59 protein-coding genes, 1 tRNA gene and 2 pseudogenes (1 of these 62 cut by a window edge) are annotated in these 56,083 nt (G+C 56.9%); 10 read left to right on the top strand and 52 right to left on the bottom strand.

Going from position 1 to position 56,083, the window contains the following annotated elements:
• Positions 1–1,287, top strand: the 3' portion of a protein-coding gene (locus ACG74X_RS18375) for an ATP-binding protein (RefSeq protein ID WP_411236657.1). Its footprint begins 1,197 nt before the window's first position; 1,287 of the gene's 2,484 nt are visible here — the last part of the coding sequence; its start codon lies off the left edge, out of view; its stop codon occupies positions 1,285–1,287.
• A 352-nt stretch (positions 1,288–1,639) separates the two neighbouring features.
• On the opposite strand, the gene ACG74X_RS18370 is transcribed toward ACG74X_RS18375, so the two are convergent.
• The 3 genes from ACG74X_RS18370 to thyX form a co-directional block, all read right to left on the bottom strand.
• Entirely contained in the window at positions 1,640–2,332 is a 693-nt protein-coding gene (locus ACG74X_RS18370; protein ID WP_411236656.1) for a protein phosphatase, read from the bottom strand.
• 485 nt (positions 2,333–2,817) lie between these two features.
• Positions 2,818–3,609, bottom strand: coding sequence for an inositol monophosphatase family protein (locus ACG74X_RS18365; RefSeq protein WP_411236745.1), 792 nt, complete (start codon positions 3,607–3,609; stop codon positions 2,818–2,820).
• A gap of 295 nt (positions 3,610–3,904) precedes the next feature.
• Entirely contained in the window at positions 3,905–4,810 is a 906-nt protein-coding gene (thyX, locus tag ACG74X_RS18360) for an FAD-dependent thymidylate synthase (protein WP_411236655.1), read from the bottom strand.
• 210 nt (positions 4,811–5,020) lie between these two features.
• Between thyX and ACG74X_RS18355 the strand changes: the two genes are divergently transcribed.
• The 3 genes from ACG74X_RS18355 (at position 5,021) to ACG74X_RS18345 (ending at position 8,044) form a co-directional block, all read left to right on the top strand.
• A complete protein-coding gene (locus ACG74X_RS18355) occupies positions 5,021–6,184 on the top strand; it encodes a hypothetical protein (protein WP_411236653.1) in 1,164 nt (387 codons plus the stop codon).
• On the top strand, positions 6,181–7,545 hold the full coding sequence (locus ACG74X_RS18350; protein WP_411236651.1) for a tetratricopeptide repeat protein: 1,365 nt from the start codon (positions 6,181–6,183) through the stop codon (positions 7,543–7,545). Before ACG74X_RS18355 ends, ACG74X_RS18350 begins: the two co-directional genes overlap by 4 nt.
• A 70-nt stretch (positions 7,546–7,615) precedes the next feature.
• On the top strand, positions 7,616–8,044 hold the full coding sequence (locus ACG74X_RS18345) for a VOC family protein (RefSeq protein WP_411236650.1): 429 nt from the start codon (positions 7,616–7,618) through the stop codon (positions 8,042–8,044).
• Between the two features lie 100 nt (positions 8,045–8,144).
• Here the strand turns inward: ACG74X_RS18345 and ACG74X_RS18340 are convergent, their stop codons facing one another.
• The 3 genes from ACG74X_RS18340 to ACG74X_RS18330 form a co-directional block, all read right to left on the bottom strand.
• Positions 8,145–8,642 (bottom strand): MarR family winged helix-turn-helix transcriptional regulator, encoded by a 498-nt coding sequence (locus ACG74X_RS18340; protein WP_411236649.1) that lies wholly within the window; start codon positions 8,640–8,642, stop codon positions 8,145–8,147.
• Positions 8,643–8,723: 81 nt separating this feature from the next.
• On the bottom strand, positions 8,724–8,984 hold the full coding sequence (locus ACG74X_RS18335) for a succinate dehydrogenase assembly factor 2 (protein WP_411236648.1): 261 nt from the start codon (positions 8,982–8,984) through the stop codon (positions 8,724–8,726).
• The gene (locus tag ACG74X_RS18330; protein ID WP_411236647.1) at positions 8,981–9,373 is read right to left on the bottom strand and encodes a helix-turn-helix domain-containing protein; all 393 of its coding nucleotides are present in this window, start codon (positions 9,371–9,373) and stop codon (positions 8,981–8,983) included. The genes ACG74X_RS18335 and ACG74X_RS18330 overlap by 4 nt, the downstream gene beginning before the upstream one ends.
• An 84-nt stretch (positions 9,374–9,457) precedes the next feature.
• Between ACG74X_RS18330 and ACG74X_RS18325 the strand changes: the two genes are divergently transcribed.
• From ACG74X_RS18325 to parE, 3 genes are all read left to right on the top strand, one after another.
• Positions 9,458–10,660: a pyridoxal phosphate-dependent aminotransferase gene (locus tag ACG74X_RS18325; RefSeq protein WP_411236646.1), complete on the top strand. Its 1,203-nt coding sequence runs from the start codon at positions 9,458–9,460 to the stop codon at positions 10,658–10,660.
• A gap of 3 nt (positions 10,661–10,663) precedes the next feature.
• Positions 10,664–11,077 carry a hypothetical protein gene (locus ACG74X_RS18320; protein WP_411236645.1) on the top strand — a complete coding sequence of 138 codons (414 nt, stop codon included), beginning with the start codon at positions 10,664–10,666 and terminating at the stop codon, positions 11,075–11,077.
• 63 nt (positions 11,078–11,140) lie between these two features.
• Positions 11,141–13,102, top strand: coding sequence for a DNA topoisomerase IV subunit B (gene parE, locus ACG74X_RS18315; RefSeq protein WP_411236643.1), 1,962 nt, complete (start codon positions 11,141–11,143; stop codon positions 13,100–13,102).
• A 652-nt stretch (positions 13,103–13,754) separates the two neighbouring features.
• Here parE and ACG74X_RS18310 read toward each other — a convergent pair.
• The 19 genes and pseudogenes from ACG74X_RS18310 to rpmC all read right to left on the bottom strand — a co-directional run.
• A pseudogene (locus ACG74X_RS18310) lies at positions 13,755–14,015 on the bottom strand (helix-turn-helix domain-containing protein); the annotation flags it as partial.
• Positions 14,016–14,884: 869 nt separating this feature from the next.
• Positions 14,885–15,307 (bottom strand): 50S ribosomal protein L17, encoded by a 423-nt coding sequence (rplQ, locus tag ACG74X_RS18305; protein ID WP_411236642.1) that lies wholly within the window; start codon positions 15,305–15,307, stop codon positions 14,885–14,887.
• A gap of 129 nt (positions 15,308–15,436) precedes the next feature.
• On the bottom strand, positions 15,437–16,453 hold the full coding sequence (locus tag ACG74X_RS18300) for a DNA-directed RNA polymerase subunit alpha (RefSeq protein WP_411236641.1): 1,017 nt from the start codon (positions 16,451–16,453) through the stop codon (positions 15,437–15,439).
• Between the two features lie 115 nt (positions 16,454–16,568).
• Positions 16,569–16,961, bottom strand: coding sequence for a 30S ribosomal protein S11 (gene rpsK / locus ACG74X_RS18295; protein WP_076696689.1), 393 nt, complete (start codon positions 16,959–16,961; stop codon positions 16,569–16,571).
• A 15-nt stretch (positions 16,962–16,976) separates the two neighbouring features.
• Positions 16,977–17,345 (bottom strand): 30S ribosomal protein S13, encoded by a 369-nt coding sequence (gene rpsM, locus ACG74X_RS18290; protein ID WP_411236640.1) that lies wholly within the window; start codon positions 17,343–17,345, stop codon positions 16,977–16,979.
• A 290-nt stretch (positions 17,346–17,635) separates the two neighbouring features.
• The gene (locus tag ACG74X_RS18285; protein ID WP_411236639.1) at positions 17,636–18,277 is read right to left on the bottom strand and encodes an adenylate kinase; all 642 of its coding nucleotides are present in this window, start codon (positions 18,275–18,277) and stop codon (positions 17,636–17,638) included.
• Positions 18,274–19,638, bottom strand: a complete 1,365-nt coding sequence (gene secY, locus ACG74X_RS18280) for a preprotein translocase subunit SecY (protein ID WP_411236638.1) — start codon at positions 19,636–19,638, stop codon at positions 18,274–18,276. The genes ACG74X_RS18285 and secY overlap by 4 nt, the downstream gene beginning before the upstream one ends.
• 103 nt (positions 19,639–19,741) lie before the next feature.
• Complete coding sequence (gene rplO, locus ACG74X_RS18275; RefSeq protein WP_411236637.1) at positions 19,742–20,215, bottom strand: 50S ribosomal protein L15; 474 nt, start codon at positions 20,213–20,215, stop codon at positions 19,742–19,744.
• Positions 20,216–20,330: 115 nt separating this feature from the next.
• The gene (rpmD, locus tag ACG74X_RS18270) at positions 20,331–20,519 is read right to left on the bottom strand and encodes a 50S ribosomal protein L30 (RefSeq protein ID WP_247086376.1); all 189 of its coding nucleotides are present in this window, start codon (positions 20,517–20,519) and stop codon (positions 20,331–20,333) included.
• 5 nt (positions 20,520–20,524) lie between these two features.
• Positions 20,525–21,106 (bottom strand): 30S ribosomal protein S5, encoded by a 582-nt coding sequence (rpsE, locus tag ACG74X_RS18265; protein WP_411236636.1) that lies wholly within the window; start codon positions 21,104–21,106, stop codon positions 20,525–20,527.
• Positions 21,107–21,281: 175 nt separating this feature from the next.
• On the bottom strand, positions 21,282–21,635 hold the full coding sequence (rplR, locus tag ACG74X_RS18260) for a 50S ribosomal protein L18 (protein ID WP_411236635.1): 354 nt from the start codon (positions 21,633–21,635) through the stop codon (positions 21,282–21,284).
• 12 nt (positions 21,636–21,647) lie between these two features.
• Entirely contained in the window at positions 21,648–22,181 is a 534-nt protein-coding gene (gene rplF / locus ACG74X_RS18255) for a 50S ribosomal protein L6 (RefSeq protein WP_411236634.1), read from the bottom strand.
• A 10-nt stretch (positions 22,182–22,191) separates the two neighbouring features.
• A complete protein-coding gene (gene rpsH / locus ACG74X_RS18250; RefSeq protein WP_411236632.1) occupies positions 22,192–22,584 on the bottom strand; it encodes a 30S ribosomal protein S8 in 393 nt (130 codons plus the stop codon).
• Positions 22,585–22,596: 12 nt separating this feature from the next.
• Positions 22,597–22,902, bottom strand: a complete 306-nt coding sequence (rpsN, locus tag ACG74X_RS18245) for a 30S ribosomal protein S14 (RefSeq protein ID WP_411236631.1) — start codon at positions 22,900–22,902, stop codon at positions 22,597–22,599.
• Between the two features lie 12 nt (positions 22,903–22,914).
• Positions 22,915–23,475 carry a 50S ribosomal protein L5 gene (rplE, locus tag ACG74X_RS18240; RefSeq protein WP_411236630.1) on the bottom strand — a complete coding sequence of 187 codons (561 nt, stop codon included), beginning with the start codon at positions 23,473–23,475 and terminating at the stop codon, positions 22,915–22,917.
• Positions 23,468–23,779 (bottom strand): 50S ribosomal protein L24, encoded by a 312-nt coding sequence (gene rplX / locus ACG74X_RS18235; RefSeq protein ID WP_411236628.1) that lies wholly within the window; start codon positions 23,777–23,779, stop codon positions 23,468–23,470. The genes rplE and rplX overlap by 8 nt, the downstream gene beginning before the upstream one ends.
• Complete coding sequence (gene rplN, locus ACG74X_RS18230) at positions 23,779–24,147, bottom strand: 50S ribosomal protein L14 (RefSeq protein ID WP_138845646.1); 369 nt, start codon at positions 24,145–24,147, stop codon at positions 23,779–23,781. Before rplN ends, rplX begins: the two co-directional genes overlap by 1 nt.
• 77 nt (positions 24,148–24,224) lie before the next feature.
• Positions 24,225–24,455, bottom strand: coding sequence for a 30S ribosomal protein S17 (rpsQ, locus tag ACG74X_RS18225; RefSeq protein WP_411236626.1), 231 nt, complete (start codon positions 24,453–24,455; stop codon positions 24,225–24,227).
• Positions 24,456–24,470: 15 nt separating this feature from the next.
• Positions 24,471–24,677 (bottom strand): 50S ribosomal protein L29, encoded by a 207-nt coding sequence (gene rpmC / locus ACG74X_RS18220; protein ID WP_411236625.1) that lies wholly within the window; start codon positions 24,675–24,677, stop codon positions 24,471–24,473.
• A 172-nt stretch (positions 24,678–24,849) separates the two neighbouring features.
• Here rpmC and ACG74X_RS18215 point away from each other — a divergent pair, with 172 nt between their 5' ends.
• Complete coding sequence (locus tag ACG74X_RS18215; RefSeq protein ID WP_411236623.1) at positions 24,850–25,470, top strand: TIGR02466 family protein; 621 nt, start codon at positions 24,850–24,852, stop codon at positions 25,468–25,470.
• 255 nt (positions 25,471–25,725) lie between these two features.
• On the opposite strand, the gene rplP is transcribed toward ACG74X_RS18215, so the two are convergent.
• The 14 genes from rplP to rpsL all read right to left on the bottom strand — a co-directional run bounded on the left by rplP (position 25,726) and on the right by rpsL (position 36,549).
• On the bottom strand, positions 25,726–26,139 hold the full coding sequence (rplP, locus tag ACG74X_RS18210; RefSeq protein ID WP_411236622.1) for a 50S ribosomal protein L16: 414 nt from the start codon (positions 26,137–26,139) through the stop codon (positions 25,726–25,728).
• Positions 26,140–26,141: 2 nt separating this feature from the next.
• A complete protein-coding gene (gene rpsC / locus ACG74X_RS18205) occupies positions 26,142–26,855 on the bottom strand; it encodes a 30S ribosomal protein S3 (protein WP_411236621.1) in 714 nt (237 codons plus the stop codon).
• Positions 26,855–27,235, bottom strand: a complete 381-nt coding sequence (rplV, locus tag ACG74X_RS18200; protein ID WP_411236619.1) for a 50S ribosomal protein L22 — start codon at positions 27,233–27,235, stop codon at positions 26,855–26,857. Before rplV ends, rpsC begins: the two co-directional genes overlap by 1 nt.
• 3 nt (positions 27,236–27,238) lie before the next feature.
• A complete protein-coding gene (gene rpsS, locus ACG74X_RS18195) occupies positions 27,239–27,517 on the bottom strand; it encodes a 30S ribosomal protein S19 (RefSeq protein WP_085628850.1) in 279 nt (92 codons plus the stop codon).
• 3 nt (positions 27,518–27,520) lie between these two features.
• A complete protein-coding gene (rplB, locus tag ACG74X_RS18190; RefSeq protein WP_411236618.1) occupies positions 27,521–28,363 on the bottom strand; it encodes a 50S ribosomal protein L2 in 843 nt (280 codons plus the stop codon).
• A gap of 417 nt (positions 28,364–28,780) precedes the next feature.
• Entirely contained in the window at positions 28,781–29,920 is a 1,140-nt protein-coding gene (locus ACG74X_RS18185; protein WP_411236617.1) for a protein kinase domain-containing protein, read from the bottom strand.
• Positions 29,921–30,066: 146 nt separating this feature from the next.
• Positions 30,067–30,363 (bottom strand): 50S ribosomal protein L23, encoded by a 297-nt coding sequence (locus ACG74X_RS18180; RefSeq protein ID WP_411236615.1) that lies wholly within the window; start codon positions 30,361–30,363, stop codon positions 30,067–30,069.
• A complete protein-coding gene (gene rplD, locus ACG74X_RS18175) occupies positions 30,360–30,977 on the bottom strand; it encodes a 50S ribosomal protein L4 (protein WP_411236614.1) in 618 nt (205 codons plus the stop codon). Before rplD ends, ACG74X_RS18180 begins: the two co-directional genes overlap by 4 nt.
• Entirely contained in the window at positions 30,974–31,828 is an 855-nt protein-coding gene (gene rplC, locus ACG74X_RS18170; RefSeq protein ID WP_411236613.1) for a 50S ribosomal protein L3, read from the bottom strand. Before rplC ends, rplD begins: the two co-directional genes overlap by 4 nt.
• Before the next feature lie 12 nt (positions 31,829–31,840).
• Entirely contained in the window at positions 31,841–32,149 is a 309-nt protein-coding gene (gene rpsJ, locus ACG74X_RS18165; RefSeq protein ID WP_411236612.1) for a 30S ribosomal protein S10, read from the bottom strand.
• A 140-nt stretch (positions 32,150–32,289) separates the two neighbouring features.
• Complete coding sequence (gene tuf, locus ACG74X_RS18160; protein ID WP_411236611.1) at positions 32,290–33,465, bottom strand: elongation factor Tu; 1,176 nt, start codon at positions 33,463–33,465, stop codon at positions 32,290–32,292.
• A gap of 90 nt (positions 33,466–33,555) precedes the next feature.
• Entirely contained in the window at positions 33,556–35,679 is a 2,124-nt protein-coding gene (fusA, locus tag ACG74X_RS18155) for an elongation factor G (protein WP_411236610.1), read from the bottom strand.
• A 15-nt stretch (positions 35,680–35,694) separates the two neighbouring features.
• The gene (gene rpsG / locus ACG74X_RS18150) at positions 35,695–36,165 is read right to left on the bottom strand and encodes a 30S ribosomal protein S7 (RefSeq protein WP_247086647.1); all 471 of its coding nucleotides are present in this window, start codon (positions 36,163–36,165) and stop codon (positions 35,695–35,697) included.
• Positions 36,166–36,177: 12 nt separating this feature from the next.
• Complete coding sequence (gene rpsL, locus ACG74X_RS18145) at positions 36,178–36,549, bottom strand: 30S ribosomal protein S12 (protein ID WP_054000841.1); 372 nt, start codon at positions 36,547–36,549, stop codon at positions 36,178–36,180.
• Between the two features lie 372 nt (positions 36,550–36,921).
• Between rpsL and ACG74X_RS18140 the strand changes: the two genes are divergently transcribed.
• Positions 36,922–37,761, top strand: coding sequence for a glycosyltransferase (locus ACG74X_RS18140; protein WP_411236608.1), 840 nt, complete (start codon positions 36,922–36,924; stop codon positions 37,759–37,761).
• On the opposite strand, the gene ACG74X_RS18135 is transcribed toward ACG74X_RS18140, so the two are convergent.
• A complete protein-coding gene (locus ACG74X_RS18135; protein ID WP_411236606.1) occupies positions 37,694–38,599 on the bottom strand; it encodes a DMT family transporter in 906 nt (301 codons plus the stop codon). The two genes, ACG74X_RS18140 and ACG74X_RS18135, sit on opposite strands and share 68 nt — an antisense overlap.
• Before the next feature lie 149 nt (positions 38,600–38,748).
• Here ACG74X_RS18135 and ACG74X_RS18130 point away from each other — a divergent pair, with 149 nt between their 5' ends.
• Positions 38,749–40,125 carry an MATE family efflux transporter gene (locus ACG74X_RS18130; RefSeq protein ID WP_411236604.1) on the top strand — a complete coding sequence of 459 codons (1,377 nt, stop codon included), beginning with the start codon at positions 38,749–38,751 and terminating at the stop codon, positions 40,123–40,125.
• A gap of 69 nt (positions 40,126–40,194) precedes the next feature.
• Here the strand turns inward: ACG74X_RS18130 and ACG74X_RS18125 are convergent, their stop codons facing one another.
• From ACG74X_RS18125 to tuf (ACG74X_RS18070), 12 genes and pseudogenes are all read right to left on the bottom strand, one after another.
• The gene (locus ACG74X_RS18125) at positions 40,195–41,217 is read right to left on the bottom strand and encodes a hypothetical protein (protein WP_411236603.1); all 1,023 of its coding nucleotides are present in this window, start codon (positions 41,215–41,217) and stop codon (positions 40,195–40,197) included.
• A gap of 407 nt (positions 41,218–41,624) precedes the next feature.
• A complete protein-coding gene (gene rpoC / locus ACG74X_RS18120; protein WP_411236602.1) occupies positions 41,625–45,872 on the bottom strand; it encodes a DNA-directed RNA polymerase subunit beta' in 4,248 nt (1,415 codons plus the stop codon).
• 91 nt (positions 45,873–45,963) lie between these two features.
• Positions 45,964–50,100, bottom strand: a complete 4,137-nt coding sequence (rpoB, locus tag ACG74X_RS18115; RefSeq protein WP_411236601.1) for a DNA-directed RNA polymerase subunit beta — start codon at positions 50,098–50,100, stop codon at positions 45,964–45,966.
• Between the two features lie 249 nt (positions 50,101–50,349).
• Positions 50,350–50,730 (bottom strand): 50S ribosomal protein L7/L12, encoded by a 381-nt coding sequence (gene rplL / locus ACG74X_RS18110; protein WP_411236600.1) that lies wholly within the window; start codon positions 50,728–50,730, stop codon positions 50,350–50,352.
• 68 nt (positions 50,731–50,798) lie between these two features.
• Complete coding sequence (gene rplJ, locus ACG74X_RS18105; RefSeq protein WP_411236598.1) at positions 50,799–51,311, bottom strand: 50S ribosomal protein L10; 513 nt, start codon at positions 51,309–51,311, stop codon at positions 50,799–50,801.
• A gap of 342 nt (positions 51,312–51,653) precedes the next feature.
• The gene (rplA, locus tag ACG74X_RS18100; protein WP_411236596.1) at positions 51,654–52,352 is read right to left on the bottom strand and encodes a 50S ribosomal protein L1; all 699 of its coding nucleotides are present in this window, start codon (positions 52,350–52,352) and stop codon (positions 51,654–51,656) included.
• A 1-nt stretch (position 52,353) separates the two neighbouring features.
• Positions 52,354–52,803: a 50S ribosomal protein L11 gene (rplK, locus tag ACG74X_RS18095; protein ID WP_411236595.1), complete on the bottom strand. Its 450-nt coding sequence runs from the start codon at positions 52,801–52,803 to the stop codon at positions 52,354–52,356.
• A gap of 208 nt (positions 52,804–53,011) precedes the next feature.
• On the bottom strand, positions 53,012–54,130 hold the full coding sequence (locus ACG74X_RS18090; protein WP_411236593.1) for a DUF4274 domain-containing protein: 1,119 nt from the start codon (positions 54,128–54,130) through the stop codon (positions 53,012–53,014).
• Between the two features lie 476 nt (positions 54,131–54,606).
• Positions 54,607–55,137 (bottom strand): transcription termination/antitermination protein NusG, encoded by a 531-nt coding sequence (gene nusG, locus ACG74X_RS18085; RefSeq protein WP_411236591.1) that lies wholly within the window; start codon positions 55,135–55,137, stop codon positions 54,607–54,609.
• Between the two features lie 179 nt (positions 55,138–55,316).
• Positions 55,317–55,514: a preprotein translocase subunit SecE gene (gene secE, locus ACG74X_RS18080; RefSeq protein ID WP_411236589.1), complete on the bottom strand. Its 198-nt coding sequence runs from the start codon at positions 55,512–55,514 to the stop codon at positions 55,317–55,319.
• 136 nt (positions 55,515–55,650) lie between these two features.
• Positions 55,651–55,726 (bottom strand) — tRNA-Trp (locus ACG74X_RS18075).
• 217 nt (positions 55,727–55,943) lie between these two features.
• A pseudogene (gene tuf / locus ACG74X_RS18070) lies at positions 55,944–56,083 on the bottom strand (elongation factor Tu); the annotation flags it as partial.

Below are 56,083 nucleotides of genomic sequence, written 5' to 3'. Positions count from 1 at the left end.
TTGACCGCAGCAAATCCTGCCATTGCGGATATGCTTGATATCAATGTCGATACGCTGAATTCCACGCGACTGATTGATTGCTTTCGTTCAGGCTCGTTTGGTGCATCAACACGCGATGCCAGGCTGGACAGCACACATCGCGGCCTGAAGGAGCTTGTGTCAGAAGACGGTCAGATACTGGAAGTGCGCGCCAGCACTTTGCCGGATGACGGACGTGTCTGGCTTGTCGCCGATGTCACGGAACGGCGCAATATCGCCGCCCGTCTGGAACAAATTGACAAGATCGAAACATTGGGAAAATTGGCCGGGGATACCGCCCACGATTTCGGAAACATCCTTTCCACGATCCGAACCCATGCGTACCTGCTCAAAGACACCTCTCCCGCCTCTGACCATATCAACGCGATTGAGAACGCGGTTGAATATGGCAGCTCCCTGACAGAACGGCTGCTGGCATTCGCACGCAAGCAACCGCTTCTGCCCGAAGTGCTTGACGTGAATGCGCTTGTTGCAGGCATGATTGAATTGCTTGAGATCGGGTTGAAGGACAATGTGGCGCTTCGCGTGTTCTATCACGATGCTCCGCTCAAAGTGCTGGCCGATCCCGGCCAACTTGAATCCGCCATTCTCAATCTTGTTCTGAATGCGAACAATGCGATTGACGATCAAGGCACCATTGAAATCAGACTGTCCTGTGTCGATGGCGTTCACGCCGAAATCGCGATCATCGACGATGGTGCGGGCATGCCTGCACAGATCCGGCAAAAGGCCATCGAGCCGTTCTTCACCACACGCTTGGCGCAGGGCGGAACGGGTCTTGGCTTGTCGATCGTTTATGGTTTTTTCACGCAGACAGGCGGCAGCCTGCATATCGAAAGCAGCCGCGGTCACGGAACCACGGTCCGGGGTATTCTGCCGGTGCACAGCTCACAGGTGACTGTCCTTTCAAGCCAAGATCGACGCGCGCTTGTGGTGGACGACAATCCTGCCGACCGATTGGCAACCCAGTCTGTCCTAGGCGCGCTTGGGTATGACACCACGTGCTGCGCGTCTTTTGAGGCCGGTATGTCAGCCTATGACGCAGACACGTTCAAGCTTGTCGTCAGCGATTTCGATCTGGGTACAGGGCCAACAGGCATTGATCTTTTGAACATCGTCACAACCAAAGAACCGGGCACCCGATGTTTTCTTGTCAGTGGCAAAGCACTGGCTAACGCCCAATTGCCGCCGGGTGTGACTTTTCTGGAAAAGCCCCTGTCGCAGAACACGCTTGCCTCATTTCTTTAGGAAATTTCGGGCGTGTGAGGCCCTATGAGTGATTGTTCCCTTTCTGGAAACAATTCTTCATCATGGCAGATCAATCCGTGCCTCTTGGGCGGCAGAACACCATGACGCAAGATGAAACTTATTCCCCACGCGCGTCTTGTTTAACGTCAAACTGCCTGGATACTTGGATGAAACACAACGTCAGCCCTGCATGTCATTCGACTGTTACAGCAGCAGTCCAAAGTCAGAACGGCGCTCAACAGTCGGTGATGTCACCAAAAGTCTCACGTCTCCATCCGCTCGTTTGCTGTTCCTGTCGATTGCTGAGTTGGGCTTTTGACACCGACTGGGTCATCAGCAGCCCAGCGCAAAATTACTTTGCGGCATTATCTTCATGCCGCACAAAAACCGCAGGCGCGCGCCGTGCGTTCCGCGCCCACGCCATCTGTGCCGGCGTCTCAACCGCACATGGCCGCACCGCCCGCAATCTCTCCAATGCCTCGTCCGCGGCTTCACCCACCTCGATCATCAGCCGCAGCGCAACCATCCCAGACCGGCCACAGCCGCCACGACAATGAAGCAAAACGCGCCCACCGCCCAACAACGCCCGGCGTGCAGTATTGCTGACAGCAGGCCAATTTTCCATGAAGTCGTCATCCGGCACATCGAAATCCGCGATTGGTAAATGCTCCCATCGGGTGCCGGCATCGCCCAGATCACGCCACAACCCCGCAGCACCAGCAGCCACCAATTCGACCTCGGTCACCAGCGACACCACAATCGCAGGTTTCCACTCCGCCAGATGCCGCACATCGCCCGCATAATCGCCATTTACACCGGGAAGTGACGAAATCCCAAGAATCCCCTGATCCACTGACAGCGCATAGACGATCATGTCAGAACCTTTGCGCCGCAAATCTATCGAGGCGGCTCCGATCTCTGGACTGATCCCCCGTCGCACATCGGCGTGAGTGGTGGTCTGATAGCCCATGTCCAAAGCTCCGCATTTGCGGCCAGTGACCGGCCCATTTTCGCGGATGATCATCGTCACGTCTGCACACGACATTCAGTGCCGTAAAGAATTCTTGAGCAAGAGAACTCGCCCGATCCGCCTCGCTGTAAACAGCACCCGTCGCACCTTTGGGATTTGCATAAGGCACCGCCGCTTCATCGTTTGACCGCCATAAGATCAGCGGAGTATAGGATGATTCCGGTTGATTTTGGATGACCGCGCTCCGAACCATTTCGGGGCTCTCAAAGGCCCACGATATAAGCGCAGCCGAACGCGCCTTTTCACCGCTCGCATGTCGTAACCCGCCTGTGGTTCTGCGCTTTCTTTGCCAATGCGGCATGACACAGTCACCGACAGAATACGCCATCGAAAAGCCGATTATTCGCCCGAACCCACCACTCTCGACCTTGCGGTCGAAGGCGTGACGCCGTCTGTGGTTTATGATGCGACTGCCACGAACATCTTTGAAATGCATGCCCATCCCCTCACCGCAAAGTCAGGGTATGATACACATCACACCTACCGGAAACAGCCCCGGGTTAATCAGTGGTGCGGATCACTTTGGCAAGCGCAGAGAACAGCTGGTTATTGGCGCACAATATCGTACCGTCTTCCAACGGTTTCTGGCCGTCGCGCACGCCTTCTGCCAAAGCACCTGCCTCAGACGCAATCAGCGTTCCCGCCGCCAATTCCAAAAGGCTTGCTTCGCGCCGCCAAAATCCGTCCAGACGACCGGCCGCGACATAGGCAAGATCCAGCGAAGTTGCCCCTGATGCCCGCAGCCCCGCACATTCCGGCAGTACGCGCGCCATGTCTTTCAAACTGGCAGGCAATGTGCGTTTCACACCATGGGGTACCGCATGGCCCAGGATCGCATTAACCAACCGATCCCGGCTAGAGACACGAACACGTTTGTTATCGTTCAACCAGGCACCCTGACCTTTCTCGGCATAGAACATTTCGTCTTTGGCCGTATCAAACACAACCGCAGACACGATCTGCCCCTTATGTTCCAATGCGATGGTCACCGCAAAGTGAGGTTGGCCATGCAAATAGTTTTCCGCGCCGTCCATTGGATTGACGATCCACCTGCGCGTGGGATCTTCACCGTCGGTTTCCCCATTCGTTTCCAGATAGCCATATGTCCCACGCGCTGATGCGAGGTCTTCGCGCAAAATCTCGGCTGCAGCACTCTGCGCGCGTGCGACAAACTTTTCGGCATTCGCCGCCGACGTCTGCAGATTCTCGACCTCGCGAAAGTCCTTGTTCAACGACCGTCCCGCCTTTCGAGCGGCTTTGATCATGATATTAAGATTGGCGCTGCCCTGCATCATGGGCCTCCGGCTGTTCGGGGATAGACCGGGCGTATAAGCGGGACATGCACCAATGCCAAGGGGCGCTTTGGATCACGTTGTTTCACTGCCTCGGGATGTTTGCATCAGCCTCCTTCTTTGTCTTGCGTCACTGGCCCTTTGTGCCACGCATTTATGAAAAAAGGATTAGTGGCTGCCGAGCATCGACACTTTCCGGTGCGTGGACACCCTTCAAGGCCAAGCTCTGCTTGAATGCCAATTGGCCAGGCATTTTGGGATCACACTTGCATGCAGGTCGCAAAACCTGCGCCCACTATTTTATCACCTCTTCAAATTCCCGCCATTCCCCTTTGGACATGCCTGACGTCTCTTGTGTGACCTCTTCGCCTTTTAGCATCCTGCGCACACACTCCAACGCAGTGCCAGACAGAGTGGCACCTCCCATCCGGTAATCCTCAAACGCGCGATAGGCGAACGGAACCCAATCGGCGACAACTTTGCAAATCTCTTCGGCGTAAACCCTTATTTCATACTGCGCGTGCGAATCTGCCCTGAGTCGAAGAAAACGGAGCAGGTTGTGCAGATCGACCTTCCAGTACCATTGCGTGTAGATATTCGCGGGCAGGTTCATACGCGCCAGTTCGCGAGCCAGCCCTTGTTGGCCATCCTGGCCAATCATTTCTTCGTAATGATCATAGCAACGCATCGAATCCTCGCGCAAAAGGCGCAGAACGCGTTCCGCCTCCTCACCTTCCAGGGCGGCCCCCCGACCCTGATTATTGACCACGGATTGCGCATTAAGATGTTCTGGTGCCGGAATATAGAATTCGCGATCAAGGATCGAATACCTGGCGGAATATTCATTGACGTTTGCCGTCCGGTGCCGAATCCACTGCCGTGCCACAAACACCGGCAATTTGACGTGCAGCTTGATTTCACACATTTCGAATGGTGTCGAATGCCAGTGGCGCATCAAATACCGGATCAGCCCTTCATCATTCTGCACCGATTTCGTGCCCTTGCCATACGACACACGGGCCGCCTGACAAATCGCCGAATCGTCACCCATATAATCGACGACGCGGATAAACCCGTGGTCCAGAACCGGATAGGCCGTGTAAAGATGGCTCTCCATGCCATCGCTGACTGCACGCAGCGTCTGCTGAGGTGTCGCGCGCTGCGCTTCGATTTCGGCCTGTTGTTCCGGCGACAGAGGCATCGCAGATCCTTTCCACTACACTGAGTCGGTTTCGACAACATCTCGTAGCATATCATCTAGGAACCACTAAGGCGGCATAATGTATCTGCGCCGCACTGATCCGATTTTTCGACTCTGCCCGGTCAGTTGGCGTTGACTTTCACGTGGGCCTGCCAGATTTTCGAAGCGAGGTCGCGAAAAAGACCATTTTAGCTTGAGGCAGTACCTTCAATGATGCGCATTTTTTTCATAATCCTGTGTCTGGGTTTTGTCGCGGCCTGCGAAAGCGGCGGCGGGGACGTTCTGGTTACGCCTGAAGAAACCGAACCCGACACCGGCGGTGGTGGCGACGATGAAACACCGATCGACAGTGATGGCCGGACCCCTGAATTGCCGCCGGGGACAACGAACCCAACGCCCGACACAAGCATCGTGCGACGTGAACCTCTTGATGATGAAACCGGCGGTGGGTTTGCTCGCAATATCGAATACCGGAATGACCAGGGTCAGGACGAATTCGTCGTCGACAACATCGCCTTTGATGGTGACAACGTGTATACTCGCGGTGATCCGGTCACCGGTATTGCTCAGCTGGGCTCATTTGCCGTTTATGAGGGCAAAGAGGAAACAAGCGATCCCGTAACTGGTGCGTCCCTCAACACCTTTACCTATCGCGCTGTTTATGGGCGCAGTGTTACCGGGCAAACCGAGTTCGCTATCGTTCGCTCTGGATCTTACATCGACTACGGCTTCGGTGGATTCGTGTACCAGCGCAATGGTTTTGACAATGACGGCAACGTCGTGCAGCTCGTTCTTCCGAATGAAGGCGACGCGAGCTATCGCGGCGATTATGCCGGCATTCGCGTCTTCAGCGGCCGTGGTGGGCTTGAGTTTGTGCAAGGCGACGCCGAACTCCGGATCGACTTCAAAGATTTCAACAACGGCCAACGCGGTGTTGCGTTGTTTGTCGACAATCGCCGTCTGTTCGACAGCCAAGGCAACGACATCACACAAGAATATCTGACCGCGCTGAGCACTGCAGGTGCTGAGGGCGGTGGGTTGTTTGGCGACCTGAACATTGACGAAGAAGGCGGATCAGGCGCGTCAGTCATCGTGGAAACCGACGAGGACGGAAACCCTGTTTTGCCCCGCATCCGCCCGGTTATTTCTCCTGATGACGCAGACGCTAATGGTGAAATAACAGGTGAGCTTCGCGAGCTTGCGGATTTTGACAATGGCAGCACACAAGCAACTGGTGAAGGTACGTACTACGCCATTATATCCGGCGAAGATGCGGGTGAAGTGGTTGGCGTGCTCGTTTTGGAAGGTAGCGATCCGCGGGTGAGCGGCACCAACTTCCAGGAAACAGGTGGCTTTGTCGTCTATCGTCAATGATCAGACTGCGACGCATAATCGCGGCGTCGGTTGTTGCGGCCATTGGGGCCGCGACGGCTGTAGCTGCACAGGTCACATTGACGCCAGCCCAGATGCGAGAGCTTGCTGGACAGGCCGTTTCGCAAGGACAGGCCAGTCTGGCGTATGATTTGTCGACAGCCTTGATCGGTCGGAATAATGAGGACCTTAATGCGCATCTGATCAAATCTCGCGCAGCCCGGGATCTGGGCCGTAATGCAGAGGCGCTGCATCACGCGCGCAAGGCTTGGGCGCTGGCACAGGAAACAGAGGCAAAATACGCGGCCGCAATGGCAAATGCGCAGGCCCTATCGTCATCTGGCCGCAGAACCGCAGCACAGCTTTGGCTGCGCCGTGCTGTCCAACTGGCTCCCAATGATCAGCTCAAGCTGCGGGCAACAGAAGATTACCGATATGTGCGTCGCCAAAACCCATGGTCGACCGCTTTGCGTTTCTCTGTTTCGCCCAACTCCAACATCAATAACGGAAGCCGGAACGAAACCTCTGAACTGTTCGATTTGCCGTTCGAGTTTGAGCTTGAAGGACAAGCCCGCGCATTATCCGGGGTGGAAGTGTCTGCTGGTGCAAATATCCGGTATCGTCTTGTCGATACGGATCGCAAGCGCACCGATTTGCAGTTTGGCCTGAACCATCGCACATATGTGCTATCCAGCGAAGCGAAAGACATCGCACCTGATGCGGAAGGTTCCGATTTTGCGATTACATCGACATTTATTGGGCTTCGTGAAACATACCGACTGCCTGCTCCGAATGCCCAGCTTGGTTGGAACATGCGTCTTGGTGCCAGTTGGTACGGTGGCGAAGAATTGTTGCGATATGCGCGGCTTGGGACGAATTACAACCAGATTATAGGCGATCGTGGATTGGCCTCTGTGTCACTCACGCGCGAGATTCAAGTCGGGCAAAACGGGCGTGATGATGCCGCGATCTGGACCGGCCGCCTGGGCTATGGGTTTTCACTGGACAGCGGCAATCGGATTGGCCTGTCCGCGACGTTCGGCAAAGCAACCAGCGACACTGATTACCTTGATTACACGCAGCGCGAAATTGCGGTCCAATACAGCTTGGCCAAACCAGTCGGTTCAATGCTGATGCAGTTCGGTCTGGCGCTGGGCGAAAAGACCCATGACAGATCTTCGCTGTCCTCCGACGGACGCGAAGAAACCACGGTCAAAGCGACCATCACCGCAGCCTTGCCCGATCTGGATTTTTACGGTTTCATGCCAACGATTACGTTTCGTGCAGAACGTACCGACGCAAATATCGACATTTACGAGACCGAAAATTACGGTGTGCAACTGGGCATCCGATCTGCCTTTTAAGGGTCCGATTCACACTCGACATCGCGGCGAATTCCCCTAGCCTCTTGCGCATCCAAACCAAGAGGACACTATGCCCCTTCGCTATCTACACACGATGGTGCGCGTCAAAGATCTGGACGCGTCGATGGAATTTTACAAGCTGCTGGGCCTGAAAGAGACCCGGCGAACCGACAATGAAAAGGGTCGGTTCACTTTGATTTTTATGGCTCCTGAGGGCCAAGAAGAATACCCCGTCGAACTGACCTATAACTGGGATGGGGATGAGGGATTGCCATCAGATAGCCGTCATTTTGGGCATCTCGCCTATCGCGTCGACAATATTTACGAGACCTGTCAGCACCTGATGGACAATGACGTCACGATCAATCGCCCGCCTCGGGATGGGTACATGGCCTTTATCAGATCTCCTGACAATATCTCGATTGAACTGCTGCAGGCCGGTGATCCCCTACCCCCGCAAGAGCCTTGGGCAAGTATGGAAAACACGGGCCACTGGTAACCTGACGCGGGCTGGCTGTGATAGCCAGATCACAGTGTTTTGGGCGCGTTCAACATCCGTTGCACTTGCCCAAAACACACAAGGACGGCCCAAGATAATCCTAGTAAATATACCGGATCTGATCGGTCCAATACCGCTCCATTCGACGCAAAGTATCGCTCATCTCGCCCAGAGTATCGTGGTCAATCACTTTTTTATCCAATAGCCCATCAGCGTGACGCCCGAACAAAGCCGAGATCAAATCCCGGATCTCGCGTCCACGCACCGTTAGCTTAACCCGAACGGAGCGACGATCAATTTCGCAGCGTTGATGGTGCATATAGCCCATTTCAACAAGTTTCTTTAGATTATAACTGACATTGCTGCCCTGGTAATAACCACGCGTTTTCAATTCACCCGCGGTCACTTCGTTATCGCCGATATTGAACAGCAACAGCGCCTGAACGGCGTTGATTTCAATCACCCCAACGCGTTCAAATTCATCTTTGATAACATCAAGAAGCAGCCGGTGAAGCCGTTCCACCAGCGCAAGTGCTTCAAGATAGCCATCCAAAACGCCACTGGACCGGTTCTGCTCAACAGATGTGTGTATGCTCATTATTGTCTCCGCCTTATCTGTTGCGACGGAGCATTCAGCAAAATCCCGAATAATCGGTTAAGTCGTCAAAACTCTTTTATATCAGCCCCGAAACGCAACATCCGAGATATCTGCAATCATGTCGCGCAGCGCATCGGGGGGCGGTTTCTGGCCGCTGACCCACTGGTACAAATCCTGGTCATTTTCGGACAAAAGCGCATCGTAGCGATCAAGTTGCTGATCTTCAAACGTGCCCAGCCGCAGCGCAGCATAGCGGGACAGAATGATATCCATTTCCTTGATGCCCCGGCGCATCGACCGCATGGTCAACCGCTTGAGCCGGTGTTCGCGCGGCTCGCTCATGTCTGGGTGCCCAGAATCCGGCGCAGGCGTTTTTCCAGCCGCGCCAGTTGTTCCGCTTTGGAATGAAGCTCTGCTTTCATCTCGCGCACCTCAAGGATGATGTCACTGATATCGCTGGGCAAAGTGTCGTTATCCGGCGTCTCTACGCCTTCGCCTTCACCATTGATCAACCACATTATCGAGACGTTCAAAAGCCCCGCCAGAATGGCAAGCCGGTTCGCACGCGGTTCGGACAGGTCGTCTTCCCAGTTGCGCATGGTCGATTTCTTGACACCCAGACGTTTGGCAAGCGCTTCCTGGCTCATGCCTGTCGCCTCGCGGGCAGCGGTCAGACGGTCCCCGAAGGTGGCAATCTCGGGGGCGTACCAGTCGTGGTCGCTCTCGGTCATCAGTTCTCCTTTCACGATCGTTGCTTGATCGTTTTTCAGGCGCACCCTAAGACAGTCTGGATACAATCACAAACAGAGGCCCTCATGCCCTTTCTGTCGGACGCCCTTGCCCGTGTCAGCCCCTCTCCCACCATCGCCGTGACCCAAAAAGCCACCGAGCTTAAGGCCGCAGGCAAAGATGTGATCGGTCTTGGCGCGGGGGAGCCGGATTTTGATACGCCCGACAATATCAAGGCCGCCGCGATTGCCGCGATCAACGCGGGAAAAACGAAATATACACCTGTTGATGGTATCCCCGAGGTCAAGCTGGCGATTTGCGACAAGTTCAAGCGCGAAAACGGGCTGGAGTATGAACCCTCGCATGTCACTGTTTCCACGGGTGGCAAGCAGGTCTTGTTCAACGCGCTGATGGCCACGTTAAACCCGCAGGATGAGGTGATCATCCCGGCCCCCTATTGGGTCAGTTATCCGGACATGGTTAAACTTGCCGGCGGCACACCAGCCGTGGTCAAAACGACATTTGAAAACGGGTTTCGCCTGACACCCGACGCGCTGGAGGCGGCCATCACCCCCAGAACCAAGTGGTTCATCTTTAATTCGCCGTCCAACCCGACGGGCGCGGGATACAGCCATGACCAATTGAAAGCGTTGACAGACGTGCTGCTGCGTCATCCGCATGTATGGGTCATGACCGACGACATGTACGAACATCTTGCCTTTGACGGGTTCGAATTCTGCACACCCGCACAGGTCGAACCAGAATTGTATGACCGAACCCTGACTGTGAACGGCGTGTCCAAAGCCTTTGCCATGACCGGTTGGCGGATCGGTTACGCGGCGGGTCCGGAAATGCTGATCAACGCCATGCGCAAGGTTCAGTCGCAATCTACCTCGAACCCCTGTTCGATCAGTCAATGGGCCACGGTCGAGGCCTTGAACGGCCCGCAGGATTATCTGGCGAAGCGCTGCGAGGCCTTTCGCACACGGCGCGATCTTGTGGTCACGGGCCTGAATGCGGCAGAGGGCATCACCTGTGCCGTGCCGGACGGCGCGTTTTACGTCTATCCCTCGATCAAAGGCTGCATTGGCAAAACAAGCGCGGGCGGAGCATTGATCGACACCGACGAAGCCTTTGCCACAGCGCTTTTGGACGAGCATGGCGTTGCCGTGGTGTTTGGGGCCGCTTTCGGGCTAAGCCCCTATTTCCGGGTCAGCTATGCAACATCGGACGCGGTGCTGGAAGACGCCTGTACCCGCATCCAGACCTTCTGTGCGGGGCTGACCTGACGCATGGGAACGGAACTGCCAGACTATTACTTCCGGGTGCGGGAAAACGGCGCGGTGGTGTTTCGCGTCGATACCGAAAACCGCCAGCGGCGAATCGAAATGGACCAGATCGCTGTGGTGAACATCCGCAATGGCGAGATCAAACCACACGGGGATCGCACACTCAGCGACGAAGACGTGGCGGTGATCCGCGATTGGATGGTCGACCGCCAGGAGGTGCTCGCAGAGCGGGACATCGACGATATCCTGCGCAGCGTGGATCATCTGAACCTGACCACGCAATGGGCGCAATCGCGCGCCACCGACGACCAGCTGGAATCCGTCACCGACGCGTTGTTGCTTGCCATGCACGATCTGCGCAGCGTGCTGGTGCGACGCAAAGCCGACCGGCTGTTGAAAGACACCAAAAGCGGCTAGTGCTTCCCCCGCAACGCGCCCTCTGTCATACTGTCGAAAACCAACAAAGACAGAGCAGCTGCCATGGCCGAAGACCTTCTTGCAGGGACCCAGACATCATCGAAAGACTACGATGCCGCCTCTATTGAGGTGTTGGAGGACATGGAACATGTCCGCCTGCGTCCCGGCATGTATATCGGCGGCAAGGACGACCGCGCCTTGCACCATATGGTGGCCGAGATCGTCGACAACTCGATGGACGAGGCGGTTGCTGGACATGCCACATGGATCGAAATCGAACTGCATGACGGGGGCCATGTTTCGGTACGGGATAACGGGCGCGGCATCCCCACCGATCCACATCCGAAAGACCCGTCAAAATCCGCTCTTGAGATCATTTTCTGCACTCTGAATGCCGGCGGTAAATTCTCCGGCGACAGTTACGAAACCTCCGGCGGTCTGCATGGTGTCGGCTCTTCGGTGGTGAATGCCTTGTCCGATCACCTGCGGGTCGAGGTCGCCCGTAACAAGGAACTATTCGCGATGGAATTCGCGCGCGGCGTTCCGCAGGGCAAGCTGGAAAAGATCGGCAGCGCACCGAATCGGCGTGGCACCTCTGTGACCTTTCATCCCGACCCCGAGATTTTTGGCGCGCTGCAGCTGAAACCAGCACGCTTGTTCAAGATGGCGCGCTCCAAAGCCTATTTGTTTTCAGGCGTCGAAATTCGCTGGAAATGCGGCATTGACGATGGCGAAACTCCGGCAGAGGCCAAGTTCCACTTTCCCGGCGGGCTTGCCGATTACCTCAGCGAAACACTGTCAGGTGCCACCACCTATGCCGACCAGCCGTTCACCGGTTCGGTCCGGTTTGAAAAGTTCAACGCACCGGGCAAGGTTGAATGGGCGATCAACTGGACCCCGTCGCGTGATGGCTTCATCCAGTCCTATTGCAATACGGTCCCCACACCCGAAGGCGGCACCCACGAAGCCGGCTTTTGGGCCGCGATCCTGAAGGGAATCAAGGCCTATGGTGAATTGGTGAACAACAAGAAAGCCACCACCATCACGCGCGAGGATTTGACCACAGGCGCAGGCGCATTGGTCAGCTGTTTCATCCGGGAACCAGAATTCGTGGGCCAGACCAAGGATCGCCTTGCCACCGTGGAGGCGCAGCGCATGGTCGAAAACTCTGTCCGGGACCATTTTGACAACTGGTTGGCGGCGGATACCAAATCGGCGGGTGCGATCCTCGACTTTCTGGTTTTGCGCGCCGAGGAACGGTTGCGCCGTCGGCAAGAGAAAGAGACCGCGCGCAAGACCGCGACGAAAAAGCTGCGCCTGCCGGGCAAGCTTGTCGATTGTTCCGCCACCGCGCGGGACGGGACAGAGCTTTTCATCGTCGAGGGCGATAGCGCTGGTGGGTCTGCCAAAATGGCGCGGAACCGCAAGACACAGGCGCTGCTGCCGCTGCGAGGCAAGATTTTGAACGTGCTTGGTGCGGCCTCCTCTAAACTTGGGTCGAACAATGAGATCAATGACCTCACTCAGGCGCTGGGTGTCGGGCTGGGCACAAAGTTCAATGTGGACGATCTTCGTTACGATAAGATTATCATCATGACGGATGCCGACGTGGACGGCGCACATATTGCGGCGCTTTTGATGACATTTTTCTTTACTCAAATGCGCCCGATGATCGACGCAGGGCATTTGTATCTGGCCTGCCCGCCGCTGTACCGGCTCACGCAGGGGGCCAAGCGGCTTTATGTGGCGGACGATGTTGAGAAAGACGAGATGATGGAAAAGGGCCTTGGCGGCAAAGGCAAGATCGACGTCCAGCGCTTTAAGGGTCTGGGCGAGATGGACGCGAAGGACCTGAAAGAAACCACGATGGACCCGGCGTCCCGCAAACTGATCCGCGTGACCATCGACGAGGACGAACCGGGCGAAACCGGAGATCTGGTGGAACGGTTGATGGGCAAGAAACCCGAGCTGCGGTTCCAGTATATTCAGGAGAACGCGCGGTTTGTTGAGGAGTTGGATGTTTGATGTTATCGACGTGTACCAATTATTTGGAACGGCTATGAAGAAACATCGCAAACCCGCATAGCAATCCCACAACAAGAATTTCAAGCGGGTCCCTATCCGAACCAATGGACATATAGCCGCCAAATAGCTCACCATCCGCATTCAGCCGGACTTCAGCGCCAAATATTGATGCAGCAAGTAATGGTGCCAGTAGAGCAAGGGTTATGCGTGCAAAGAAAAATTTAGGATTAAACCACGCCAACGCAAAGCCAATGGTCACACCGAATATCAGGGAAACCAACAGCCTTGTTGGCACGCTTTTGACTGACGACAGTAGATCTGACAAATAAAACAACGTACAACACATTAAACTAGCAGCCACAGCAAACACCGCCCACCAATCCGTTGTACTAGGAGAAACACTTTGAAACGAAAGCGAGCTACCCGGCTCCTTTCGGGTCACCTGACTAAGCAAATAGTTTAGCAAATCGAACAATGCTAAAAACGGAAACGCTAGAACGAAGAAAACACCTTTGATATGACGCGTTATTCTTGGCTTTGGAGAGGTTTGCACCTCGAATTCTACGCCTACAGGAACTTTGGCAAGCAATTGATCTCTGGTGAGCCTCTTTATACTCAAGCTGTTTGCGGCGCTGTGTGATGCGTCAATATTTTCAAATCCGCTTTCCTCGCAAAAAACTCTATAGACCTGATCTGGGTCCATTCCAAGATAGCGAGCATAGCTCCTAACGTATCCAGCGATAAATCCTGGTGTTTCAAAAGCATTTGGATCAGCATTTTCTATTGCTGCGATGTAGCTTGCCTTGATTCTTAGCTCACGTTGAACATCTAAAAGAGATTTTCCGAGCGTTGCGCGTTCACCGCGCATTACGTCACCTAATCGAAGCTCAAATCCATCAAACTCGCTGACCATCTATCAACTCACGACCTCAAATCAAACAACTATAGACGAGCATTATGAATTCAATGGGGAACGACCCATCATAAGTATCGAGGAAACTGTTCAATTCATGCCTCGTGCAACACTTTATGTAAAGTGCACGTGAACACACGCACTACAAAAGCACCATCGCCAGAGCGCGGGGCGGCGTCCTCGGATTGTACAGTGCGCTTTATGGTGGCCAAGTCCATACGAAATATGAGCATTGCGCATACGCCAACCAATCGCCAGCCCGGGGGGCGGTCTGGCGATGGTGCGGCGGCTTCGCCTTGATTCCGCACCGGGTGCGATGATCTCGTTTGGTCTTGGAGACCCGCCGATTACGGATGTCCAAGATAGAAAAAGTGGATGGCGCCATCCCAGTTGGGTGGACGTCCTCTCCCCCGTGCAGAGCCCCGAAGGGCTCCGAACCTGTGCCCCGGAGGGCCTTGTGAGACGCGTCTCTCATGGTCTGAACGCTATGCGTCCGTAGAGAGAGGGTGGTCGCTTTGGGTGCCCCGCCAAAAGACAGAGCGGGTATTGGATCCAATGGCGGGGGGTATCGGGCGTTAAGGTTAATGCTGTGGAAACGAGGCGTGCGGTGAGGCGCGCGATGGCCAGACCGCGGGGTGGCGTCTGACTGTAGGGCTGTGCGGTTTATGGTGGCCAATTTCGGACGACGGTTGAACGGCGCGCTATTGGTCGCCAATCGCCAGCCCGGGGGGCGGGTCGTGCTGAAAGCACGCCTCCGGCGTGATCGATCGTGCGGGCACCTTCGGTGCTATTCCGCACGACCGTGCTGCAGAACAAAAAACCCCGCCAGAGACCTGACGGGGCTTCACCATTCCTTAACGGAACCGGTCTTATTCTTCGTCTGCTGCTTCCAGCTCTTCCAGGCGTGCTTTGTCGGCGGCACCTTTGGCATCGACATCGCGGTCGACGAATTCGATGATCGCCATCGGCGCCATGTCACCGTAGCGGAAGCCCGCCTTGAGGATGCGGATGTAGCCGCCCTGACGCTCGGCATAGCGGGGTCCGAGGACCTCGAACAGCTTGGCAACGTGCATGTCCTGCTTGAGCGATGCGCGTGCCTGACGGCGGGCGTGCAGGTCGCCGCGCTTGCCCAGCGTGATCAGTTTTTCCACGATCGGGCGCAGTTCCTTGGCCTTGGGAAGGGTTGTCTTGATTTGCTCATGTTCGATGAGCGAGCCGGCCATGTTGGCAAAGAGCGCCTTGCGGTGCTCGTGTGTGCGGTTCAGGCGGCGGTAGCCTCGTGCGTGACGCATGTGTCTTCTCCGTAAATGTGCCCTCTACGGGCGTTTTTGCTTTGTCTGGCCACCGATGCGTGTCAGCGGCTCTCCTTGGGGCGGGTGCCCGGGGTGCAAGGTGCGTGACATCACGCACCCTACGGGGTCTTAAAAGTTGTCTTCCAGCTTTTTCGCCAGGTCTTCGATGTTGTCTGGCGGCCAGTCTTCGACGTCCATGCCAAGGTGCAGGCCCATGCCGGACAGCACTTCCTTGATCTCGTTCAGCGACTTGCGACCAAAGTTCGGGGTGCGGAGCATCTCGGCTTCGGTTTTCTGGATGAGATCGCCGATATAGACGATGTTGTCGTTCTTCAGGCAGTTCGCCGAACGGACCGACAGTTCCAACTCGTCCACTTTCTTGAGAAGAAGCGGGTTGAATTCCAGACCATCATCGTCGTCCTGCGGACGCGCGCTTTCCGGCTCATCGAAGTTCACGAAGACGGACAGCTGATCCTGCAGGATACGCGCGGCAAACGCGATGGCGTCTTCTGGTGTGACAGAGCCGTCTGTTTCGACCTTCATGGTCAGCTTGTCATAGTCGAGCACCTGACCTTCGCGGGTCGGCTGCACGTCGTAGGACACTTTCTTGACCGGCGAGTAGATCGCGTCGATCGGCATCAGGCCGATGGGCGCATCTTCCGGCTTGTTCTTGTCGGCAGAGACGTAGCCTTTGCCGGTGTTGACCGTCAGTTCCATATAGAGGTCCGCACCGTCGTCAAGGTGGCAGATCACATGGTCGCGGTTCAGCACTTCGATGCCGTTGGTTTCCGAGATGTCGCCTGCCGTCACAACGCCAGGACCTTTGGCATTGATCGACACGCGCTTGGGGCCTTCGACCTCCATGCGCAGGGCGACGCCCTTGAGGTTCAGAACAATGTCGGTCACGTCTTCGCGCACGCCAGCAACGCTGGAAAATTCGTGCAGGACGTTGTCGATCTGTACGGATGTGATCGCGGCCCCTTGCAGCGACGACAGCAACACACGGCGCAGCGCGTTGCCAAGGGTCAGACCAAAGCCACGCTCAAGCGGTTCGGCCACAGCCGTGGCCACACGCGACGGATCTGCACCCGGTTTGACGTCAAGCTGTGTTGGCTTGATCAGTTCTGCCCAGTTTTTATGGATCATGCGTCCCTCCATTCCAGTCTTTGCCCCATGTCCTAAAGGCAAAGACGCCCGAGGTTAAAATGACGAAAGCATGGCCCCACCCGAGGGCGAGGCCATGCCGATAAAACAGTGTCGCTTAGACGCGGCGGCGCTTTGGTGGGCGGCAGCCGTTATGGGCGATTGGGGTCACGTCGCGGATCGACGTGATGTTGAAGCCAACAGCCGCAAGCGCGCGGAGCGCGGATTCACGACCCGAACCGGGGCCCTGCACTTCCACTTCCAGTGTCTTCACACCGTGTTCCTGCGCTTTCTTGCCCGCATCCTCTGCGGCCAACTGGGCCGCATAAGGAGTGGATTTGCGCGATCCTTTGAAGCCCATGGTGCCGGCAGACGACCACGAAATGGCGTTGCCCTGCACGTCAGAGATCAGGATCTTGGTGTTGTTGAAGCTGGAGTTCACATGTGCAACGCCAGCAGCGATGTTCTTGGAGACCTTTTTCTTGCCTCCGCGACGGGTATCACGTGCCATCTGTCAGACCCTCCCTTACTTCTTCTTACCGGCAATGGCCTTTGCGGGGCCTTTGCGGGTACGTGCGTTGGTGTGGGTGCGCTGACCGCGAACGGGCAGGTTGCGACGATGACGCAGGCCGCGGTAGCAACCAAGGTCCATCAGGCGCTTGACGTTCATCTGCACTTCGCGGCGCAGGTCGCCTTCGACAGTGTAGTTGGCGTCAATATGTTCACGCACTGCGAGCACTTCGGCGTCAGACAGTTCGTTTACACGACGGGACGGATCGATCTTGACGGCCTCGCAAATTTCCTTTGCCGAGGTATGGCCAATACCGGTGATGTAGGTGAGGGCGATTGGAACACGCTTCCCTGTGGGAATGTTCACGCCAGCAATACGTGCCACGTAGGACTTCCTTTTTCGTTGCGGGTCCGTAACGCCAGACCCTTTTTTCACAACATAAGGCCCGTCGGTTTTATCCTTGGGGCCCCCAGCTGATCAGGTGATCCGCAGGCGGGTGCGACCCGGTCTGCGACGGTGATTCTCGATAAGAGATGGCGGTGTTTAGGAGTGTTTGGCGGGGGCGTCAAGCCTTTGAGGAGCAGGCATGTCAAGACGCATCGACATTCACCTCGAAGCGCGGGGCACGCGGTTTCAAAACCGCGTGCACAAGGGCTTTGCAAAGCCCTTGGTCCCTAATCCAGAACCTTGGCAATAGACGCGCGCACGTCCGCGATCTCGCCCAGACCGTTGACAGACGAAAGCTGTCCCTTGGCATAGTAATACCCAAGCAACGGCGATGTCTTTTTGTAATACTCCATCAAACGTTGTTTCAGGCTTTCCTCGTTATCGTCTGCACGTCGCTTGAACTCGGTGCCGCCGCAGTTGGTGCATTTGCCGTCATCCGGGATCGGCTTTGTCATGTCGTTATAGACCTCACCGCAGGATGCGCAGGTGGATCGGGCCGTAATACGGGCGACCAGCGCGTCGTCATCGACTTGCATCTCGATCACATGATCCAGCGTTTCGCCCTCTTCGGCCAACAACACCGCCAGCGCATCCGCCTGATGCAGCGTCCGGGGGAAGCCGTCAAAGATGAAACCACCTTTCTTGTCACCCTGTAGTTTTTCTCGGATCAACCCGATCACGATCTCGTCGGTGACCAATTCACCACGCGCCATGACATCGGCCACAACCTGACCCATCTCTGTGCCGCTGTCCTTGGCTTCCCGCAGCATGTCACCTGTCGACAGCTGGATCATGTCACGTTCTTCGCACAGGAAACGCGCCTGCGTTCCTTTGCCCGCTCCCGGCGGGCCCAATAGTATAATGTTCATCGGCGCGCCGGTGCTCCACGTTTCTTGCGTCCCTTGCCCTTACCGCGCAGTTGCGATTTCTGGATAAGACCTTCGTACTGGTGGGCAAGCAAGTGGCTTTGAACCTGTTGGATCGTGTCCATTGTCACCGAGACCACAATCAGCACAGAGGTGCCGCCAAAGTAAAACGGGATGGCGAACTGGCCGCGCAGGATCTCGGGCAACAGACACACCGCCGTCAGGTAGGCCGATCCGAGAACAAGCACACGGTTGACCACATATTCCAGATACTCAGCCGTTTTCTTGCCCGGTCGGATGCCCGGCACAAAGCCATTCTGGTTTTTCAGGTTGTCCGCCACATCGTCCACCTTGAACGACACGTTGAAGGTGTAGAAATACGCGAAGAAGATGATCATCGCCCCGAAGAACAACAGATACAGCGGCTGGCCCGGGCCAAAATAGGCCAGGATCGTCGACATCACCGGACCCGTTTGCTGGCCACTGAACGTGCTGATTGTCGTCGGCAACAACAGCAGCGACGACGCAAAGATCGCCGGGATCACGCCCGATGGGTTGACCTTGACCGGCAGGTGACTGTTCTGCGCTTCGGCGATCTTCATGCCCATCTGGCGACGGGGATACTGGATCGTGATTTTTCGCAGAGATCGCTCCATGAAGACCACGAACATAATCACCGCAATGACCATGAGGATCACCCCCACGATCACGGCAGGGCTGATCGCGCCCGAGCGGCCAGAGGCAAAGAACTGGGCCAAGGCAGCGGGAACCTCGGCGATGATCCCAACAAAGATGATCAGCGAGATCCCGTTGCCGACACCGCGCGCGGTGATCTGTTCCCCCAACCACATCAGGAACATGGTGCCGCCCACAAGGGTGATCACGCAGGAGGCGCGGAAGAACCAGCCCGGATCGGTGACAAGGTCTCCCGCTTCAAGGCTCACGGCAAGGCCGTAGGCCTGGAAGGTGGCCAGCAAGACCGTGCCGTAGCGCGTGTATTGGCTGATTTTCTTGCGACCCGCCTCGCCTTCTTTCTTGAGCTGCTCAAGCGAGGGCACCATCGAGGTCAGAAGCTGAACGATGATCGAGGCCGAAATATAGGGCATGATCCCAAGGGCAAAGATGCCCATCCGCCCCAAAGCACCACCGGTGAACATCGTCAGGATGCCACCGATGCCTTGTTGGGCTTGCTCCATGAAGTCGCGCAGGGCAATGCCGTCGATCCCCGGAACGGGGATGAAGGTGCCGATGCGGTAAACGATCAGAAGGCCAAGCGTGAACAGAATGCGGTTGCGCAGATCGGTCGCTTTACCGAGCGCAGACCAGCTTGTGTTCGCGGCCATTTGTTCTGCTGCTGATACCATGCGGGTCTCTTTTATAATGAACGCCGCCATGAGCGGTCCGGCTCAGGCGGCGTTTGGAAAGCTCTGTGAGTATGTAAGCGGCGATGGCGCCGCTCACAACCTCTTATTCTGCGGCCTGCGCGGTTGTGACCGTCAGGGACCCGCCAGCCTTCTCTACCGCCTCGACCGCCGATTTCGACGCGCCGGTGACAGAGAGGTTCAGTTTTGCGGTTACGTCACCCTTGGCGAGCACGCGAATACCGTCCAGTTTGCGGCGCACCAGACCGGAGGCGATCAGCGCATCCTCGTCAATCGCACTGCCCGCATCCAGCTTGCCGGCGTCAACGAATTTCTGGATCAGGCCCAGGTTCACAACGGCAAATGCCTTGCGGTTCGGCTTGTTGAAGCCACGCTTTGGCAGGCGCTGATAGAGCGGCATCTGGCCGCCTTCAAAGCCCTTGATCGCCACACCTGACCGGGATTTCTGACCTTTGATACCACGGCCACCCATTTTACCCGTGCCAGAGCCAGGGCCACGGCCAACGCGCTTTTTGCGCTTGGTTGCGCCGGGATTGTCGTGCAGTTCGTGCAGTTTCATATCGCTTCTCCTTTGCCGGAAGCACCCCCGAAGCGGAAATGGGTGAACGCGGCGTTTCTTTTTTGATTGGTTGGTCACTCCCAATATGGGAGCGACGCGTTCTCTGAGACGTGGCTTAGCCGCGCTCTTCGATGATTTCGACCATGTGTGAAACCTTGGCCACCATGCCGCGCACGGCGGGGGTGTCTTCCAGTTCACGGGTCTTGTGCATCTTGTTCAGGCCCAAACCGATCAGCGTCTGACGCTGCTTGGCGGGGCGACGGATCGGGGAGCCGATCTGTTTAACAACGATTGTCTTAGCCATAATGATCAGGCCTCCTCAGCGACTTGGGCGCTTTCCTGCGGCGCGTCATCACGCTTGGGCAGGATGTCAGCCACTTTCTTACCACGACGCTGCGCAACGGAACGCGGGCTGGCTTCTTTGCCCAGACCGTCCAGCGTGGCGCGGATCATGTTGTAGGGGTTCTGCGAGCCGATCGACTTGGCGACAACGTCCTGAACGCCCAGCATTTCGAACACGGCGCGCATCGGACCACCGGCGATGATCCCAGTACCTGTCGGGGCTGTGCGCATCACAACTTTGCCCGCGCCATGACGGCCTTCGATGTCGTGGTGCAGCGTGCGGCCTTCGCGCAGCGGCACGCGGATCATCTTGCGCTTGGCTTGCTCGGTTGCCTTGCGGATGGCTTCGGGCACTTCTTTCGCTTTACCCTTACCAAAGCCAACACGGCCTTTTTGATCGCCGACAACGACGAGGGCGGCGAAGCCAAAGCGCTTACCACCTTTGACGGTCTTGGACACCCGGTTGATCGCGACCAGGCGGTCGGCGAATTCCGGGGTTTGATCTTCGCGGTCGCGGCGATTGCCCCGACGGTTTTCACGTTCTGCCATGTAGTGGCATCCTTTATCTTGGTGGGCGCTTGGCCCGTTGTCCAATCCAGGTGAGCTTTTGGCGCTCCCGGATCATCGGGAAGGACACGCCTTCCACAAATGCAAGGTGCGTGACATCACGCACCCTACGGTATTCGTTTCGATGTAGGGTGCGTGCTTGCACGCACCGTCCCCATCAAATCTTCAGACCACCTTCGCGGGCTGCGTCGGCCAGTGCCTTTACGCGGCCGTGAAAGAGGAAACCGCCACGGTCGAAATACGCCTCTTCGACGCCGGCCTTCTTGGCGCGTTCGGCGATTGCCGTACCCACCTTGGTCGCCGCTTCGACAGTGTTGTTCCCGGCCAGGTCTTTCTCCATGGTCGAGGCCGATGCAAGCGTCACGCCCTGAACATCGTCGATCAACTGAACGCTGATGTTCTTGTTGGAGCGGTGAACGCTCAGGCGCACGCGCCCTGCATTGACCTTGCGAAGTTTGTTCCGAACGCGCAGGCGGCGTTTCTGGAACAGCTGTCTTTTACTGTTTGCCATGTCCTTGCGTCCTTACTTCTTCTTGCCTTCTTTCTGGAAGATGTATTCGCCTTTGTAGCGGATGCCTTTGCCCTTGTAGGGCTCTGGCCTGCGCCACTCGCGAATGTTTGCTGCCACCTGCCCCACAAGCTGAGCGTCATGGCCTTCGACCACGATCTCTGTCTGCTTGGGCACGGTCACAGTGACACCGTCCGGAATTTGAAAATCGACGTCGTGAGACAGACCCAGGTTCAGCTTCAGAACATTCCCCTGAAGCTGCGCACGATAACCAACACCCTGAATTTCAAGCTCTTTCTTGAAGGTGTCTGTTACGCCATGCACCAGGTTTGCGACCATCGTGCGGGACATTCCCCACTGCTGACGGGCGCGCTTGGATTTGCCGCGCGGATCGACTGTGATGACATTGTCATTGACCGAAATCGTGACATCGTCGGTTGCGGTGAAGCTCTTGGTGCCTTTCGGCCCTTTCACTTCAATGGTCTGGCCGGACAAGGAAGCAGTCACTCCCGAGGGCAGCTCGACCGGTTTTTTACCAATACGAGACATTCAGACCTCCTTAGAAGACAGTGCAAAGCACTTCGCCGCCAACATTGTGGCTGCGAGCGTTTGCATCTGTCATGACGCCTTTGGATGTGGAGACGATAGACACACCCAGACCCTGACGGACCTGCGGGATATCGTTCACACCCAGATACACACGGCGGCCCGGCTTGGAGACACGCTTCAACTCGCGGATCACCGGGGTGCCATCATAGTATTTGAGGCTGATTTCAAAAGCGGGATGGCCGCGCTCATCCTTGGTTTCCTCGAAACCCCGGATATAGCCTTCGTCCGCCATCACTTCGAGAACACGCATCCGCGCTTTGGACGCAGGTGTCGAAGTGGTGGACTTACCGCGCATTTGTGCGTTGCGGATACGGGTGAGCATATCGCCGATTGGATCGTTCATACTATGCCCTCCTTACCAGCTTGACTTGACCATACCGGGGGCCTTGCCATTGCTGGCAAGTTCGCGAAGCGCGATACGGCTGACCTTGAGTTTGCGGTAATAGGCGTGCGGACGCCCGGTGATCTGGCAACGGTTGTGCAGACGCGAGGGTGCACTGTTCCGTGGCAGTTTCGCCAGCTTCAGACGCGCTTTGAAACGCTCTTCCATCGGCTTGCTTTCGTCATTCGCGATCTCTTTCAGCTCAGCACGCTTGGCGGCGTATTTTTCCACCAGCTTCTGACGCTTCTTTTCGCGTTCGATCATTGCTTTCTTCGCCATGGGTCAGTCTCCTCAGGCGTTGAAGGGCATGTTGAAATGCTTCAACAGCGCCTTGGCTTCCGCATCGGTCTGAGCGGTTGTCGTGATGATGATGTCCAGACCCCAAACTTCGTCAACTTTATCAAAGTCGATTTCAGGGAAGACGATGTGCTCTTTCATGCCCATGGCAAAGTTGCCACGACCATCAAAGGACGGCTTCACGCCGCGAAAGTCACGAATACGCGGCATCGCGATTGTGATCAAACGGTCGAGGAAGTCGTACATGCGATCGCCACGCAGGGTCACTTTCGCGCCCAGCGGCATCTCTTCACGCACACGGAAACCCGCGATGGATTTCTTTGCCTTGGTTGTCACGGCCTGCTGGCCTGCGATCTTGGTCAGATCCTCAACCGCGGCTTTGGCTTTCTTGCTGTCTTTAACGGCCTCTGCACCACAGCCGATGTTCAGAACAACCTTGTCCAGACGCGGGATCATGAGATCGTTTTTGTAGCCGAACTCTTCTTTCAAAGCAGGCTTGATCGACTCGTTGAACGCGGTCTTGAGACGCGGGGTGTAGTTTGCGGTATCAAGCATCGATCACATCCCCTGTTGTCTTGGCAAAGCGCACTTTCTTGTCGCCGTCCATCTTGAAGCCAACACGCGTCGCTTTGCCATTGGCATCGATCAGCGCGAGATTGCTCAAATCAATCGGCATCGCCTTGGGTGTGCGACCACCCTGCGTTGTTTGCGACTGTTTGACATGACGGATCGCCATGTTCACGCCATCAACCACGGCCTTGTTGGCCTTGGGGTCAACGGACGCAATGGTGCCCTGCTTGCCTTTGTCTTTGCCGGCCAGCACGATCACCTTGTCACCTTTACGGAGTTTCGCAGCCATTACAGCACCTCCGGAGCAAGCGAGATAATCTTCATGAAGTTCTTGGCACGCAATTCACGCACAACCGGTCCAAAGATACGCGTGCCGATGGGCTCACCTGCATTGTTCAGGATCACGGCGGCGTTGCGGTCAAAACGGATGGCTGTGCCGTCTTCGCGACGGACTTCTTTGGCGGTGCGTACGACAACGGCCTTGCGGACGTCCCCTTTTTTCACGCGACCGCGCGGGATGGCTTCCTTCACGGAGACTACGATGATGTCACCCACCGAAGCGTATTTCCGCTTGGACCCACCCAGAACCTTGATGCACTGAACACGGCGTGCGCCGCTGTTATCAGCAACATCCAGATTGGTCTGCATCTGGATCATAGTGTTTCTCCCGACGTCCCGGACCGCCTATTTTGGACATTGGCCCGGGGGTTTCGTAAATGCCGAAAGGCTATCGCTTACTCAGCGATAACCTCCCAACGTTTGGTCTTCGACTTTGGCGCACATTCCTGAATGCGGACTGTGTCACCAACGGCGAATTTCTCGGCCTCGTCATGGGCGCGATATTTCTTCGACTTCCGGATCGTCTTTTGCATCACCGGGTGTTTGAAGCGGCGTTCCACAGAAACAGTCACGGTCTGGGCGTTGGCTGTCGATGTGACGGTGCCGGACAGGATACGTTTGGGCATCTATCTGGCCTCCTTTTACGCGTCGCTGGCAGCAGCGGCTGCCTTTTGGTTCAGCACGGTGTTCACGCGTGCCACGTTGCGGCGCACTTCACGAATGCGCGCAGTGTTCTCAAGCTGGCTGGTGGCGGCCTGAAAGCGGAGGTTAAACGCCTCTTTCTTCAGGTTCACAAGCTCATCCCGGAGCTGATCCGGTGTCTTGTCATGCAGTTCCTTGGCGTTCATATCGCCATTCCTTTCTATCAACATCACCGGAGAGCCCTGTCATTCCTGCAGGTCACCCTGATTCCCGGTGGAGGTGGATGAAGTGGCGCGTATAGGCGGGATATCTAGGCCGCGCAACCCCTATGTTCTTTGGGCTCTCGCCTTTATCGGTTTGGCATATTATGAGACCCGCATGAGCACAATATCTTCCCTCTTCGTGACCCGCCTCTACCACGCCCCCTTGTCCGAACATGGGCCCGTCATCGACCCTGACGAGATGGAGAATTCCTGTCTTGCCATCGCCGAAGATGATGAGGCCGGGCAAAATTGGTCTTATGACAACAATTTCCCCGGCTACACGTCATACGCGTCGCTCAGCGACCTGCCCTGGCGCTTTCCGATCTTTGCCGACCTGGTGACGTCACTGGATTTGCACGTCGCGGCCTTTGCCCAGGATTTGCAGTTCGATCTGGATGGTCGCAAACTGGTTCTGGAGGATCTCTGGATCAACATCCTGCCCGAAGGCGGCTTCCATGCCGCCCACATCCATCCGCATTCCGTGATTTCGGGCACCACCTATGTGTCCATGCCCGAAGGTGCGTCGGCCCTCAAACTCGAAGACCCCCGCCACGCCATGATGATGGCCGCCCCGCCCCGTATCAAAGACGCACGCGAGGAAATGCAAAGCTTTGTCTACATCAAGCCATCTGTCGGTGACGTCCTGCTTTGGGAAAGCTGGCTGCGGCATGAGGTGGTGATGAACACAGCCCAAGATGATCGGATTTCGGTGAGTTTCAATTATAAGTGGGACTAACGATACGTCCGAGAATACATCTGCGGAAGATGACAAGATCAGGTCGCCCCCCTCTGCTGAATACCAGAAGTGGTTGGAAGAAAACGCCGCTGCATTCAAAGCACAGTCCGAATGGCACAGGACGTACGGTCATCCGTTCGTAGACATCATGGTCCGTCCAGCAGCAGAGACTTGGCGCACGTAACGAAAACCCCCGGCGCTGTCACACCGGGGGCCTCAAATCTCGTAGGGTGCGTGCTCGCACGCACAGACAGGTTACCAGTCCTCGCGGACCACGACCCGTGTCTTGACCGGAAGCTTCATCGCCGCCAGACGCAGCGCTTCGCGTGCAACGTCTTCGTTAACACCGTCGATCTCAAACATCACACGGCCCGGTTTCACCTTGGCCGCCCAATAATCAACAGAGCCTTTACCTTTACCCATCCGCACTTCGGTCGGCTTGGAGGTGACGGGCGTGTCGGGGAAAATCCGAATCCAGACCCGGCCCTGACGCTTCATATGGCGCGTCATGGCACGACGGGCCGCTTCGATCTGGCGCGCCGTGACACGCTCAGGCTCAAGCGACTTAAGGCCGAAGGTTCCAAAGTTCAGATCGGACCCGCCCTTTGCAAGGCCCTTGATCCGGCCTTTGTGCATTTTGCGGAATTTTGTACGCTTTGGTTGAAGCATGATTAGTTCCTCCGACCGCCACCGGCACCACGCGGTGCAGGGCCATCCTGAAGTTCTTGTGCCTTGCGATCCCGTGCGGCCGGATCATGTTCCATGATCTCGCCTTTGAAGATCCAGACCTTGATGCCGATGATGCCATACGCGGTTTCCGCTTCGACATTCGCATAGTCGATATCGGCACGCAGCGTGTGAAGCGGCACGCGCCCCTCACGATACCATTCGGTCCGCGCAATCTCGGCACCGCCAAGACGCCCCGCAACATTCACACGGATGCCCAGGGCCCCCATGCGCATCGCGTTTTGTACGGCACGCTTCATGGCACGACGGAAAGACACACGACGTTCCAGCTGCTGGGCGATGCTTTCGCCAACCAACTGCGCGTCCAGCTCCGGCTTGCGCACTTCAACGATGTTGAGGTGCAGCTCGGAATCGGTCATCGCGGCAAGCTTCTTGCGGAGCGTCTCGATGTCCGCGCCTTTCTTGCCGATGATGACGCCGGGGCGTGCCGTGTGAATGGTCACCCGGCACTTCTTGTGGGGGCGTTCAATGATGACGCGCGCCACACCGGCTTGCTTGCATTCTTTTTCGATGAACTCACGGATCGCGATGTCTTCGAGCAGAAGATCACCGTAATCCTTGGTGTCGGCATACCAGCGGCTGTCCCAGGTGCGGTTCACCTGCAGGCGCATACCGATCGGGTTTGTTTTGTTACCCATCAGGCTTGCTCCTCAACTTGACGCACCAGAATGGTGATTTCCGAGAACGGCTTCATGATCTTGCCGAACCGACCACGCGCCCGGGGACGCCCACGCTTCATCACAAGGTTCTTGCCAACCCAGGCTTCGGCGACGATCAACTCGTCAACGTCCAGACCGTGGTTGTTCTCGGCGTTGGCGATGGCGGACTGAAGGCATTTCTTCACGTCAACCGCGATCCGCTTCTTTGAGAAGGTCAGATCGTTCAGCGCCTTGTCCACTTTCTTGCCGCGGATCAGACCGGCAACAAGGTTCAGCTTTTGCGGGCTGGTGCGAAGCATGCGCAGTTTTGCCATTGCTTCGTTATCTGCCACGCGGCGGGGGTTTTTATCCTGGCCCATGACTTACTTCCGCTTCGCTTTTTTGTCTGCCGCGTGACCGTAATAGGTCCGAGTTGGCGAATACTCGCCGAACTTCTGACCGATCATGTCTTCGGTGACGTTAACAGGAACATGCTTCTGACCGTTATACACGCCAAACGTCAGGCCCACGAACTGGGGCAGGATCGTCGAACGGCGCGACCAGATCTTGATAACTTCGTTGCGACCACTTTCGCGGGACGCTTCGGCCTTCTTGAGGACATATGCGTCCACAAAGGGGCCTTTCCATACGGAACGAGACATTGATTAACGCCCCTTCTTCTTGGCGTGACGCGAGCGGATAATCAGCTTTTGCGACGCTTTGTTCTTGTTGCGGGTGCGCTTGCCTTTGGTCGGCTTGCCCCATGGGGTCACGGGGTGGCGACCACCCGATGTCCGGCCTTCACCACCACCGTGCGGGTGGTCGATCGGGTTCATGACAACACCACGGACCGACGGGCGCACACCTTTGTGGCGCATACGACCGGCCTTACCAAAATTCTGGTTGCTGTTGTCGGGGTTCGACACGGCACCAACGGTCGCCATGCACTCCTGACGCACCAGACGCAGTTCGCCAGACGACAAACGGATCTGCGCGTAACCCCCGTCACGGCCCACGAACTGCGCATAGGTGCCAGCGGCGCGCGCGATCTGACCGCCCTTGCCCGGCTTTAGCTCGATGTTGTGAACGATTGTTCCGATAGGCATGCCCGAGAACGGCATTGCGTTGCCCGGCTTTACGTCGGCTTTCTGCGACGCGACAATCCGGTCGCCAATAGCCAAACGCTGCGGTGCCAGGATGTAGGCCTGTTCGCCATCATCATACTGCACCAGCGCGATAAACGCGGTCCGGTTGGGGTCATATTCGATGCGCGCGACGGTTGCGCTCACATCCATTTTATTGCGTTTGAAATCTACGATCCGGTAAAGGCGTTTTGCCCCACCACCGCGACGGCGCGATGTAATACGTCCGGTGTTGTTCCGGCCACCCGATTTGGTCAAACCCTCAGTAAGGGTTTTGACCGGACGGCCTTTCCACAGCTCCGAACGGTCGATCAGCACCAGCCCGCGCTGGCCCGGCGTCGTCGGCTTATACGACTTGAGTGCCATGCTTTCTGTCTTCCGTTAGCAGTGCAGGTCTTTGACGACCCGCTATGTTTGGACGGGGCTAGGCCCGCCATTGGTATAGGCCCCCGTAGGTGCCCGATGAACGCAACAACGAAGCCCCGGACGAATCCGGGGCTGCGCGGTTGAGGGTGTCTATGAAAGGGAGCGGTGCGGGTCAACCCAAATCCACAAGCTTTTCGCCGTAGGGTGCGTGTTCACACGCACCGTTCCGTCCGAGGGCCATCGCCAGACCGCGGGATGGCGATCCAACTTGCGAACGAAGCACTTTATCGCAGCCAAATCCGCGCGCAGAAGGAACGGCGCACCCAGCCCCACCAAATCGCCAGCCCTGTGGGCGGTCTGGCGATGGCCCGGCGCCTTCGGCGCTATTCGGGCGTTGCGTCTAAAATATCGACATCTTTAAAATGGAATCTCGTCGTAGCTCGGGGGTGTGACGCGTTCACAAGCTTCTAGCCGCGACATCAAGTTTTCAACGACAATGCTCCGCTTTTCTTCAGAGAGACTTCGAAAGAAAGAGATGAAATCACCTAAGGTTTCGACTGAGACATCCGAGTTTGTCCAATATCGGAATGCTCCAACAACGAAAACCGAGACTAGGTTATTCTGCGCAGGAAGTACTTCTTCGAGCATTGTTCTGCGATGGAGCTCCTCCAATTTATTCAAGATTTTCTTAGGATCGCGCTCAAACTTTGAATCCATTTGGATTGACGAGATTACACTGCAAAGCTCTTCAGAAAAGCATCGATATATTTCAAGCTCATCTTCTGAGAATTTAAAGGTCGAAAACTTGCCTACGCTAATTTCTCTTTGCACATCTTCAAACGACTTCAAGCGTACAGCCCTCGTCGGCGCGCACATACGAGACACCATTCGCATATAAGGAAAATCCGTCAAATCAAACTCATGTATTGCGAGCTCAAAGAGCTTTCCAACGAAGTAGACTTCGGTCTGAAAATCGTAGACACCGTCGGAAAATTCTGGAGGTTTTTCACACCACCAGTTCAAAGATACACTTTTTCCATTAGAACTGTCTTTGTCAATTTGGACGGTTTTCCCGAATCCAAAGTCTATGATTTTGGGACTGCCGTCTGCCTGAACCATAAGATTGGCTGGCCGTATGTCACGATGAAGAACACCACGAGACTGCAAATGACAAAAGGCATCGATCACGCCCTCAAAAATCCGGGCAAGTTGCGATGGTTTTCTACCAACAAAGTCTAAAAAATCTTCACCGTTTACATACTCCATTAGGATATATGACGTTTTTCGGTCACGATAATCGAAGTAATTGAAAACGCGCACGATATTTGGGTGATTTAATCGAAAGAGAATCCGAGCTTCGTCCTTGAATCGATTTAAGAGCTCTTGAAATAATTTCTCATCGTCTTGCTCTGTCAGAAACGGCGAGTACTTTTTTGCGACCAGATCAACATCCATATCCTCATCACGAATATGCAACGTTTGCCCACAAGCACCCTTTCCCAAACGCTTAACACGTTTGTATTTCTTTGGCCTGTTAAATTCAATTGCGTCAGACATGAGCACACTGCATTTGGGAATACCGTTAGCACGAAAGCTATCTCATTCCCAAAAAGAAAGCTATCCTCACACCACAACAAAAGCCCCCCGCCATCACTGGCGAGGGGCTTTCTCATTCTCTTAAACCGGGTCTCAGCCCGAACCGATCAAAGACCGGTAGACACATCGATGGTGTTACCCTCAACCAACGTCACGTAGGCCTTCTTCACGTCTTTCCGGCGACCCATAGTCCCCCGAAAGCGTTTGGTCTTGCCCTTGGTGATCGTCGTGTTGACCGCTTTGACCGACACACCAAACAGCGCCTCAACAGCCGCTTTGATCTGCGGTTTGTTGGCGTCGATGGCCACTTCGAACACCACGGCACCATTCTCGGACGCCATTGTGGTCTTCTCGGTGATGATCGGCTTGCGGATCACGTCGTAATGTTCTGCTTTCGCGCTCATTTCAACCGAGCCTCCAGTGCTTCGACACCCGCCTTCGTCAACACCAGAGTGTCGCGCTTGAGGATGTCATAGACGTTTGCGCCCATCGACGGCAGAACATCGAGACCTTCGATATTCGCGGCCGCTTTGGCGAAGTTCTCGTTCACCTCTGCCCCGTCGATGATCAACGCGCGCTTCCAGCCCAGGTTTTTGACCTGCTTGGCCAGAGCCGCCGTTTTGCCGTCGGACTCGATGTTGTCGATGACGACAAGCGAGCCTTCTTTGACCTTGGCGGACAACGCGTGCATGAGACCCAGCTTGCGCACCTTCTTGGGAAGGTCATGCGCGTGGCTGCGCGGAACCGGGCCTTTGTAGATGCCACCACCGCGAAAGATCGGTGCAGAGCGCGCGCCGTGGCGTGCGCCACCGGTGCCCTTCTGGCGATAGATCTTCTTGGTCGAATAGCTGACTTCGGACCGGGTTTTCACCTTATGGGTGCCTTGCTGCGCCTTGTTGCGCTGCCAGCGGACGACACGGTGCAGGATATCGGCGCGGGGCTCAAGGCCAAAGACCTCATCACCCAGCTCGACCGACCCGGCCTTGCCGCCGTCCAGTTTGATCACGTCGAGTTTCATGCGTCACCATCCTTCTTCTCTTCGGAAGCATCCGCTGCAATGTCAGCTTCCGCCTCTTTCAAAGCGGCTTCTTCTGCGGCGGCTGCCTCGGCTGCGGCGGCCTCTGCTGCTGCGGCTTCCTCGGCGGCGGCCTGAGCTGCGGCTTCTTCGGCCAAACGCTTGGCTTCCTCACCTGCCGACCGCAACGCGGCGGGCAGAATGACATTGTCCGGCGTCGGCTTCTTCATGGCATCTTTGACCGTGACCCACCCGCCTTTAGAGCCGGGAACAGCGCCTTTGATCATGATGATACCGCGATCCGCGTCTGTCTTCACAACCTGAAGGTTCTGCGTTGTCACTTTGACAGCGCCCATGTGACCGGCCATCTTCTTGCCTTTGAAGACTTTGCCGGGGTCCTGACACTGACCGGTCGAGCCGTGCGAACGGTGCGAAATAGACACACCGTGCGACGCGCGCAACCCGCCAAAATTATGACGCTTCATCGCACCGGCAAAGCCTTTACCAATCGAGGTGCCAGAGACGTCCACGAACTGACCTTCAAAGTAATGGTCAGCGGTGATCTCTTCACCCACATTGATCAGGTTTTCCGGGGCCACGCGGAATTCCGCGACCTTCCGCTTGGGTTCTACATTCGCCGCAGCAAAGTGACCACGCATCGCCTTGGATACGCGCTTTGCCTTGATCGAACCGGTGCCCAGCTGAACAGCCGAATATCCATGTTTGTCAGGTGTGCGTTGTGCAACCACCTGAAGCTTGTCGAGTTGGAGGACGGTCACGGGAACCTGCTTTCCGTCTTCCATGAAAAGCCGGGTCATGCCGACTTTCTTAGCGATGATACCAGAGCGCATCATGTTGATACTCCCTTATACCTTGATCTCGACATCCACGCCGGCGGCGAGGTCGAGCTTCATCAACGCGTCAACGGTTTGCGGGGTCGGATCCACGATGTCGAGCATCCGCTTGTGCGTGCGGATTTCCCACTGGTCGCGGGATTTTTTGTTGACATGGGGTGACCGCAGAACGGTGAATTTCTCAATCTTGTTCGGCAGCGGGATCGGGCCGCGCACTTGCGCGCCGGTCCGCTTGGCTGTGTTGACGATTTCCTGTGTCGACGCGTCGAGCACACGATAGTCAAACGCCTTGAGCCGAATGCGAATAGTCTGGCTTTGCATTGGTCTTAGCCTTTATTGGCGTTGCGGTTGAGAGGACCACACAAGACCATCTTGTGCCTTCTTCGAACCGGAAAGGACGGCGCGGAGCCGTCCCGGAAAATCGGTAGGTCGGACAGGTCATGCCCGACCTACGAATGCCTTTACGCGACGATCTTGGAGACGACGCCCGAACCGACGGTGCGGCCGCCTTCGCGGATCGCGAAGCGCAGGCCTTCTTCCATGGCGATCGGTGCGATCAGTTCAACGTCGAACTTCAGGTTGTCGCCCGGCATCACCATCTCGGTGCCCGACGGCAGCGTCACGGTGCCGGTCACGTCTGTGGTCCGGAAGTAGAACTGCGGACGGTAGTTTGCAAAGAACGGCGTGTGACGGCCACCTTCGTCTTTGGTCAGGATGTACACCTCGGCCTCGAACTTGGTGTGCGGGTTCACAGAGCCCGGCTTACACAGAACCTGACCACGCTCAACGCCTTCACGGTCCACACCGCGCAGCAGGGCACCGATGTTGTCGCCCGCTTCGCCGCGATCCAGCAGCTTGCGGAACATTTCAACGCCTGTGCAGGTCGTCTTGGTGGTGTCGCGGATGCCGACGATTTCGATCTCGTCGCCGACATTGATCACGCCCCGCTCAACACGGCCGGTCACAACAGTCCCGCGACCCGAGATCGAGAACACGTCTTCGATCGGCATCAGGAAAGGCTGGTCAATCGCGCGCTCGGGCTGCGGGATGTATTCGTCCACGGCGGCCATCAGCTCTTTGATCTTGTTCTCACCGATCTCAGGATCACGGCCTTCCATCGCCGCCAGAGCGGAGCCTGCGATGACGGGAATGTCGTCGCCCGGGAAGTCGTACTCGGACAGCAATTCGCGGATTTCCATCTCGACAAGCTCAAGCAGCTCTTCGTCGTCGACCTGGTCAACCTTGTTCATGAACACAACCATGGCGGGGATGCCCACCTGGCGGCCCAGCAGGATGTGCTCGCGCGTCTGCGGCATCGGGCCGTCCGCGGCGTTCACCACCAGGATCGCGCCGTCCATCTGCGCCGCACCGGTGATCATGTTTTTCACATAGTCGGCGTGGCCGGGGCAGTCGACATGGGCGTAGTGACGGTTTTCCGTCTCGTATTCCACATGTGCGGTCGAAATGGTGATCCCGCGTGCCTTCTCTTCCGGCGCGCCGTCGATCTGGTCATAGGCCTGGAAATCACCGAAATACTTCGTGATCGCCGCCGTCAGCGTCGTCTTGCCGTGGTCAACGTGACCAATCGTGCCAATGTTGCAGTGCGGCTTGCCGCGCTCAAACTTTTCCTTGCCCATGGTAGGCTCCTTTTTCTTGTCTCACGGTGCGTGCCTGCGCACACATCCTACAGTGGTGGGTAGGGTGCGTGGTTTCCCACGCACCGCGGGTTATGCGTATTTCGACTGGATCTCGTCCGAGATGTTCTGCGGGACCGGGTCGTAGTGATCGAACTGCATCGTAAACTGCGCACGGCCCGAAGACATGGAGCGCAGCGTGTTGATGTAGCCAAACATATTCGCCAAAGGCACCATCGCGTTGATGGCAACCGCGTTGCCGCGAGGTTCCTGGCCGGTCACCTGACCGCGACGGGAGGTCAGGTCACCAATGATGCCGCCGGTATAGTCTTCCGGTGTGATCACTTCGACCTTCATCATCGGCTCAAGCAGTTTCGCCCCGGCTTTCTTCATGCCTTCGCGCATGCCCATCCGTGCCGCGATTTCAAACGCCAGAACCGAGGAGTCCACGTCGTGGAACTTACCGTCGATCAAGGCGACCTTGAAGTCGATCACAGGGAAGCCAGCAAGCGGACCGGAGTCCATGACGGACTTGATGCCCTTTTCAACACCTGGGATGTATTCCTTGGGCACAGACCCACCGACGATGCGGCTTTCGAAGGAATAGCCCTCGCCCGGCTCTGTCGGCGAGATGATCATCTTCACTTCGGCGAACTGACCGGACCCACCCGACTGCTTCTTGTGGGTGTACGTGTGTTCGACCTCGTGACCGATGGTCTCGCGGTATGCCACCTGCGGCGCACCGATATTGGCTTCGACCTTGAATTCGCGCTTCAGACGATCAACCAGGATATCGAGGTGCAATTCGCCCATGCCCTTCATGATGGTCTGACCGGATTCCAGATCAGTTTCCACACGGAAGGACGGATCTTCGGCCGCAAGACGCTGCAGACCCTGAGACATTTTCTCCTGGTCGGCTTTTGTCTTTGGCTCAACCGCAATCTCGATCACCGGATCGGGGAAGGTCATTGTTTCAAGAACCACCGGCTCGTTGGTGGCACACAGTGTGTCACCTGTCGTGGTGTCTTTCAGACCTGCCAGCGCGATGATGTCGCCTGCAAATGCCTCGTCGATCTCTTCACGCTCGATGGCGTGCATGATCATCATACGACCGACACGCTCTTTCTTGCCTTTGGTCGAGTTCAGAATGCCGTCGCCCTTGTTGATCTTGCCCGAGTAGATGCGGGTAAAGGTCAACGAACCGACAAACGGGTCATTCATGATCTTGAACGCCAACGCAGAGAACGGGGTGTCGTCAGACGCCTCGCGCGGGATATCGCGTGTTTCCGTTTCGTCATCGGGCGAGAAGCCCATGAGCGTCGGAACGTCGCGCGGACCCGGCAGGAAATCAACCACTGCGTTAAGAAGCGGCTGCACACCTTTGTTTTTGAAGGCAGAACCCGCCAACATCGGGAAGAACGACAAAGACAGCGTGCCCTTACGGATCAGCTTGCGCAGGGTCGCCTCGTCCGGCTCTTCGCCTTCGAGGTAGGCTTCCATTGCGTCGTCGTCCATTTCGACGGCCAGCTCGATCATATTGTCGCGCCATTTCTGGGCAAGCTCCTGAAGCTCTGCCCGGATGGGACGGCGCTCCCAGGATGCGCCAAGATCTTCGCCGATCCAGACCCATTCTTCCATCTTGATCAGGTCGATCATGCCTTCCAGCGTGTCTTCCGACCCGATCGGCAGACCGATCGGCAAGGGTGTCCCGCCGGTGCGATCCTTGACCATCTCGACACAGTTGAAGAAGTCAGCACCGATCTTGTCCATCTTGTTGACGAACACCAGACGCGGGACGCTATAGCGGTCAGCCTGACGCCAGACGGTTTCGGTCTGGGGCTCAACACCCGCGTTGCCGTCAAGCAAAGCCACCGCACCATCCAGAACCGCCAAGGACCGTTCAACTTCAATGGTGAAGTCCACGTGTCCGGGCGTGTCGATGATGTTGAAACGTGTCTTTGTTTCAGACGTGCCCTCGGGCGTCGGGTCTTCCTGACGCTGCCAGAACGTTGTTGTCGCAGCGGATGTGATGGTGATGCCGCGCTCGGCTTCCTGCTCCATCCAATCCATTGTGGACGCGCCCTCGTGGGTTTCGCCCATCTTGTGGTTCTTGCCGGTGTAATACAGGATCCGTTCGGTCATCGTTGTTTTGCCGGCGTCGATATGCGCCATGATCCCGAAATTCCGGTAGCGATCCAGAGGATATTCGCGTGCCATGTGTATTGGCTCCTATTACCAGCGGTAGTGGCTGAACGCTTTGTTCGCGTCGGCCATCTTGTGGGTGTCTTCGCGTTTCTTCACGGCAGAACCGCGCGAATTCACAGCATCCAGAAGTTCGCCAGCAAGACGCTCTTCCATTGTATTTTCGTTGCGTGACCGGCTGGCATTGATCAACCAGCGGATGGCAAGGGCTTCGCGGCGCTCCGGGCGCACTTCGACAGGCACCTGGTATGTCGCACCACCAACCCGGCGGGACCGAACCTCGACCGACGGCTTGATGTTGTCCAACGCCTCGTGGAAGATTTCCACTGGCGCGCGCTTTACCTTGTTTTCAACGCGATCCAGCGCGCTGTAGACAATGCGTTCTGCGGTCGATTTTTTACCATCGATCATCAGGTTGTTCATGAACTTGGTCAGAACCCGATCACCATATTTGGCATCGGGCAGGACTTCGCGTTTTTCTGCGGCGTGACGACGAGACATCTGGTATTCCTCTTACTTCGGACGCTTCGCGCCATATTTCGAACGGCGTTGCTTCCGGTCCTTGACGCCCTGGGTATCCAGAACACCACGCAGGATGTGATAGCGCACACCGGGAAGGTCTTTTACACGACCGCCACGGATCAGGACGACGGAGTGTTCCTGAAGGTTGTGGCTTTCGCCCGGGATATAGCTGATGACTTCATAGCCATTGGTCAAACGCACCTTGGCCACTTTCCGCATCGCCGAGTTCGGCTTTTTCGGAGTGGTTGTATAGACGCGTGTGCATACGCCCCGCTTCTGCGGGCACTGCTCAAGGTGCTGCGACTTCGAGCGTTTGATTTTCGGCTGCCGCGGCTTGCGGATCAGCTGTTGGATCGTTGGCATTCCGGTTCTTTCCCCGTGTAGCTCACATATGTGGTGCACGGGGTGACCCGTGCGGGTTTATCGAAAAACCACGCGCGTCCGCATGGCTCTGTTCACTGCGCGCCGTATCGTACAATAACGACGCAAAATACCGCATCCGCTTCCCAAAACGAAAGCGATACGGTGCATTTCCAGAGGATCGGGGCGTTTGGCCCGGATCTTGACCGCTCCAGTCATGTAAATCGACAAATGAGGGATCACCCCCGTCGAATTAAGCGGGCGTATATGGGGAGTCGCAGACCATGTCAACAGCCGCCCGGTGCTTGTATGCAAGGCGTTTGCGATGCAAGGGTGTGGTATCAGAAACAGCACATGTCCGCAGGTCAAAACGTCATGCAAGTTATCCTTTTCTGCCGGTTTTCCTATCCTGCTGAAGGCGGGTTTCAGGTGGATCACAACACGGTCGCGGACCGCCGCAACGCTTTGTACCAGCCAGAGCGCATGGAGCTGCGGCTGTCGCTGTTTGAACATTTCTGTCTGCCGGGGCTCAAAGCGCAGACCGATCCGGATTTCGATCTCGTTGTTCTTGTCGGAAGCTGCCTGCCGGACCCCTACTTCGCCAGATTGCAGAAACTGCTGCACGACATGCCGCAAGCGCGGATCGTGGCCCGTGATCCCGCACCGCACCGTCAGGTCTGCCAATCGGTGCTGAATGCCGCGCGCAAACATATTAACAAACCGTGTTTGCAGGTCCGTCATGATGACGATGATGCCCTGGCGGTGGATTTTGTGGCAAAGCTGCGCAAGGCCGCCAGTGATTGCGACGCGTTGGTTCTGGGCAATCGCCTGGTCGGCTTTGACTGGAATCGTGGTTACACGGTGCGCGCGTCGCAGATCAATCGCTTTGAACTGGTGGAAACCGTGACGCCCTATCTGGGTGTCGCACAGGCGATGGCGGTTCAGGGCGGGGTCCGGCAAAGCCAGATGAACTTTGCCCATAGCCGCATCAATCGGTTCATGCCCACGGTCACCTTTACCGATCCGCCCATGTTTCTAAGGGCGCATCACGGCTACAACGACTCGCGTCAGACGCGCAAAGCAAGCGTCGCGGATTTTCATGCTCCGACGCTGGATCACATAGACCTTCTGAACCGCCGCTTTGCGCTTACGGCTGACGCGGTGCAACAGGCGTTCGCACCTGCCGCTTCAACCGGGCCTCGCGCAGCAGGCTGAACACGCCCGTTGACACAATGATCGCCGCCCCCAGAAGCGTCAGCGGCACCGGCCATTCGCCAAAGACAACAAACCCCAGGATCAGCGCCCAAACCAAACCAGTGTAGCGGAACGGAGCCACAAAGCTGACCTCGCCAACCCGCATGACCATCACGCTGCACAGATACGCGGCGATGATAAAGCTGGTGGACAGCAAAACCAGACCGGTCAACCGGGGCGTCAGCACCACCCAATCCTGTCCCAGCGACCACCCGGCGGCGAACAGCATTACCATAACCGACGACACAAATGTCACCGTCAATGACGGGGCATCCGCCGAAATGCGCCGCGTGACCAAATCACGAACCGTCACCGCACCCACAGCGCAGAGCGCGTAAACCGACGCCCCGGTAAAGCCTTCGGTTCCGGGGCGCACAATCAGCAACATTCCACAAAAACCGATGGCAATCGCCGTCCAGCGCCGCCAGCCAACCGCTTCTCGAAAAACAAGCGCACCCCCCAATGTCACTGTCAGCGGCAACATCTGAAGAAGCGCGGTTACATTCGCCAAAGGCATTGCAAGCAGCGCCGTCAGAAAGAAAAACGCCGCCACGGATTCGGCGACCCCCCGGATGCCGATCAAAAGCCAATCGCGTTTGGGCAGGCGCAGCTGCAGACCTTTGAAATACCATGCCATGCCCAGCAATGCCGCCGATGCAAGAATGCCCCGTATCACCAAAAGCTGCGACAGCGGCATCGCGCCACCGGTTGCCTTGATCGCCGCATCCCCAAAGGTGAACGCCGCCATCGCCAGACACATCAAGATCGCACCGCGCGTGTTTTCGGAAAGCTTGGACATTCCTGTGCCTTAGCAGCGGACAGAGTGTCACGGCAATGTAAATACGCAGCCAGGCTCCTGCATCGTTAAGCGCTTTGGAACTTGTCCCATTCAGTGTATCGCACATAAAGGACGACCGTGTTCGCACGCCAGACATGTCAGGAATATCCGTGGCTCAGCCCCTAAACGACGATCTTACGACCGGGTCGATGCTCTCTCATTACAAAACACTCGCCATTCCCGCCGCGTTCGGGATGCTGTTTGCGACCCTGTATAATGTGGTGGATGTTTTCTACGCGGGCCAGTTGTCAACCGAGGCACAGGCCGGGCTGGCGATCGGATATCAGGCGTTTTTCATCATGATGTCCATCGGCTTTGGCCTTGGCTCGGGCCTCAGCGCTTTGGTCAGCAATGCCAAAGGGGAAAAGAACAACACAGCCGCACGCAACCTGGCGGCCCAAGGGCTCAGCTTTGGCACTCTGGCGACACTGAGCCTGATGGTCATCGGGTTTTTCGGCGGTCCCCATCTTATCGCGCTGGTGTCGGAACCCGGTGGCTACCGGGATGCCGCGCTGACCTATTTCAGCTTCCTAATCCTCGCCCTGCCCGGTTTTCTTCTGGCCTATGGCGGCAATGGCATCCTGCAAGCCCATGGCGACAGCCGGTCCATGCAGCGCGCGCTTATGGTTGCGTTTTTCGCCAATATCGCACTGAACCCGCTGTTCATGTTCGGCATTCCCGGTCTTTGGGGCGGATTGGGCCTTACCGGCATCGCGGTCGCCACCATCCTGAGCCAAACCGGCGTGATGATTTTCCTGATGACCCGCATCTTTGCGTTAAACACGATGGCGCGGATAACTCTGGCTGACTTTGTGCCCGACTGGCACTGTTACAAAGCCATCATAGCCCAGATGGCTCCCGCGAGCACCGCCATGCTGGTGATGTTTGTCTCTGGCTTTGTGGTGCAATTCGCCTTGAAGGAATTCGGCGAAGAGGCAATCGCCGCCTACGGCGTCGCGTTGCGTATCGAGCAGATCCTGCTTTTGCCGGTCTTGGGCATGACGGGTGCGCTGCTGCCAATTGCTGGACAAAATTTCGGGGCCAGAAACTATGACCGCGTGCGGGAAGCCGTGTTCTTTTGCTGGAAAATCGGCTTTGCCATGTCCGCTATCGCGATGCCGCTCTTGTGGTTCGGCGGCCAATACGCGATGCGCCCTTTCACGGCCGACCCCGACGTGATCACCATTGGCGCAAGCTATCTGCTGGTCGATGGCTTCCTGTTTCCGGTTTACATGATGCTCTTCTCGATAAACTCGCTTTTGCAAGCGCTTAAACAGCCGATCTACACGCTTTGGATCAGCATCTACCGCCAGGGCTTTGGCGTCGCTTTCTTTATCTGGGTGTTCATCGGAATTCTGGGCTTTGATGTCTGGGGCGTCTGGCTGGGCATCGGCGTCGCGGTCTCCAGCGGCTGGGTGATCGCGCTGTTGGTCGCCGCCAAAGTCGCAGAGCGCCAAATGGGAGGGCTGCGCCCGCAAATCGCCTGACCTGCGGGCGCGCCTGACCGACATTACGGGGGGAGAACCGCGCGGCTGGTCAGTACAAAACCAAAACCATCAGACAATCGCCATGTCGTCCCATGTGGTCTGGTATCCAAGGTCGGACAAAGACGCGATGGACAGGTCTGTCAGTGGATTTTCCTCTCCGCTGTCAAGAAACGGCGTCATGATCTCGTCCGCTCCGAACACCTCCTCGGCCCAATGTCCCCGGTCTGATCCGGGATTGCCTGTGCTGTTTTCGACAGGCACGCCAAAACCGGGATCAGTGGCGAATATTTGTGGAAACACGGCCTCATAGGCTTCGATCGCGTTGTCGCCGACAAACCGCACCTCATCGCCGATATCGGTCAACAATCCCTGCGTGTCCCACGTCGTTCCAAGCCCAACGGCGTGCAACAATTCATGCAACACGGTATCTTCGAGCAATTCACTGCCCGGCGGAGCTGCCGGGTTGGCGGTATTGATTTCGATTTCAGCCAGAATCGGAAGCAACGTGTCATTGCGCAAGAGCGTCGGTCCGGCCGACCCCAACAACGTGGACTCCTGTGAAAACAACGTCGCGTTGATGGCGATGTCATCCACGACAGAACCATCCGTGAACGCAATATCCGTCACACCATCGGTTATCACGTCGCTGATGATCTCTGTTGCTTCGATAAATGGGCGTTGCAATTCTTCGGTCCAGCCGGGCCCGTCAAAAAAGATGTCGATATTATACCCATCCGGATTTTCAGCGTTTGAGGTATACCTGTCCAACAACGCACTTGACTGTTCCGGCTCAGGTCTCAAATCCTCGATATCCATCTGCCAATTCTGGAAAAGCTCAAAAAGCCAATCCCGAACCTCATCCGGCAGATGGGACAGTGGCGAAAGATCATCTTCCACCCCTGGTGGCGTCTTTTCGTCCAACCCGTCGCTCAACCAATCCGGCGCGTCCCTGTCACCGCTTTCGTCCAGTGTTTCAGGCGGTGTGCCCATGGGCCGTGCAATGTCATGCGGTGCGTCTGCCTCTGGCGGTGTATCGGTCACTGGGGGGTCGAAAAAAATCGTCTCGACGCCCGTATTGAATAGATGTTTCATCGCGATCTACACTCCTTTTGCCGAAAGACGGACCATTCCGTCCTCGGTGACGGCACAGTCGCAAATGCGTCAGCTATGAGAACCGCGTGCGCCTGAAACACCAGTATCCGGCATTTCTGCGCTGTTTTGCCTTTGGGCCGTATCTGGGAAATCGCTGATCACACAACCTCTGTTGCGGCGCGGCATTTTCTTGCTTTCACGCCACGCCCAAAACAGCAGTCAAGCGCTGCACCGCGCGGGCTCACCGAGAGTTCAGAGAATCAAGGGACGCCAAATCCAAATGCGCCTTCACCGCAAAAGTCAGTGTTTTGTGCGGCTCTCAGCAAAAGCGATCACATGACGCAAAAACGAAAAAGGCCCCCGCGCAAAACGCAGGGGCCTTTCTCAAATCAAAAAACGCGATGCGCTTATTCGCGGCTTTCCGGTGTGTCGACAATGATGTTGTCGAACTCGTCGCCGCCAACCACATCGTCCACCATATCCGGTGCTGCCAGGGCCGCCGCCTGTTCGGCTTCTTCGCGGCGTGCTTCGATCACGACATTGTCGCGGTCCTGGGCAACACGGCGCATCTTTTGCGTCGCACCACCTGTACCCGCCGGGATCAAACGACCCACGATGACGTTCTCTTTCAGGCCAACCAGCTTGTCTTTCTTGCCCTGAACCGATGCCTCGGTCAGCACCCGCGTGGTTTCCTGGAACGACGCCGCCGAGATGAACGACCGTGTCTGCAAGGACGCCTTGGTGATCCCCAACAAAATCGGTTCACCCTGCGCCTCGCGGCCCCCCTTCGACAGCGCCTTTTCATTGGCGGCGTCAAATTCGGCCTTGTCGACATGCTCACCCTTAAGAAGCGTGGTGTCACCAGAATCCTGGATTTCCCACTTCTGCAGCATCTGGCGCACGATGACTTCGACATGTTTGTCGTTAATCTTCACACCTTGCAGGCGATAGACGTCCTGAACCTCGTCGATCATGTAGTTGGCCAACGCCTCGACACCCATGATGGACAGGATGTCATGCGGCGCGGGGTTGCCGTCCATGATGTATTCACCCTTCTGGATGAAGTCATTTTCCTGCACAGGAATGTGCTTGCCCTTGGGCACCATGTATTCGACCGGCTCCAACGACTCGTCGGCTGGTTGAATGCTGATCCGGCGCTTGTTCTTGTAGTCCTTGCCGTAGCGCACATACCCGTCGATTTCCGCGATGATGGCGTGGTCTTTGGGGCGACGTGCCTCAAACAGCTCGGCCACACGCGGCAGACCACCGGTGATGTCCTTGGTCTTGGCGCCCTCGCGCGGGATACGTGCAACCACGTCCCCGGCTTTGACATCCTGACCATCCTCGACCGACAGAACCGCATCCACAGACATCGGATAGGTGATCGGATTGCCCGCATCATTGCGCAGCGGCTCTCCGTCAGTGCCCATCAGAATGATCTCGGGCTTAAGCTCATTGCCCTTGGGGGCAGCACGCCAGTCGATCACGATCTTCTGGGTCATGCCCGTCGCATCGTCAGTCTCGTCACGAACGGCAACACCGGCGGTCAGATCCACATGCTTTGCCACACCGTCTTTCTCGGCGATGATCGGAAGCGTGTACGGGTCCCATTCAAACAGCTTGTCGCCACGGGCAATGGTGTCGCCCTCTTTGACAAACAGCTTGGTGCCGTAGCCCAGCTTGTGGCTGGCGCGTTCTTCACCATGCTCGTCCACAATTCGCAGCTTCATGTTGCGGCCCATGACCAACATATCGCCCGAGGAGTTTTCAAGCGTGGAGGCATTGTCAAACTCGACCTTGCCTTCCTGGCTTGCTTCCTGGAACGATTGCTGACCACCTTGCGCAACACCGCCGATGTGGAACGTCCGCATCGTCAGCTGTGTGCCCGGTTCCCCAATCGACTGCGCCGCGATGATCCCCACGGCCTCGCCGGTGTTGACCATCGTCCCGCGTGCCAGGTCACGACCATAGCACATCGCGCACACGCCCTCTTCGGCCTCACAGGTCAGCGGTGAGCGGATGCGCATCTGCACAACGCCCGCTTCCTCGATCGCGTCCGACATCCGTTCGTCGATCAACTGACCGGCACGGCACAGCACCTCGTCCGAACCCGGCTTCACGATATCATCCGCCGCCACACGACCAAGGATACGCTCTGCCAGCGACGCCACAACTTCACCGTCATTGACAGCCGCTTGCGCGGTGATCGCACGCTCGGTGCCGCAATCGTGCATGCGCACGATGCAATCCTGTGCCACGTCCACCAGACGACGCGTCAGATAGCCCGAGTTCGCCGTCTTCAAAGCCGTATCCGACAGACCCTTTCGGGCACCGTGGGTCGAGTTGAAGTATTCAAGAACGGTCAGACCTTCCTTGAAGTTCGAAATGATCGGCGTTTCGATGATGTCGCCATTCGGCTTTGCCATCAGGCCGCGCATCCCGCCCAGCTGCTTCATCTGCGTAACAGAACCACGCGCGCCGGAATGGGCCATCATGTAAACCGAGTTCGGCTCACGGGTCGATCCATCCGCATCCGTCTGATCGGCGGAAATGGTGGACATCATCGCCTCGGTGACCTTGTCGTTACACTTTGACCAGGCATCGACAACCTTGTTGTACTTTTCGCCCTGAGTGATCAGGCCGTCCATGTACTGCTGTTCAAAATCCTTCACCTGATCGCGGGTCTCTTCCACGATGGGCCATTTGCTGTCCGGGATCACCATGTCGTCCTTGCCGAACGAAATGCCCGCCTTGAACGCTTCTTTGAAGCCCATGGTCATGATCTGATCACAGAAAATGACAGACTCTTTCTGACCACAGTAGCGGTAGACCGTGTCGATCACTTTCTGCACGTCTTTCTTGCGCAAAAGCGTGTTCACCAGATCAAACGGCGCTTTGGCGTTCAGCGGCAGCAAGCCACCCAGACGCGCCCGGCCCGGCGTGGTTTCATAGCGCTGCATGACTTCATTGCCTTCGTCATCAATCTGCTTGATGCGGCACTGGATCTTGGCGTGCAGATGCACTTCGCCAGCGTTCAGCGCGTGCTCAACCTCTTCGACAGAGCCAAACACCATGCCTTCGCCTTTCATGCCTTCGCGCATGATGGACACGTAATACAGACCAAGGATCATATCCTGCGACGGAACAATGATCGGCGCACCGTTGGCAGGCGACAGAACGTTGTTCGTCGACATCATCAGAACACGCGCTTCAAGCTGCGCCTCAAGGCTCAGAGGGACGTGAACCGCCATCTGGTCGCCATCAAAGTCGGCGTTAAAGGCCGAACAGACCAGCGGGTGAAGCTGGATCGCCTTGCCCTCGATCAGAACCGGCTCAAACGCCTGAATACCTAAGCGGTGCAGCGTCGGCGCACGGTTTAGCAGAACAGGGTGCTCGCGGATCACCTCGTCAAGAATATCCCAAACTTCCGGGCGCTCTTTCTCGACCAGCTTCTTCGCCTGCTTCACGGTCGAGGACAGCCCTTTGGCCTCAAGTCGCGAGTAAATGAACGGCTTGAACAGCTCCAACGCCATCTTCTTCGGCAAGCCACATTGATGCAGCTTCAGTTCCGGACCGGTCACAATCACCGACCGGCCCGAGAAGTCGACGCGTTTCCCCAAAAGGTTCTGACGGAAACGGCCCTGCTTGCCCTTGAGCATGTCGGACAGCGATTTCAGCGGGCGCTTGTTGGCGCCCGTGATGACGCGACCCCGACGGCCGTTGTCAAACAGCGCATCCACAGATTCCTGCAACATCCGCTTTTCGTTGCGCACGATGATGTCCGGCGCGCGCAGCTCAATCAGACGCTTGAGACGGTTGTTCCGGTTGATCACACGACGATACAGATCGTTCAGGTCAGACGTCGCAAAACGGCCCCCATCCAGCGGCACCAGCGGGCGCAATTCGGGCGGGATCACGGGGATCACGGTCAGAACCATCCATTCAGGGCGGTTGCCGGATTCAAGGAAGCTCTCAACAACCTTCAAGCGTTTGATGATCTTCTTAGGCTTCAACTCGCCTGTCGCCTCTTTCAGATCCGCGCGCAGCTGATCTGCCTCGGCCTCAAGGTCGATATTGGCAAGCATTTCACGGATTGCTTCGGCACCAATATTTGCGGTGAAGGCGTCCATGCCATAAACGTCTTGCGCGTCCATGAACTCTTCTTCGCTCATCAACTGGCCGTAGGTCAGGTCGGTCAAGCCCGGCTCAATCACAACGTAGTTTTCAAAGTAAAGGATACGCTCCAGATCGCGCAGCGTCATATCCAGCATCAGGCCGATGCGCGACGGCAGCGACTTGAGGAACCAGATATGCGCGCAGGGTGCGGCCAGTTCGATGTGGCCCATACGCTCGCGACGGACCTTTTGCAGCGTGACTTCCACACCGCATTTCTCGCAGACAACGCCGCGATACTTCATGCGCTTGTATTTGCCGCACAGGCATTCGTAATCTTTGATCGGGCCAAAGATACGCGCGCAGAACAGACCGTCACGTTCGGGCTTGAACGTCCGGTAGTTGATCGTCTCGGGCTTTTTGATCTCCCCGAAAGACCACGACAAAATGCGCTCGGGCGAGGCAAGCGAGACCTTGATCTCGTCAAACACCTTCTGCGGCGCGATCGGGTTAAACGGGTTGTTCGTCAGTTCCTGGTTCATGTCTTTACCTTTCTAAGGCGTGCGTAGGGTCAGAGGGCGGGCAAGGCGGTTCGAACCGCCTTGTTCAAGCGTGTTCGAACACGCTTTTCCGTCACTCATCCTCCTCCGCATCCAGGAGTTCCATATTCAGGCCGAGGCCGCGGACTTCTTTCACGAGAACGTTAAAGCTCTCGGGAACGCCCGCTTCAAAGTTATCCTCGCCCTTGACGATGCTTTCATAGACCTTGGTCCGGCCCGCGACGTCATCGGACTTTACCGTCAGCATTTCCTGCAGGGTATAGGCCGCGCCGTACGCTTCCAGCGCCCAGACTTCCATTTCCCCGAAACGCTGACCCCCGAACTGCGCCTTACCACCCAGCGGCTGCTGCGTGACAAGAGAGTACGGACCAGTGGACCGTGCGTGGATCTTGTCGTCGACAAGGTGGTGCAGCTTGAGCAGGTACTTGACCCCAACAGTCACAGGGCGCGCAAACTGCTCGCCCGAGCGACCGTCAAACAGGATCGACTGACCCGAAGTGTCAAAGCCCGCGCGCACAAGCGCATCGTTGACATCGGCTTCCTTCGCCCCGTCAAAGACCGGCGTTGCAATCGGCACACCATGTGTGACGTTGCTTGCCGCTGTGACAAGCGCCGCCTCATCCATGTCTTTGATGCCCTCTTCATAGACATCATCGCCATAGGCAATGCGCATCGCCTCGCGCACAGGTGTCAGATCACCGGAACGGCGATAGTCCTGCAACGCGTCGTCAATCTTCACGCCCATACCACGTGCGGCCCAACCCATGTGGGTTTCAAGGATCTGGCCGACGTTCATACGCGACGGCACGCCCAGCGGGTTTAGACAGAAATCAACCGGCGTCCCATCCGCGAGGAACGGCATGTCCTCCATCGGGACAACCTTGGAAATCACACCCTTGTTGCCGTGACGCCCGGCCATCTTGTCACCCGGCTGCAGCTTGCGCTTCACCGCGACAAAGACCTTGACCATCTTCATCACACCCGGAGGCAGATCGTCCCCGCGACGGACCTTTTCGACCTTGTCCTCGAACCGCGCATCAAGCGCACGTTTTTGCGCCTCATACTGCTCGTTCAGGGCTTCAACGATCTTGGCATCGTCCTCGTCTTCCAGCGCCAACTGCCACCACTGACCACGGGTCAGGGATTCAAGCAGCTCTTCTGTGATCTGGCTGTTCGACTTGACGCCTTTCGGGCCTTTGACAGCCATCTTGCCAAGGATCATGTCCTTCAAACGCGCATAGATGTTGCGGTCGAGGATCGCCAATTCGTCGTCCCGGTCACGGGCCAGACGCTCGACTTCTTCCCGCTCGATCTGCAAGGCACGTTCGTCTTTTTCGACGCCGTGGCGGTTGAAAACGCGCACCTCAACAACCGTGCCAAAATCACCCGGCTTCACGCGCAGCGATGTATCGCGCACGTCCGAGGCTTTCTCACCGAAGATGGCACGGAGGAGTTTCTCTTCCGGCGTCATCGGGCTTTCGCCCTTTGGCGTGATCTTACCGACAAGAATATCACCCGGCTCCACGTCCGCGCCGATGTAAACGATGCCCGCCTCGTCGAGGTTGCGCAGCGCTTCTTCACCGACGTTCGGAATGTCGCGTGTGATCTCTTCCGGCCCAAGCTTGGTGTCACGCGCGGCGACTTCAAACTCTTCAATGTGGACAGAGGTGAACACGTCATCCCGCGCAATCCGTTCGGAAATCAGGATCGAGTCTTCGTAGTTGTACCCATTCCACGGCATAAACGCGACGACCACGTTCTTACCAAGCGCCAGTTCACCCAGATCGGTCGATGGACCATCCGCGATCACTTCGCCTTTGCCAACCGTGTCACCCACGTTCACCAGCGGACGCTGGTTGATGCAGGTGTTCTGGTTCGAGCGTTGGAACTTGCGCAGACGGTAGATGTCCACGCCAGCGTCGCCCAGCTCAAGGTCTTCGGTCGCCCGCACAACGATACGTGTCGCGTCCACCTGGTCGATGATCCCGGCACGCTTTGCCATGATCGCCGCCCCCGAATCCCGCGCAACCACGCCTTCGATGCCGGTGCCAACCAACGGCGCTTCAGAGCGCAGCGTTGGAACCGCCTGACGTTGCATGTTCGATCCCATCAGGGCCCGGTTCGCGTCGTCATTTTCCAGGAACGGAATAAGCGAGGCCGCAACCGAGACCAGCTGCTTGGGTGACACGTCGATCAGATCAACGCTTTCATTGGGCGCAAGTGTGTATTCCCCCGACTGACGGGTGTTCACAAACTCATTGATGAACTTGCCGTTCTCATCCAGCGTCGCGTTCGCTTGGGCAACAGTATGACGCTGCTCTTCGGTGGCGGACATATATTGGACCTCGTCGGTCACGCGCCCGTCTTCGACCTTGCGATACGGTGTTTCGATGAACCCGTACTTGTTGACCCGCGCAAACGTGGCGAGTGAGTTGATCAGACCAATGTTCGGCCCTTCGGGCGTTTCAATCGGGCACATCCGACCATAGTGGGTCGCGTGTACGTCGCGCACCTCAAAGCCCGCCCGTTCACGCGTCAGACCACCCGGCCCAAGCGCCGACAAACGACGCTTATGCGTCACTTCGGACAGCGGGTTTGTCTGGTCCATGAACTGCGACAGCTGCGACGAGCCGAAGAATTCACGTACAGCCGCAGCCGCCGGCTTTGCGTTGATCAGGTCTTGCGGCATCACCGTATCGATCTCGACCGAGGACATACGCTCCTTGATCGCCCGCTCCATCCGCAGAAGGCCGACGCGATACTGGTTCTCCATCAATTCACCAACGGACCGCACGCGGCGGTTGCCAAGGTGGTCAATGTCGTCAATGTCGCCACGCCCATCACGCAGGTCCACCAGCGCCTTGATACAGGCCACGATATCGTCGCGATCCAGCGTGCGCTGGGTGTCCGGCTTATCAAGCGCCAGACGCATATTCATCTTCACACGACCAACAGCAGACAGATCATACCGCTCTGAATCGAAGAACAGCGTGTCAAACAGCGCCGACGCCGCCTCAACGGTGGGCGGCTCGCCCGGACGCATGACGCGATAAATGTCCATGAGCGCGGTTTCGCGGTTCATGTTCTTGTCGTTCGCCATGGTGTTGCGCATGTACGGGCCGACAGTGACGTTGTCGATGTCCAGCACCGGAATCTCGGTCACGCCCGCGTCGATCAGCTCTTTCAGGCTGCCACCGGTGACGGCACCGTCCTTGTCGACTTCCCATGTCAACTCGTCACCCGCTTCGACATAGATCGCGCCGGTGTCTTCGTTGATGATGTCCTTGGACACAAACTTGCCGACGATCTGCTCGAACGGGAGCAGAAGATCGGTGATCTTGCCCTCGTCGATGATTTTCTTGACGGCGCGCGGCGTGACTTTCTTGCCTGCCTCGGCAAAGACTTCACCCGTGGCGGCATCAACCAGATCATAGGTCGGACGTGTGCCGCGCACGCGTTCGGGGAAGAACTTGGTTTCCCAACCTTCGCCCTTGCGCAACGTGTAGGTCACGGTGTCGTAATACGCGTCCATGATGTCTTCCTGGTCAAGACCAAGAGAATACAGAAGCGTCGTCACAGGCAGTTTCCGGCGACGGTCAATGCGCGCAAAGACAAGGTCTTTGGCGTCAAATTCAAAATCCAACCACGAGCCACGGTACGGAATAATCCGGCACGCAAACAGCAGCTTACCCGAGCTGTGCGTCTTGCCTTTGTCGTGGTCAAAGAACACGCCAGGAGACCGGTGCATCTGGGACACGATCACGCGTTCGGTGCCGTTCACGACAAACGTCCCGTTCGGCGTCATCAGGGGCATGTCCCCCATGAACACGTCTTGTTCCTTGATGTCTTTGACCGATTTCGCGCCGGTGTCTTCGTCGATATCGAACACGATCAGACGCAGCTTGACCTTCAGCGGCGCGCTGTAGGTCATGTCACGCTGTTGACACTCCTCAACATCGTATTTCGGCTTTTCCAGCTCGTAGCTGACGAATTCCAGCACAGAGGTTTCGTTGAAATCCTTGATCGGGAAGACCGACTGGAAGACACCTTTGATGCCTTCGCCATCAAGCGGCACTGGCTGGTCGCCGGATTTCAGGAAAAGATCGTAAGAAGATTTCTGAACCTCGATGAGGTTCGGCATCTCCAGAACCTCACGGATTTTACCATAATATTTACGAAGACGTTTCTGGCCAAGGAAGCTTTGCGCCATGGTCGATATCACCTTTTCATTCTCAGCTGAGCGTCACACCGTCGGGCACCGGCGATCCGCCCAATAGAGACAACAAAACCCGATCAATTCTCGGCCCGCATACCCACTGCGCACCACCCGATCCTTGGGTCCTGTCCAAGAAAAGCCCTTTTGCACAAAGAGCCTTTCCAAGACGGGAGCGGCTGGGCATGGATTTTCCATGCCCAGCCTCTTTTTCGTATCGGTGCGTGAACCCCACGCACCCGTCGATTACTTAAGCTCGACTTCCGCGCCAGCTGCTTCCAGCTTGCCCTTGATCTCTTCGGCTTCGTCCTTGGAAACCTGCTCTTTGACAGCTTTGCCGCCCGCTTCGACCAGCTCTTTGGCTTCTTTCAGGCCAAGACCTGTGATGCCGCGGACTTCCTTGATCACGTTGATCTTGGATGCGCCTGCCGACTTCAGGATGACGTCGAATTCTGTCTGTTCTTCAGCAGCAGCACCGCCGCCGCCATCAGCAGGGCCAGCCATCATCACTGCGCCGCCAGCTGCGGGCTCAATGCCGTATTCATCCTTGAGGATGGTTTTCAGTTCTTGTGCTTCGAGAAGCGTCAGACCAACGATCTCTTCTGCGAGTTTTTTAAGATCAGCCATTGTGACTTTGTCCTATCTAAATGTGTTCCAACGTCAGGGTTTCAACCCCACGAGGTATTCCAGGTGCCTTACGCCGCTTTCTCTTCGATGGTCGAGAGAACGGACGCGATGTTCGATGCCGGTGCGCCAATTGCGCCTGCGATGTTGGACGCAGGTGCGCCGACCATGCCAGCGATGGTCGCAATAAGCTCCTCGCGCGATGGCATTTTCGAAACGGCTTCAACGCCCGCCCGGTCAAGTGCGTTCTCGCCCATGGCCCCGCCAAGGATTTCGAACTTCTTGTTCTCCTTGGCAAAGTCCTCAGACACTTTGGCGGCCGCCACAGGGTCTTCGGAATAGGTCAGAACAGTCATGCCCGTCAGATAGTCGGCAATGCTCGCGCAGGGCTTTCCATCAAGGGCAATCTTGGCCAAACGGTTTTTGGCGACACGTACGGAACTTCCGGCATCGCGTGCGCGACCCCGAAGATCCTGCATCTCGGCAACTGTGAGTCCCTCGTAGTGGGCAACCACTACAACGCCAGAGCTTTCGAAGATCTGGCCGAGTTCCTCGACCACTTTCTCTTTTTGGGCTCTATCCACAGGTTTACTCCAGTTTGGGGGAAATCCCCCGGCTCAGTGGTACCGGATCGCTCCGGCGGTTTTGGTCCGCGGTTTGCGGTCCCAGCCCCGCCCTAGCGCTCAACGGTATGAGCCCTCGGCATGTCAGTCTGCTCCCGCCTCGGGCAGGAATTACAGACGTTTGCACGCCTACCCACCGTCTCGGACGTAACGCAAAACAGCGCATGACGAATCACGCGCTGTCTTACACAGGCTGCTTTACTGGCTTCGGCACAGATTGCCAAGGGGCAACCCCGGTCACGCACAACGAAAAAGGCGGGCCTTCGCAGACCCGCCTCCTTAAATCTCAAAAACTGAAAAGGCTCAGTTGCCAGTTGCGTTCTCGACATTGACCGACACGCCCGGCCCCATGGTCGAGGACAAAGAGATCTTCTTGAGATACGATCCCTTCGCACCTGCTGGCTTGGCCTTGCTGACCGCGTCGACAAAGGCCCGGATGTTCTCAACCAGCGCGCCTTCATCAAACGATGCTTTGCCAACACCGGCATGCACAACGCCAGCCTTCTCGGCCTTGAACTGAACCTGACCGCCCTTGGCCGCTTCGACCGCTTCCTTGACGTCCATGGTCACCGTGCCGATTTTCGGGTTCGGCATCAAGTTACGCGGGCCAAGAACCTTACCAAGGCGACCAACGATCGGCATCATGTCCGGTGTCGCAATGCAGCGTTCGAACTCGATCTTGCCGGATTGCACCGTCTCCATCAGGTCTTCTGCACCAACGATGTCGGCACCAGCGGCCTGTGCTTCTTCGGCCTTGGCACCACGGGCAAAGACCGCAACGCGTACGGATTTGCCTGTACCATTCGGCAGGTTGACCGTGCCGCGCACCATCTGGTCCGCATGACGCGGATCAACGCCCAGGTTCATCGCGATCTCGACGCTTTCGTCGAACTTCGTCTTGGTGTTTGCCTTGATCAGCTTGACCGCCTCTTCGACGGTGACATTTTCTTTTCCGGCAAAGGCTTCACGGGCGGCACGGGTGCGTTTTCCAAGTTTTGCCATCTTACTTCACCTCGATGCCCATGGACTTTGCAGCGCCCACGATTGTCTTCATTGCCGATTCAACGTCATTCGCGTTGAGATCTTTCATCTTCGCTTCGGCGATCTCGCGCACCTGCTTGACGGTAACACTTGCCACAGTCTCACGACCCGGCAGTTCCGCACCGCGCGGGCGGTTTCGCTTGCCCACGGGCTTCAGGCCCGCCGCCTTTTTCAGATAATAAGACGCAGGCGGCGTCTTGATGTTCATGGTGAAGGATTTGTCCTGATAATAGACAATCTCGGTCGGGCACGGTGCGCCCTGCTCCATGTCCTGCGTCTTGGCGTTGAACGCCTTGCAGAATTCCATGATATTGATGCCGCGCTGACCCAGCGCAGGGCCCACGGGGGGGCTTGGGTTGGCTTGACCTGCAGGGATCTGCAGCTTCATCTTGCCGGCAAGTTTCTTGGCCATGAGGCCTCTCCTTTTCCAACGACCACCGGGCGCGCCCGTCAGTCACCTATGTTGTGTGGTCCGGCCCAGACATCGCGATGCCCCGACCTCCCACAATTTGCCACGCCCCCGGAATCACACCCGACGACGTCGCGAAGCCAGCTAGACCAAAGAGACGACAAACACAAGCCCGCGGCATCGCACGCGTCAAATGGGTAGTCCGGGGGCGTTAGTTAAGTATCTCGAAAAAAACTGCGGGACATCTCTGGTTGAGCTCTGCCCCGCCTCGTCCGGCAATGGGTTCGCGCACGACAGGTGGCAAAAGCAGGTCCGTGGCGTGCCTGATCGCATCGGTCTCTTCTTTGAATTTAAGTCTGGACGGCGGATTGAATCCGATGGGCGCGAAACCTTCGCGAGGTTGGTAAAACCCGGCCCTGATCCTTTCGGCAATTTCAAGCAGCATTTCACAATGCGCAAGGCCGATACCGTTGGTGTATCCTTCCCGGCCCTTTGCAATTTCGGGAATATGGTCACTTGGCAGCATGTTCCAGATGGTGGTGGCAACCGTGGCAATATCCGTATCAGGCTGCCGGATGATCCAGCGATGAACATCTATGCCATGATCCCAATTCCAGTTGCACGCGAAACCATGACGGTCATCCGGCGTGCTCTCGGTGATCAACCAGTCGACGAATGACAACCATCGATTGCTGCTTTCGCCCCACCCGCTGTAGTCCTGCGCCCACTCCCGCAATACGCCATGAGCGCCAAGCTCTGCTAGTTTTCTAGCTTGCTCGGCACGCAACGGTGCCAATTTCTCTTGTAATGTCAAACGTTTATATGCAAGTTCTTTTTCTTCTTCCTCGCGGTAGCGTTCCAGATAGGGTTCTTCTCTTTTTTTCTCGCGTTGATCCATTGCTGCGAATTGGCTGGCCTCGCGATACTCGGTTTGATTAAAGTGGCCTCTATTAAACCTGATACGCGCGACAATTCCCGAAGCCGACGCTGGAAGATCTATAAGCTCGCTCTCCATTTTTTTTTGATAATAGGATACATAAGCTCGGGTTGCACCGGGAACCGCTGCCAATAGCGCCTCGGGCGACCCCAGATCGGCAATGCCTTCGGGATCGCAATGGCGTGCGGGAAAGACCACGCTCGTGACGGTTCTGGGGTCAGTGGAGGGCGCGCTCAACTCGATGCGGCACGGCATCTGATCGGACGCCCATTTTAAACCATCTGTCAGACGTTCCGCTGTCAAAAGCCCGTCACTCAACGCAGAAAGCGCATCAACGTCACTGGCACGCGCACCGGGCCGGATGTGTTGCACAAGGCGCGCCAGCTCTTTCATTGGGGGTTCCGGTATCCGGTCGACACGCGGTGGTCTGGGCTGGTCTGCGCTGCGCCTATGTTGCACATCCCGCGCCTTCTCCGCCTGCCCCTCAGGCGTCGCGGGGTAGACCCGTTCAGCGTTTGCGAAATCGGCGCTGCGGGGTTTCGCCTTCATCATATGGTCATGATAATTGTAAGATGTCCGCCACTTTTGCCGGGTCTTGGTCGCGGCCTCCGCTCCGTTCGCGGCAGATGCGCCACCTGTATCACCCGATCCAGAGCGGTCATCCGGCTGCCCGTTCGACGTCTTTTGCATCGCATCAAGCCGCGCCTGGATCAGCGCACCAAGGACGTTCAGAAATGTGACAACCAGCATATGACGCACAAAAAATCCCCCTTAGGTCGACCAAGAGGGATGTAAATGCACATTTTGACGAATCTACGTCGGTCGTAGGACCGGTAAAAGACCACGTCCTGATGACAGCGGTCAGATCCCTACTGCTTGGTGACCTGCGTGTATTCCAGCTCGACCGGCGTTTCCCGGCCAAAGATCACAACCGACACCTTGAGGCGCTGGTTGTCGTCGTCCACCTCTTCGATCATGCCATCGAAATCCTCGAACGGACCATCGTTAACCTTGACCTTCTCGCCCACCTCAAAGTGGATCAGCGTCCGAGGCGCGTCTTCGCCTTCGGCCACACGGCCAAGGATCGCCTGCACCTCGGCGTCGCGCATCGGCATCGGGCGGCCCTGCGGCCCCAGAAACCCGGTGACGCGGTTGATCGAATTGATCAGGTGATAGCCCTGATCCGACATTTCCATCCGCACCAGAACATATCCCGGCATAAAGCGGCGTTCGGTTGTCACCTTCTTGCCACGGCGGATTTCAATGACCTCTTCGGTCGGAACCAGAACTTCCTCGATCTGCTCCTGAAGGCCCTGCTCTTCCACCGCCTGAAGGATCTGCTCTGCGATCTTTTTCTCGAAATTCGAAAGAACGCTGACCGAGTACCATCGCTTCGCCATCTGGTCACAAATCCTTTTGTTCCTGCGGCCGCGCCGCCATCTGTTTACGTCACTCTCGACATGCTGCGATGTCGGCTCCGGAATAAAAAAGCGGCGTGCAACTCGAATCGATGCACGCCTTCATCCGTTCTGCGCCGTGGTTACCGTCTTAGCTTGCCCGATTCAAGGCCCGACCGGCATTAGCCGAACAGGTTCAGCAAGCCCTGCAACCCGCCCCGGATCAGGATGTCCACCAAAGCGAAGAACACCGCCGTCAACGCCGCCATGATAAACACCATGACCGTGGTCAGCAAAACCTCGCGGCGCGTCGGCCAAACGATCTTCGCCACCTCAGCGCGCACCTGCTGGATGAATTGAAGGGGATTGGTCGTCGCCATTGTGCTGGCCTCACTTTGCGTTTCTGCTGCTTCGCACTTAGCGAAGGATTCCGCCCATTTCAAGCATCTGTACCAGAATGCCTGCGCTGGACCACCCTAAAGCCCGCGACCGGCACAGCCATGATATCGAGAGAAATGGCAGGGGCACCAGGGTTCGAACCCGGGACCTACGGTTTTGGAGACCGTCGCTCTACCAGCTGAGCTATACCCCTATCACGCGCCGGTCATTAAGCGGCACGCCGGATGATTGCAAGCAGTTTTGGCAAATTTCAAGCCCCGGAACAACGTTGCCGGATCACAGACCTCACCTGAAACACATCAGACCTATGCGCGGGCCCGGCACCTGCGTTTTCCCTCCGGACACCCCGGCCCGTTTACGCAAAAGGGCCACCCGACGGGCAGCCCTTTCGTAACCGATATGATCTGCGCTTACGCGACGATCTTGGAGACGACGCCCGAACCGACGGTGCGGCCGCCTTCGCGGATCGCGAAGCGCAGGCCTTCTTCCATGGCGATCGGTGCGATCAGTTCAACGTCGAACTTCAGGTTGTCGCCCGGCATCACCATCT

The sequence above is a fragment of the Marivita sp. S0852 genome, assembly GCF_046591575.1.
Lineage (GTDB): Bacteria > Pseudomonadota > Alphaproteobacteria > Rhodobacterales > Rhodobacteraceae > Marivita.
The sequence above is the reverse complement of the archived record's forward strand: the minus strand, read 5'-3'. Positions and strand labels throughout refer to the sequence as shown.

Coding starts and splice junctions, on each gene's coding strand:
- ACG74X_RS18370 (WP_411236656.1), bottom strand. CDS start 2,332: ATGTCGTGTGCAGACGTGACGATGATCATCCGCGAAAATGGGCCGGTC.
- ACG74X_RS18365 (WP_411236745.1), bottom strand. CDS start 3,609: ATGCAGGGCAGCGCCAATCTTAATATCATGATCAAAGCCGCTCGAAAG.
- thyX (WP_411236655.1), bottom strand. CDS start 4,810: ATGCCTCTGTCGCCGGAACAACAGGCCGAAATCGAAGCGCAGCGCGCG.
- ACG74X_RS18355 (WP_411236653.1), top strand. CDS start 5,021: ATGATGCGCATTTTTTTCATAATCCTGTGTCTGGGTTTTGTCGCGGCC.
- ACG74X_RS18350 (WP_411236651.1), top strand. CDS start 6,181: ATGATCAGACTGCGACGCATAATCGCGGCGTCGGTTGTTGCGGCCATT.
- ACG74X_RS18345 (WP_411236650.1), top strand. CDS start 7,616: ATGCCCCTTCGCTATCTACACACGATGGTGCGCGTCAAAGATCTGGAC.
- ACG74X_RS18340 (WP_411236649.1), bottom strand. CDS start 8,642: ATGAGCATACACACATCTGTTGAGCAGAACCGGTCCAGTGGCGTTTTG.
- ACG74X_RS18335 (WP_411236648.1), bottom strand. CDS start 8,984: ATGAGCGAGCCGCGCGAACACCGGCTCAAGCGGTTGACCATGCGGTCG.
- ACG74X_RS18330 (WP_411236647.1), bottom strand. CDS start 9,373: ATGACCGAGAGCGACCACGACTGGTACGCCCCCGAGATTGCCACCTTC.
- ACG74X_RS18325 (WP_411236646.1), top strand. CDS start 9,458: ATGCCCTTTCTGTCGGACGCCCTTGCCCGTGTCAGCCCCTCTCCCACC.
- ACG74X_RS18320 (WP_411236645.1), top strand. CDS start 10,664: ATGGGAACGGAACTGCCAGACTATTACTTCCGGGTGCGGGAAAACGGC.
- parE (WP_411236643.1), top strand. CDS start 11,141: ATGGCCGAAGACCTTCTTGCAGGGACCCAGACATCATCGAAAGACTAC.
- rplQ (WP_411236642.1), bottom strand. CDS start 15,307: ATGCGTCACGCACGAGGCTACCGCCGCCTGAACCGCACACACGAGCAC.
- ACG74X_RS18300 (WP_411236641.1), bottom strand. CDS start 16,453: ATGATCCATAAAAACTGGGCAGAACTGATCAAGCCAACACAGCTTGAC.
- rpsK (WP_076696689.1), bottom strand. CDS start 16,961: ATGGCACGTGATACCCGTCGCGGAGGCAAGAAAAAGGTCTCCAAGAAC.
- ACG74X_RS18285 (WP_411236639.1), bottom strand. CDS start 18,277: ATGAACATTATACTATTGGGCCCGCCGGGAGCGGGCAAAGGAACGCAG.
- secY (WP_411236638.1), bottom strand. CDS start 19,638: ATGGTATCAGCAGCAGAACAAATGGCCGCGAACACAAGCTGGTCTGCG.
- rplO (WP_411236637.1), bottom strand. CDS start 20,215: ATGAAACTGCACGAACTGCACGACAATCCCGGCGCAACCAAGCGCAAA.
- rpmD (WP_247086376.1), bottom strand. CDS start 20,519: ATGGCTAAGACAATCGTTGTTAAACAGATCGGCTCCCCGATCCGTCGC.
- rpsE (WP_411236636.1), bottom strand. CDS start 21,106: ATGGCAGAACGTGAAAACCGTCGGGGCAATCGCCGCGACCGCGAAGAT.
- rplR (WP_411236635.1), bottom strand. CDS start 21,635: ATGGCAAACAGTAAAAGACAGCTGTTCCAGAAACGCCGCCTGCGCGTT.
- rplF (WP_411236634.1), bottom strand. CDS start 22,181: ATGTCTCGTATTGGTAAAAAACCGGTCGAGCTGCCCTCGGGAGTGACT.
- rpsH (WP_411236632.1), bottom strand. CDS start 22,584: ATGAACGATCCAATCGGCGATATGCTCACCCGTATCCGCAACGCACAA.
- rpsN (WP_411236631.1), bottom strand. CDS start 22,902: ATGGCGAAGAAAGCAATGATCGAACGCGAAAAGAAGCGTCAGAAGCTG.
- rplE (WP_411236630.1), bottom strand. CDS start 23,475: ATGCTTGATACCGCAAACTACACCCCGCGTCTCAAGACCGCGTTCAAC.
- rplX (WP_411236628.1), bottom strand. CDS start 23,779: ATGGCTGCGAAACTCCGTAAAGGTGACAAGGTGATCGTGCTGGCCGGC.
- rplN (WP_138845646.1), bottom strand. CDS start 24,147: ATGATCCAGATGCAGACCAATCTGGATGTTGCTGATAACAGCGGCGCA.
- rpsQ (WP_411236626.1), bottom strand. CDS start 24,455: ATGCCCAAACGTATCCTGTCCGGCACCGTCACATCGACAGCCAACGCC.
- rpmC (WP_411236625.1), bottom strand. CDS start 24,677: ATGAACGCCAAGGAACTGCATGACAAGACACCGGATCAGCTCCGGGAT.
- ACG74X_RS18215 (WP_411236623.1), top strand. CDS start 24,850: ATGAGCACAATATCTTCCCTCTTCGTGACCCGCCTCTACCACGCCCCC.
- rplP (WP_411236622.1), bottom strand. CDS start 26,139: ATGCTTCAACCAAAGCGTACAAAATTCCGCAAAATGCACAAAGGCCGG.
- rpsC (WP_411236621.1), bottom strand. CDS start 26,855: ATGGGTAACAAAACAAACCCGATCGGTATGCGCCTGCAGGTGAACCGC.
- rplV (WP_411236619.1), bottom strand. CDS start 27,235: ATGGGCCAGGATAAAAACCCCCGCCGCGTGGCAGATAACGAAGCAATG.
- rpsS (WP_085628850.1), bottom strand. CDS start 27,517: ATGTCTCGTTCCGTATGGAAAGGCCCCTTTGTGGACGCATATGTCCTC.
- rplB (WP_411236618.1), bottom strand. CDS start 28,363: ATGGCACTCAAGTCGTATAAGCCGACGACGCCGGGCCAGCGCGGGCTG.
- ACG74X_RS18185 (WP_411236617.1), bottom strand. CDS start 29,920: ATGTCTGACGCAATTGAATTTAACAGGCCAAAGAAATACAAACGTGTT.
- ACG74X_RS18180 (WP_411236615.1), bottom strand. CDS start 30,363: ATGAGCGCGAAAGCAGAACATTACGACGTGATCCGCAAGCCGATCATC.
- rplD (WP_411236614.1), bottom strand. CDS start 30,977: ATGAAACTCGACGTGATCAAACTGGACGGCGGCAAGGCCGGGTCGGTC.
- rplC (WP_411236613.1), bottom strand. CDS start 31,828: ATGATGCGCTCTGGTATCATCGCTAAGAAAGTCGGCATGACCCGGCTT.
- rpsJ (WP_411236612.1), bottom strand. CDS start 32,149: ATGCAAAGCCAGACTATTCGCATTCGGCTCAAGGCGTTTGACTATCGT.
- tuf (WP_411236611.1), bottom strand. CDS start 33,465: ATGGGCAAGGAAAAGTTTGAGCGCGGCAAGCCGCACTGCAACATTGGC.
- fusA (WP_411236610.1), bottom strand. CDS start 35,679: ATGGCACGCGAATATCCTCTGGATCGCTACCGGAATTTCGGGATCATG.
- rpsG (WP_247086647.1), bottom strand. CDS start 36,165: ATGTCTCGTCGTCACGCCGCAGAAAAACGCGAAGTCCTGCCCGATGCC.
- rpsL (WP_054000841.1), bottom strand. CDS start 36,549: ATGCCAACGATCCAACAGCTGATCCGCAAGCCGCGGCAGCCGAAAATC.
- ACG74X_RS18140 (WP_411236608.1), top strand. CDS start 36,922: ATGCAAGTTATCCTTTTCTGCCGGTTTTCCTATCCTGCTGAAGGCGGG.
- ACG74X_RS18135 (WP_411236606.1), bottom strand. CDS start 38,599: ATGTCCAAGCTTTCCGAAAACACGCGCGGTGCGATCTTGATGTGTCTG.
- ACG74X_RS18125 (WP_411236603.1), bottom strand. CDS start 41,217: ATGAAACATCTATTCAATACGGGCGTCGAGACGATTTTTTTCGACCCC.
- rpoC (WP_411236602.1), bottom strand. CDS start 45,872: ATGAACCAGGAACTGACGAACAACCCGTTTAACCCGATCGCGCCGCAG.
- rpoB (WP_411236601.1), bottom strand. CDS start 50,100: ATGGCGCAAAGCTTCCTTGGCCAGAAACGTCTTCGTAAATATTATGGT.
- rplL (WP_411236600.1), bottom strand. CDS start 50,730: ATGGCTGATCTTAAAAAACTCGCAGAAGAGATCGTTGGTCTGACGCTT.
- rplA (WP_411236596.1), bottom strand. CDS start 52,352: ATGGCAAAACTTGGAAAACGCACCCGTGCCGCCCGTGAAGCCTTTGCC.
- rplK (WP_411236595.1), bottom strand. CDS start 52,803: ATGGCCAAGAAACTTGCCGGCAAGATGAAGCTGCAGATCCCTGCAGGT.
- ACG74X_RS18090 (WP_411236593.1), bottom strand. CDS start 54,130: ATGAAAGAGCTGGCGCGCCTTGTGCAACACATCCGGCCCGGTGCGCGT.
- nusG (WP_411236591.1), bottom strand. CDS start 55,137: ATGGCGAAGCGATGGTACTCGGTCAGCGTTCTTTCGAATTTCGAGAAA.
- secE (WP_411236589.1), bottom strand. CDS start 55,514: ATGGCGACGACCAATCCCCTTCAATTCATCCAGCAGGTGCGCGCTGAG.